General features: G+C 46.8%; 55 protein-coding genes (1 of these 55 running past the window's edge). 20 read left to right on the forward strand and 35 right to left on the reverse strand.

The window, feature by feature from the left end; genetic code table 11:
* The 11 genes from NC99_RS17345 to NC99_RS17395 form a co-directional block, all read right to left on the reverse strand.
* A partial coding sequence (locus NC99_RS17345; protein WP_157625021.1) for a TonB-dependent receptor occupies positions 1–1,793 on the reverse strand: 1,793 nt, incomplete at its 3' end.
* Between the two features lie 104 nt (positions 1,794–1,897).
* A complete protein-coding gene (locus tag NC99_RS17350) occupies positions 1,898–3,115 on the reverse strand; it encodes a hypothetical protein (RefSeq protein ID WP_053186692.1) in 1,218 nt (405 codons plus the stop codon).
* 273 nt (positions 3,116–3,388) lie between these two features.
* The gene (locus NC99_RS17355; RefSeq protein WP_157625023.1) at positions 3,389–5,161 is read right to left on the reverse strand and encodes a sensor histidine kinase; all 1,773 of its coding nucleotides are present in this window, start codon (positions 5,159–5,161) and stop codon (positions 3,389–3,391) included.
* A gap of 52 nt (positions 5,162–5,213) precedes the next feature.
* Positions 5,214–5,891 (reverse strand): response regulator transcription factor, encoded by a 678-nt coding sequence (locus NC99_RS17360; protein WP_053186699.1) that lies wholly within the window; start codon positions 5,889–5,891, stop codon positions 5,214–5,216.
* Between the two features lie 3 nt (positions 5,892–5,894).
* Complete coding sequence (locus NC99_RS17365; RefSeq protein ID WP_053186703.1) at positions 5,895–6,581, reverse strand: phosphate signaling complex PhoU family protein; 687 nt, start codon at positions 6,579–6,581, stop codon at positions 5,895–5,897.
* A 22-nt stretch (positions 6,582–6,603) separates the two neighbouring features.
* Positions 6,604–7,386 (reverse strand): phosphate ABC transporter ATP-binding protein PstB, encoded by a 783-nt coding sequence (gene pstB / locus NC99_RS21980; protein WP_053186706.1) that lies wholly within the window; start codon positions 7,384–7,386, stop codon positions 6,604–6,606.
* Positions 7,387–7,389: 3 nt separating this feature from the next.
* Positions 7,390–8,277 (reverse strand): phosphate ABC transporter permease PstA, encoded by an 888-nt coding sequence (gene pstA, locus NC99_RS21985; protein ID WP_157625025.1) that lies wholly within the window; start codon positions 8,275–8,277, stop codon positions 7,390–7,392.
* 6 nt (positions 8,278–8,283) lie between these two features.
* Positions 8,284–9,135, reverse strand: a complete 852-nt coding sequence (pstC, locus tag NC99_RS17380; RefSeq protein ID WP_053186867.1) for a phosphate ABC transporter permease subunit PstC — start codon at positions 9,133–9,135, stop codon at positions 8,284–8,286.
* A 64-nt stretch (positions 9,136–9,199) separates the two neighbouring features.
* Complete coding sequence (pstS, locus tag NC99_RS17385) at positions 9,200–10,267, reverse strand: phosphate ABC transporter substrate-binding protein PstS (protein WP_053186870.1); 1,068 nt, start codon at positions 10,265–10,267, stop codon at positions 9,200–9,202.
* 16 nt (positions 10,268–10,283) lie between these two features.
* Positions 10,284–11,267: a hypothetical protein gene (locus NC99_RS17390; RefSeq protein ID WP_053186709.1), complete on the reverse strand. Its 984-nt coding sequence runs from the start codon at positions 11,265–11,267 to the stop codon at positions 10,284–10,286.
* A 304-nt stretch (positions 11,268–11,571) separates the two neighbouring features.
* Positions 11,572–12,282 carry an SIMPL domain-containing protein gene (locus NC99_RS17395; protein WP_053186872.1) on the reverse strand — a complete coding sequence of 237 codons (711 nt, stop codon included), beginning with the start codon at positions 12,280–12,282 and terminating at the stop codon, positions 11,572–11,574.
* A gap of 343 nt (positions 12,283–12,625) precedes the next feature.
* Between NC99_RS17395 and NC99_RS17400 the strand changes: the two genes are divergently transcribed.
* From NC99_RS17400 to NC99_RS17425, 6 genes are all read left to right on the forward strand, one after another.
* Positions 12,626–13,132 carry a CHRD domain-containing protein gene (locus NC99_RS17400; RefSeq protein WP_053186712.1) on the forward strand — a complete coding sequence of 169 codons (507 nt, stop codon included), beginning with the start codon at positions 12,626–12,628 and terminating at the stop codon, positions 13,130–13,132.
* 73 nt (positions 13,133–13,205) lie between these two features.
* Complete coding sequence (locus tag NC99_RS17405) at positions 13,206–13,595, forward strand: hypothetical protein (RefSeq protein WP_053186715.1); 390 nt, start codon at positions 13,206–13,208, stop codon at positions 13,593–13,595.
* Positions 13,596–13,607: 12 nt separating this feature from the next.
* Positions 13,608–14,153 (forward strand): YceI family protein, encoded by a 546-nt coding sequence (locus tag NC99_RS17410; RefSeq protein ID WP_053186718.1) that lies wholly within the window; start codon positions 13,608–13,610, stop codon positions 14,151–14,153.
* Positions 14,154–14,186: 33 nt separating this feature from the next.
* Positions 14,187–15,137, forward strand: a complete 951-nt coding sequence (locus NC99_RS17415) for a DUF5777 family beta-barrel protein (protein WP_053186874.1) — start codon at positions 14,187–14,189, stop codon at positions 15,135–15,137.
* A 105-nt stretch (positions 15,138–15,242) separates the two neighbouring features.
* Positions 15,243–15,842 carry an RNA polymerase sigma factor gene (locus NC99_RS17420; protein WP_082326552.1) on the forward strand — a complete coding sequence of 200 codons (600 nt, stop codon included), beginning with the start codon at positions 15,243–15,245 and terminating at the stop codon, positions 15,840–15,842.
* Positions 15,839–17,098 (forward strand): prolipoprotein diacylglyceryl transferase, encoded by a 1,260-nt coding sequence (locus tag NC99_RS17425; RefSeq protein ID WP_053186721.1) that lies wholly within the window; start codon positions 15,839–15,841, stop codon positions 17,096–17,098. Before NC99_RS17420 ends, NC99_RS17425 begins: the two co-directional genes overlap by 4 nt.
* 196 nt (positions 17,099–17,294) lie before the next feature.
* Here the strand turns inward: NC99_RS17425 and metK are convergent, their stop codons facing one another.
* The 4 genes from metK to galE form a co-directional block, all read right to left on the reverse strand.
* Positions 17,295–18,548, reverse strand: coding sequence for a methionine adenosyltransferase (metK, locus tag NC99_RS17430; RefSeq protein ID WP_053186724.1), 1,254 nt, complete (start codon positions 18,546–18,548; stop codon positions 17,295–17,297).
* A gap of 488 nt (positions 18,549–19,036) precedes the next feature.
* Positions 19,037–19,396, reverse strand: coding sequence for a DUF493 family protein (locus NC99_RS17440; protein ID WP_082326553.1), 360 nt, complete (start codon positions 19,394–19,396; stop codon positions 19,037–19,039).
* Positions 19,397–19,462: 66 nt separating this feature from the next.
* Entirely contained in the window at positions 19,463–21,490 is a 2,028-nt protein-coding gene (locus tag NC99_RS17445; protein WP_053186734.1) for a tetratricopeptide repeat-containing sensor histidine kinase, read from the reverse strand.
* A gap of 629 nt (positions 21,491–22,119) precedes the next feature.
* The gene (gene galE / locus NC99_RS17450) at positions 22,120–23,148 is read right to left on the reverse strand and encodes a UDP-glucose 4-epimerase GalE (RefSeq protein WP_053186737.1); all 1,029 of its coding nucleotides are present in this window, start codon (positions 23,146–23,148) and stop codon (positions 22,120–22,122) included.
* Between the two features lie 169 nt (positions 23,149–23,317).
* Here galE and NC99_RS17455 point away from each other — a divergent pair, with 169 nt between their 5' ends.
* Positions 23,318–24,229 (forward strand): HU domain-containing protein, encoded by a 912-nt coding sequence (locus tag NC99_RS17455; protein WP_053186740.1) that lies wholly within the window; start codon positions 23,318–23,320, stop codon positions 24,227–24,229.
* 70 nt (positions 24,230–24,299) lie between these two features.
* Here NC99_RS17455 and trpS read toward each other — a convergent pair whose 3' ends face one another.
* Positions 24,300–25,301 carry a tryptophan--tRNA ligase gene (gene trpS, locus NC99_RS17460; protein WP_053186877.1) on the reverse strand — a complete coding sequence of 334 codons (1,002 nt, stop codon included), beginning with the start codon at positions 25,299–25,301 and terminating at the stop codon, positions 24,300–24,302.
* 332 nt (positions 25,302–25,633) lie between these two features.
* Between trpS and NC99_RS17465 the strand changes: the two genes are divergently transcribed.
* From NC99_RS17465 to NC99_RS17475, 3 genes are all read left to right on the forward strand, one after another.
* The gene (locus tag NC99_RS17465) at positions 25,634–27,010 is read left to right on the forward strand and encodes a TrpB-like pyridoxal phosphate-dependent enzyme (RefSeq protein ID WP_053186743.1); all 1,377 of its coding nucleotides are present in this window, start codon (positions 25,634–25,636) and stop codon (positions 27,008–27,010) included.
* Between the two features lie 259 nt (positions 27,011–27,269).
* The gene (locus NC99_RS17470; protein ID WP_053186747.1) at positions 27,270–27,629 is read left to right on the forward strand and encodes a carboxypeptidase-like regulatory domain-containing protein; all 360 of its coding nucleotides are present in this window, start codon (positions 27,270–27,272) and stop codon (positions 27,627–27,629) included.
* Positions 27,630–27,810: 181 nt separating this feature from the next.
* Entirely contained in the window at positions 27,811–28,269 is a 459-nt protein-coding gene (locus NC99_RS17475; RefSeq protein WP_053186751.1) for a toxin-antitoxin system YwqK family antitoxin, read from the forward strand.
* Positions 28,270–28,365: 96 nt separating this feature from the next.
* Here NC99_RS17475 and NC99_RS17480 read toward each other — a convergent pair whose 3' ends face one another.
* From NC99_RS17480 to pepF, 6 genes are all read right to left on the reverse strand, one after another.
* Positions 28,366–28,830 (reverse strand): heme-binding domain-containing protein, encoded by a 465-nt coding sequence (locus NC99_RS17480; RefSeq protein ID WP_053186754.1) that lies wholly within the window; start codon positions 28,828–28,830, stop codon positions 28,366–28,368.
* A 10-nt stretch (positions 28,831–28,840) separates the two neighbouring features.
* Positions 28,841–29,239, reverse strand: a complete 399-nt coding sequence (locus NC99_RS17485) for a heme-binding domain-containing protein (protein WP_053186756.1) — start codon at positions 29,237–29,239, stop codon at positions 28,841–28,843.
* 174 nt (positions 29,240–29,413) lie between these two features.
* Positions 29,414–31,519: a M3 family metallopeptidase gene (locus NC99_RS17490; RefSeq protein ID WP_082326554.1), complete on the reverse strand. Its 2,106-nt coding sequence runs from the start codon at positions 31,517–31,519 to the stop codon at positions 29,414–29,416.
* 88 nt (positions 31,520–31,607) lie between these two features.
* Positions 31,608–32,201 (reverse strand): flavin reductase family protein, encoded by a 594-nt coding sequence (locus tag NC99_RS17495; protein ID WP_053186883.1) that lies wholly within the window; start codon positions 32,199–32,201, stop codon positions 31,608–31,610.
* Between the two features lie 440 nt (positions 32,202–32,641).
* A complete protein-coding gene (locus NC99_RS17505) occupies positions 32,642–33,445 on the reverse strand; it encodes a class I SAM-dependent methyltransferase (RefSeq protein ID WP_053186761.1) in 804 nt (267 codons plus the stop codon).
* Between the two features lie 160 nt (positions 33,446–33,605).
* On the reverse strand, positions 33,606–35,498 hold the full coding sequence (pepF, locus tag NC99_RS17510) for an oligoendopeptidase F (protein WP_053186764.1): 1,893 nt from the start codon (positions 35,496–35,498) through the stop codon (positions 33,606–33,608).
* A gap of 212 nt (positions 35,499–35,710) precedes the next feature.
* Between pepF and amrS the strand changes: the two genes are divergently transcribed.
* The 6 genes from amrS to NC99_RS17545 all read left to right on the forward strand — a co-directional run bounded on the left by amrS (position 35,711) and on the right by NC99_RS17545 (position 41,983).
* Positions 35,711–36,745 carry an AmmeMemoRadiSam system radical SAM enzyme gene (amrS, locus tag NC99_RS17515; protein WP_162231249.1) on the forward strand — a complete coding sequence of 345 codons (1,035 nt, stop codon included), beginning with the start codon at positions 35,711–35,713 and terminating at the stop codon, positions 36,743–36,745.
* Positions 36,726–37,568 carry an AmmeMemoRadiSam system protein B gene (gene amrB / locus NC99_RS17520; RefSeq protein WP_053186768.1) on the forward strand — a complete coding sequence of 281 codons (843 nt, stop codon included), beginning with the start codon at positions 36,726–36,728 and terminating at the stop codon, positions 37,566–37,568. The genes amrS and amrB overlap by 20 nt, the downstream gene beginning before the upstream one ends.
* 87 nt (positions 37,569–37,655) lie before the next feature.
* The gene (locus tag NC99_RS17525; RefSeq protein ID WP_053186771.1) at positions 37,656–38,105 is read left to right on the forward strand and encodes a DUF2147 domain-containing protein; all 450 of its coding nucleotides are present in this window, start codon (positions 37,656–37,658) and stop codon (positions 38,103–38,105) included.
* A gap of 129 nt (positions 38,106–38,234) precedes the next feature.
* Positions 38,235–40,181 carry a DNA primase gene (gene dnaG, locus NC99_RS17530; RefSeq protein ID WP_053186774.1) on the forward strand — a complete coding sequence of 649 codons (1,947 nt, stop codon included), beginning with the start codon at positions 38,235–38,237 and terminating at the stop codon, positions 40,179–40,181.
* A 14-nt stretch (positions 40,182–40,195) separates the two neighbouring features.
* On the forward strand, positions 40,196–40,678 hold the full coding sequence (locus tag NC99_RS17535) for a pyridoxamine 5'-phosphate oxidase family protein (protein WP_053186777.1): 483 nt from the start codon (positions 40,196–40,198) through the stop codon (positions 40,676–40,678).
* A gap of 282 nt (positions 40,679–40,960) precedes the next feature.
* Positions 40,961–41,983 carry an NAD-dependent epimerase/dehydratase family protein gene (locus NC99_RS17545; RefSeq protein ID WP_053186783.1) on the forward strand — a complete coding sequence of 341 codons (1,023 nt, stop codon included), beginning with the start codon at positions 40,961–40,963 and terminating at the stop codon, positions 41,981–41,983.
* Between the two features lie 62 nt (positions 41,984–42,045).
* Here NC99_RS17545 and NC99_RS17550 read toward each other — a convergent pair whose 3' ends face one another.
* The 5 genes from NC99_RS17550 to NC99_RS17570 all read right to left on the reverse strand — a co-directional run bounded on the left by NC99_RS17550 (position 42,046) and on the right by NC99_RS17570 (position 48,390).
* A complete protein-coding gene (locus tag NC99_RS17550; protein WP_053186787.1) occupies positions 42,046–43,023 on the reverse strand; it encodes an ROK family protein in 978 nt (325 codons plus the stop codon).
* 31 nt (positions 43,024–43,054) lie between these two features.
* On the reverse strand, positions 43,055–44,518 hold the full coding sequence (locus NC99_RS22390; RefSeq protein ID WP_053186790.1) for an MFS transporter: 1,464 nt from the start codon (positions 44,516–44,518) through the stop codon (positions 43,055–43,057).
* Between the two features lie 198 nt (positions 44,519–44,716).
* Complete coding sequence (locus tag NC99_RS17560; protein ID WP_053186793.1) at positions 44,717–45,673, reverse strand: pyruvate, water dikinase regulatory protein; 957 nt, start codon at positions 45,671–45,673, stop codon at positions 44,717–44,719.
* A 58-nt stretch (positions 45,674–45,731) separates the two neighbouring features.
* Positions 45,732–47,558, reverse strand: a complete 1,827-nt coding sequence (locus tag NC99_RS17565; protein WP_053186796.1) for an alpha-L-fucosidase — start codon at positions 47,556–47,558, stop codon at positions 45,732–45,734.
* A 154-nt stretch (positions 47,559–47,712) separates the two neighbouring features.
* On the reverse strand, positions 47,713–48,390 hold the full coding sequence (locus NC99_RS17570; protein ID WP_053186799.1) for a hypothetical protein: 678 nt from the start codon (positions 48,388–48,390) through the stop codon (positions 47,713–47,715).
* Positions 48,391–48,811: 421 nt separating this feature from the next.
* Between NC99_RS17570 and NC99_RS17580 the strand changes: the two genes are divergently transcribed.
* Complete coding sequence (locus tag NC99_RS17580) at positions 48,812–49,186, forward strand: HU family DNA-binding protein (RefSeq protein ID WP_204375044.1); 375 nt, start codon at positions 48,812–48,814, stop codon at positions 49,184–49,186.
* A gap of 89 nt (positions 49,187–49,275) precedes the next feature.
* On the opposite strand, the gene NC99_RS17585 is transcribed toward NC99_RS17580, so the two are convergent.
* The 8 genes from NC99_RS17585 to NC99_RS17620 form a co-directional block, all read right to left on the reverse strand.
* Positions 49,276–49,614, reverse strand: coding sequence for a DsrE family protein (locus NC99_RS17585; protein ID WP_053186813.1), 339 nt, complete (start codon positions 49,612–49,614; stop codon positions 49,276–49,278).
* A 141-nt stretch (positions 49,615–49,755) separates the two neighbouring features.
* A complete protein-coding gene (locus tag NC99_RS17590; RefSeq protein ID WP_157625031.1) occupies positions 49,756–50,640 on the reverse strand; it encodes a glycine betaine ABC transporter substrate-binding protein in 885 nt (294 codons plus the stop codon).
* Positions 50,641–50,663: 23 nt separating this feature from the next.
* On the reverse strand, positions 50,664–51,584 hold the full coding sequence (locus NC99_RS17595) for a universal stress protein (protein WP_053186819.1): 921 nt from the start codon (positions 51,582–51,584) through the stop codon (positions 50,664–50,666).
* A gap of 64 nt (positions 51,585–51,648) precedes the next feature.
* Positions 51,649–53,268 carry a BCCT family transporter gene (locus NC99_RS17600; protein ID WP_053186822.1) on the reverse strand — a complete coding sequence of 540 codons (1,620 nt, stop codon included), beginning with the start codon at positions 53,266–53,268 and terminating at the stop codon, positions 51,649–51,651.
* 189 nt (positions 53,269–53,457) lie between these two features.
* Positions 53,458–53,883: a large-conductance mechanosensitive channel protein MscL gene (gene mscL, locus NC99_RS17605; RefSeq protein ID WP_053186825.1), complete on the reverse strand. Its 426-nt coding sequence runs from the start codon at positions 53,881–53,883 to the stop codon at positions 53,458–53,460.
* Positions 53,884–54,075: 192 nt separating this feature from the next.
* Positions 54,076–54,570: an SPOR domain-containing protein gene (locus tag NC99_RS17610; protein WP_162231250.1), complete on the reverse strand. Its 495-nt coding sequence runs from the start codon at positions 54,568–54,570 to the stop codon at positions 54,076–54,078.
* A gap of 100 nt (positions 54,571–54,670) precedes the next feature.
* On the reverse strand, positions 54,671–54,916 hold the full coding sequence (locus NC99_RS17615) for a GIY-YIG nuclease family protein (protein WP_053186831.1): 246 nt from the start codon (positions 54,914–54,916) through the stop codon (positions 54,671–54,673).
* 287 nt (positions 54,917–55,203) lie between these two features.
* On the reverse strand, positions 55,204–55,704 hold the full coding sequence (locus tag NC99_RS17620) for a response regulator (protein ID WP_053186833.1): 501 nt from the start codon (positions 55,702–55,704) through the stop codon (positions 55,204–55,206).
* 202 nt (positions 55,705–55,906) lie between these two features.
* On the opposite strand from NC99_RS17620, the gene NC99_RS17625 reads away from it, so the two are divergent.
* From NC99_RS17625 to NC99_RS17640, 3 genes are all read left to right on the forward strand, one after another.
* Complete coding sequence (locus NC99_RS17625; protein ID WP_053186889.1) at positions 55,907–56,671, forward strand: type III pantothenate kinase; 765 nt, start codon at positions 55,907–55,909, stop codon at positions 56,669–56,671.
* 197 nt (positions 56,672–56,868) lie between these two features.
* Positions 56,869–57,588 carry a head GIN domain-containing protein gene (locus NC99_RS17635; RefSeq protein ID WP_053186844.1) on the forward strand — a complete coding sequence of 240 codons (720 nt, stop codon included), beginning with the start codon at positions 56,869–56,871 and terminating at the stop codon, positions 57,586–57,588.
* Positions 57,589–57,612: 24 nt separating this feature from the next.
* A protein-coding gene (locus NC99_RS17640) for a head GIN domain-containing protein (RefSeq protein WP_082326557.1) crosses the window boundary here: on the forward strand, positions 57,613–57,671 show its beginning. Its footprint extends 661 nt past the window's final position; the window shows 59 of its 720 coding nt (coding positions 1–59); its start codon is at positions 57,613–57,615; its stop codon lies beyond the right edge, outside the window.

The following is a 57,671-nucleotide window of genomic DNA, read 5'->3' on the forward strand; positions in this document are numbered from 1 at the left end:
CCCGACTGGTAATAAATGCTGTTGGGCTTGTTCGGATAAATATTCTCCGGATTGAGCACAATCGCCGGATCGGGATTGGGCCACGACTGTCCGCCGAAAAACTGGATGTCGAAAAACAAAATCTCATAATCGCGTTGTTTATAGGCGTGACTCGCACCAAACTTCAATTTGGCGTCCTTTTCCCGAAAAAAGTATTTTTTGGTCACATCAAACTTCGCAATGGCATTCAATTCCTCCAACGACCGCCAAATGCGGGTGGGGTTTCCGCCGGCTCCAGCCATGAAAAAGCTTCCGTTTGCCGTGTGGGTAAAAGCCGTCTTACGGATATCTGGATCTTCGGAAGTGGAAAAAGTCGGCGACAACCGCCAGTCGATCTCCCAGCCCGAGTTGCTCAAAACATGGGTTCCGTTCAGCAGCATGTTCGACAACGAGCGTTGGTTGTACTCCAGGTTGTGCGAGGTCGCCTCATAGCCAGATTGCCCAACTGCTGCGCCATCATTTTCAATATGAAAGATACCGGCCCGGCTTTCGCCATTTTGAAGCCGCAAACCTGTGAGCCTGATTTTGGTCAACCGGTTTTTATAGGCCAGTCCACCCAGCATTCCCACCAGCACATTTTGTTCGCCCAAAGCCCCGTTTTGCAGGGTGGCGTAGCGCATCTCGTACTTGTTGGGATCGATAAAACGCTGGTATTCGCCATACACCACATCATCGTAATACTTGTATTCCGTTTTGTATGAAAGCGAAAAAACATAGCCTAGTTTTGAGCTGTTGCCCGCATGCTTTCTTAAATTGATTTGATCGCCCATCGAAAAACTGACACTGTAATTGACCGGACTTGTTTTCTGACGTGCAGCCAGTTGCGGGTTGAATGAATTGATGAAGTCAACGGTTTCCTGCTGCGAAGCTCTACTCACCGGAGTAGGAATGTTAGGCAGCTTGGCACGCGAAGGCAAAGCACGGGTGCCGTCATCAAAGCCCAGAAAGTCAGTTTTTCCTCCCGTGTAGCTCAGGTAGTCGGAGTTCAGGTGCATGTCGGGATTAAACGAAGTACTTGCCGAAACACTGATGAACTTCGCTTCAGGAAAATCTTTGGTTTCCACGTTCATCATTCCCCCGGTAAAATCGGCAGGCATATCGGCAGTAAAATTCTTGCTCACCAGCATGTTGTCAATCAGGTTGGTGGGGAAAATATCCATTTGCAGACTGTTCCGATCCGGGTCCAAGCCTGGAATGTCCATGCCATTCAGGGTGGTTTTCGAATAGCGGTCGCCCAGGCCCCGGACATAAATGTACTTGCCGTCTTCAACCGAAACACCAGTCACCCGCTTGGCGGCTTCCACGGCATTATCATCACCTGCCAATTTCATTTTAGCAGAAGAAATTCCATCCATGATGGTGGCCGATTGCCGCTTGATGGTGTTCAGCGCTGCTTCGGTCGTTCGGATAATTTCGGCCGACACCACCACTTCCTCCAACTCCAGGGTACTTTCTTTCAGGCGGAGGTTATTTAAAACCGTCACTTCGCCGGCTTTCACCTGCACCTCATTCACAGTCAACCGCTGGTAGGAAATAAACGACATGAGTAAGGTGTAGCTGCCCGCATCCATATCCATGGAAAATTGTCCGTCCAAATCCGTAATGGTTCCCGTCGTAGTGCCTTCCACTTGAATGGCAACACCAACCAAGGTTTCGCCTGTTTTGTCATCGAAAACGGTTCCCCTGATTTTGCCCTGCTGGGCTGATAAAGTGAGGAACGAGCAAAAGAAAAATACCGTAACTAAAAGCTTCATATACTGTAACATTTAAACCCGAAATACACAAAGAAACAGACTTGCAAAATCGCTCTTGCAAGCCTGTTTTCTCTTTCAGACTTTTAAAAAAAAGGGGGTTGATATTATAATCCTGTCAAAGCTCCTGCTTTTGAAGCCCATGTCCAGCCGAACACCGATGCATCGGCGCCTACAGTTGGTGAGCTAACTGCCGTTACGCCTGCCGGAACATCGCCATTGACATGGCTTGCCAAATCGGCTTCGGCTACATCCAGCTCAATTCCTTCGAAGGTCACGCCTGCTGCTGTCACGCGGTTAATCATTTGGCCTTCGATAATTCCGGTGATGAAAATATTCATCAGGTCAACAATTGAATTGTCATCAACATTGATCAGGTCTTCCAAACTTCTTGTTCCGTCTTCGGTTGTTACCGAGCTTACAACAGTCCCGTTTTTAATGATGTGGCCGGCTTCCATGGAACCTTCCGGTCCATCCAATTCGAAACCATGTCCGGTTGGGGTAACAACCACAAAGTTATCCAGCGTTCCGTTCCACGACTGGTCTGTGTCGATGCCATCATCGCCTACATTCCACACCAATGCGTTTTTGACATTAACCGTTCCGCCAAACCACTCGATACCGTCATCCTGGTTGGCCACAACTTCAACATTTTCAATCACTGTTTCTGAACCAACACCGCCTAAAGTAAGGCCGTTGATTTCGTTTCCAGATCCGATGTTGGTCCCGCCGTGGCGGATGGAGATATACTTGATAACCCCGGAATTGTCGGCAGCTTGGTTTCCACCGTACAAACCATTGGTATCGGAAGTTGGAATTCCTTCAATTTGCACTTCGCTCACATCACCCGACTCGTTTGAGGCTGAAATGGGCGCTTTACCCAACACGATTACACCACCCCAAAGGCCGTTGATGTCCGGGTCAAGATTTGGACTTCCAAAAATTCCGGCTTCAACATCTTCTGGTGAAAGTTCATCGGCTACCGACGTAAAAATAATCGGTGCATCGGCTGTTCCTTCAGCCATCAGCTTGCCGCCGCGGGCAACAAGCAAAGCCGTAGCGTTGGCTCCAGTACCAGCCTGTCCTTTTACAATCACGCCAGGCTCAATGGTTAATGTAGCGCCGTCCAACACCGAAACGCGGTTACCCAGAACATACACATTGCCGGTTTCCCAGGTGGTATCTTCGCTAATATTGGAGGTAATGGTGAATTCTGTTTCTTCTTCCTCCACAGGGGGAATTGGATCATCCTTGTCATCACAAGAACTCAATACAAATAAGCTTCCGAACAAAGCAATTACGAGATAAAGACTTAATTTTTTCATAGTCATTAATGTTAATCTGAATTTTAAATTTTGATTCTGTTTCGTTTTTCTGAATCAACTTGTTTTTGCTGATTAAATCTGTTTGGTTTTCGGATGCTAAGTACGGGTAAACCTATTACAGCTTGATTACAGTTTGGCTACGCTTGTATTACATTTGGATAACAAGCCGTTTAATAATACCCTGATAAACAACGCAAAAAACCCCGGCCAAAAACTGACCGGGGTTTGTTTATCTGATTACAATTCAATTAATAAGCGGAAAATCGGGGCGCTTTATCCTTTGGCAAGCGAGAATAGGAATTCCAATCCTCCTTCGGGCTTGTTGCGTACCGAAATATCGCCTTTGTGCAGCTGTACGGCATTTTTCACAATGGACAACCCGAGTCCGGTGCCGCCATTTTCGCGCGTGCGACCTTCATCGGCCCGGTAAAAACGCTCGAAAATGCGCGGCAAGTGCTCCTCTGCAATTCCTTTGCCCGTATCAGAATAACTCAGGTAATAGAATTTCTCGTCTTCGAGGTATTGCTTAATCAGGATGTTGGTATTTTCACCGGCATAATTAACCGAGTTTTCAATGAGATTCTGGAAAATGGATGACAGCAGACTATCATTTCCATAAACAGTTACCTGCTCGCTTACAGCAAGCTGCACCAGCATCTTTTTCTCGTCCAGCCGCGATTCCAGGTTTTCAATCACATCGTTAATCAATGGCCTGAGATGAACCTGTTTGAATTCGAACAGATCGCCGGCATCTTCAATATTATTCAACAAGGAAATATCGTTCAGCAAAGAATTCAATCGTTCGCTCTGAATAAAAGCCCGCTCAATAAAATAGGTCAGTTTCTCCTTCGGAAGATTTTTGTTGTTCAAAATCGTTTCCAAATAACCTTTGACCGACGCCAGCGGAGTCTTTAACTCGTGGGCAATATTCGAGGTCAGTTGCTGCTTTAGCAAACGTCTTTTCTCGGGACGGGTAACATCGCTGATCAACACTTCGAAACTTTTGTCGGGAAACACAATGCTCTGAACGTTGAAGTACTTTTCATTTTTTGAAATCGTAACCGAAAACTGGGGTAAGTCCTTCGAATTAACGATGTAATTTGGACTGAGGTATTTTTCAATTTGAACCAGGAGCGGCTTAAAATCCTCGATCTCAAAAAGCTTTTCGGCCGAAACTGACGAACGCTCCGAAATCAGGTTGATATACTGAATGAAATGGCTGTTGGCCAGTATTTTTTCTTTATTGGGAAGAAAAAAGGCAATCCCTTCATTCAAGGCATTCAGGTGATTAAAAAGCCGGTCTTTCTCGGCTGTCAAATCCTCTTTTGTTTTTCGCAATCGATTATATATTTGAATGATTTGCCGTCGAATATCGCCAAACTCCGAGTCAGCAAAACCAAAATTCGGGTCAATATCTTCATTGTTTCCAGCCCGCACGGCAAAATCGCGCAGGCGGTCAATAAACTCTCCCAGGCGGTTGGTCACCAGCGACAGCAGGATCCACATCATGATGAACAAAGCCAGCATGAAAAAGATAAACACGCGTTCGGTTTTCAAAAAATCTTTGACCTCAATGTTGTACACCACCGCACAGCGCACAAAATAGTCGTCGTAAAAGCGGGCGAAATAGTAGAAATCCTGCCCCGTCGTTGCGGAATGCCGGATGTTGGCTCCGGTTTCAGAATAGAGTGCTTTTTGCACTTCGGGGCGCATCAGGTGGTTTTCCATTTCTTCAGCGTCGGGCACAAAACTATCATACAACACCTCGCCTTTCCCGTCAATCACGGTCACACGGATATTACTTTCCGGAATCAGGTATTTCACCGTATCCAGCCGGGCGAAGTTCTGCTCTGGAATAATGTTGTAATGCTCGATATAACGGTGGGTAAAGCCTGCGATATTGTCGAGCGTGTTTTCCAACTGGTCCGTCCGGTAACGCTTTTCGCGGTTGAACTGGAAAGCCAGAATAGCAATCATGAAAAAGATGAAGGCAGCAAAAAAGTATATAAAAATACGATGCTTGTATGTTCGTCGTTTAAGTACCACGGTTGTATGTTTTAAATTTCAAGTTGCAATTTCCAAGTTCCAAATACCTTCCTTACTCGAAGCAATAGCCATAACCGGAGCGGCCTTTGATGGCAGCGCCATATTCTTTAATCTTCTTCCGCAAGCGGGCAATATTCACGTCCACGTTTCGCTCGGTCACAATCACATCATCGCTCCAAATGCGGCTTAAAATCTCATCACGCGAAATATATTTTCCGCGGTTTTTCATCAGCAAGGCCAAAATTTCAAATTCCTTCCGGGTCAGTTTTACGGCCTCGTTATCAATGGTTGCCGATTTGCGGTTGATATCGAGCTGCAAACCACCAACTTCCAGTATTGTTGATGGCTTTTTGGTCATCGTTCCACGTTTCAAAACGGCTTTAATGCGCACCACCACTTCCTTGATCGAAAAAGGCTTCACGATATAGTCGTCGCCACCCACATTGAATCCGGTCAGCAAATCATTTTCCGAGCCTTTGGCTGTCAGAAAAATGATCGGCACATCCAGCTCCTTTTCCTTTCGTAGGATATCGGCCATTTTATAACCCGACAGGCCACCCATCATCACATCGAGCAAAATGAGGTGGTAATTTTCCAGCGACAGGCTCAGGGCCTCTTCGGCCGACGAAGCTACATCAATTTCGAAACCCTCGCTCGACAAGTTGAACTGCAGGATTTCGCGCAGATCCTTTTCATCGTCAACTACCAATATTTTGGGCGTATAATCCATGGTTTATTTGTCAATTTTATGGTGACGGATATCCTTCCCCTCAATCGAATAAATCGCGGCTTCGGCAATGTTGGTAGCATGATCCGCAATGCGTTCAATGTTCGAGATCATTTCCTTGATGGTGACGATACTCATCAGCAAATGCTTGTTGCTCTCGGCCGTGTCGGTTTTGGCCAAAATCTTTTTCAGCAGTTTATGATTGACTTCGTCAAAAACCACATCATTTTTAATGGTCCAAATAGCAAATTCCCGGTCGTCGTTTAAATAGGAAAGCAACGATTTGCGAACCATCTTGATGCTCTGGATGGTCATGTTCGAAAGCACTTCCTTCAGCCGGTCATACACTTCGGGCGTTTTTATTTTCTTGACGAAATTTGTCACATTCAACACAATATCGCCAATCCGCTCGAGGCTCAGGATAATGCGGTAACAAGCCATAATCCATCTCAAATCCGAAGCTACCGGCTTGTACAGCACAATGGCATTCACAATCTTATCGCTTAGCTTCACTTCCCGTTTGTCGATGTCTTTCTCGTTTTGCAGGATTTTTTTCAACACATCGTCAGGAACGGTAATCTCGCCTGAGGTGACGATTTGCTCCATCATGTCGAGCTGTTCCAGCACCAGGTTGGCAAAAGCCTCAAAGTCGGCCTGGATATGATTAATGGCGTCATCTTTTTTTAGGGTCATATTTTGAATATTTTACTGATTGTTAACCAAACTTACCCGTTAAGTATTCTTCTGTTCTCGGATCAATGGGGTTGGTAAACATGTTTTTGGTTTTGCCATATTCAACCAACTCACCAAGATACATAAATAATGAATAATCAGAGATGCGTGCGGCCTGTGACATGTTGTGCGTAACCAACACGATAGTATAGTGCTCTTTTAGCTTGACCAGCAGATCTTCGATTTTTGCAGTCGCAATGGGGTCGAGCGCCGAGGTGGGTTCGTCCATCAAAATTACTTCGGGACTGAACGCCAGCGCCCGAGCAATGCATAAACGCTGCTGCTGCCCGCCGGACAGGAAGGTGCCTTTTTTGAAAAGTGAATCTTTCACTTCGTCCCACAGTGCCACATCGCGCAGCGAGCGTTCAACAATCTCGTCGCGCTCCACTTTTTTGGTACGGATGCCGTTCAGCTTATAGCCCGCAATCACGTTGTCGTAAATGCTCATGGTCGGAAACGGGTTTGGGCGTTGAAAAACCATGCCCATGTGCCGCCGCAGCTTGATGGCCGGCATCTCGTAAATATTCTTCCCGTTGAGCAATGCCTCGCCTTCGGTGGTGATATTTTCGTATAGCTCGTGCATGCGGTTCAAAGCCCTAAGCAAGGTACTCTTGCCACAACCCGACGGCCCCATGATGGCGGTGACCGTGTTCTTCTTTATTTCGACTGAAACATTCTTCACCGCATAATTCTTGTCGTAAGCGATCGACAAATCATTCAGCGACAAGATCGGGTTCTTTACTTCAGCAATGGTATTTGTAGTCATGTTCTATCGTCTTTTGGCAACAATTTGTTTCGAAACCAAATTCAGAACTAGAATCATTGCCATCAACAGCAATGACGAGCTCCAGATGAGGCCGACCATGTTGGGGTCGTTGTAAAACTCCCAGATTAGCAAAGGAATGGCGCTGGTAGGCTTGGTCATATCCAGGTTAATCATGGAACTTCCCAACGCGGTTAACATCAGCGGGGCCGTTTCTCCCAGAATGCGCGAGATGCCCAGCAAAATGCCGGTGATCAAACCGCTAAATCCGGTGGGAATTAGCACCCTCAAAATCACTTTGTGGTACGGAACCCCCAGTGCCAGCGCGGCTTCTTTGAGGCTTTCGGGAATCATTTTTAAAGTTTCTTCGGTGGATCGTACAATCATGGGCAACATCATAATGGCCAGGGAAACACTTCCGGCCAAAGCCGAAAAGCCCATGGTAATGTGTTTCACAATCCACAAATAAGAGATCAATCCCAGCACAATGGAGGGCACGCCCTGCAAGATATCGGAAATATCGCGGGTGATATTGGCCATAAAACTGCCCTGGTTTTCGTAAAGGTAAATACCCGTTAAAATTCCAATCGGAATGGCAAGGGCCGAAGCCAGAATGACCATCAGCAAGGTACCCACAATGCCGTTGGCAATACCTCCGGGAATCAGCTCCCCATTGGCAACAGCCGTCATCGCCTCGAAGGTGTCGGGCGTGTTTTCAATCAGAAAGTCGAGGCTGATTTGCCGGTAACCTTCCACCACCAGCTTCCAAATAATCAGGATAATGGGCGAAATGGTAATCAGCGAAAGCACAATCACCGCGCCAAGCACCAGCTTGTCTTTGAGCAACCTGCCGGAGGAATGATCCTGACTTTTCAGTATATCGATGGATTCCATAGCTACTTAGTTCATCTTTTTAATAATCAACTTGCCGATGGCGTTAATCACTCCGGTCATTAGAAACAAAAGCAGTCCGATCGCAATCAGCGAACTGAGCTTGAGCCCGTCAGCTTCGCCAAACTGGTTGGCAATCACACTGGCCATGGTGTTTCCGGTGTCAAACAAACTGTCGGGCACCAAGTTGGTATTTCCAATCAGCATGGTTACGGCCATGGTTTCGCCCAAAGCCCTGCCGAAAGAAAGGATGTAGCCGGCTACAATTCCGGATCGTGCGGCAGGAATGGTGACCGTAGTGATCACTTCCAGGCGGGTAGCGCCCAGCGAGTAGGCTGCCTCTTTCAAATCGTTGGGCACCATGCCAATAATTTCGTTGCTGAGTGATGTGGCATAGGGAATGATCATGATTGCCAAAATCAGGCTGGCGGTGAAAATGCCGAATCCTTGTCCGCCAAAGCCCAGATCGATCAGTAAGGGGCGCAGCACGTAAAATCCCCACAAGCCGTAAACAATGGACGGGATCCCGGCCAGCAAATCGACCAAAATACCCAGGATGCGCGCCACGCGTGTTCCCCGAAAATATTCACCCAGAAAAAGAGAAGTGGAAAATGAAAGCGGCAGCGAAATGAGCAGCGCGGCAAATGAGGTGATCAAAGTACCAACGATAAAGGGCAAGGCGCCGTACTTTTCGCGTCCATAAGTCGGATCCCACTCGCCGGAGATGATGAACCGCAAGCCAAAGGTTTTGAAAGCCGGCAACGAACCTCCCACCAAGGAATATAACATGCCGGCAGCCAGGAGCAGAATCAAAATTGAAACAGAAAATAAGACGGCTTTGGTGATTTTATCGCTGTTCATTTGTTGCCTTTTCTTACTCAGCGGGTGACTTGAAGTCACCCACCGAGTATTAGCTTAAATCATTTTACTCTTTTAAAATCGCTTCACCGTTGTAGGTCACACTGCGAAGAATGGCTTTTGCCTTTTGAACGGTCGCCTCGGGCAGCGGTGCATAATTGACCTTCGCTGCCTGAGCTTGCGCGTCTTCGCTAACCAGCCAGTCCAAAAACTCAACAGTTCCCCGGGCCAACGCTTCCGAACGACCATCATAAGCCTGCTCCTTGTATAAAATAATCCAGGTGAATCCGCTGATTGGGTAAGCCGTTGGAAAGTCCGAATTGGTAACCATCACCCGGGTGTCGGCAGGAATATCGCCTTGAGCTGCTGCGCTGATACTTTCAATGCTTGGCTCGATGTATTCGCCACTGCTGTTTTGAACTTTGGCCGTTTGAATTTTTTGCGCGAAGGCAAATTCAGAACCGATGTACCCAATGGCGCCTTCGGTTTGGCTGATAGTTCCGGCCACACCGGGATTTCCCTTGGCGCCCATGCCCACCGGCCATTTCAGCGACTTGCCGGCTCCAACTTCGTCAGCCCATTTCTGGCTCACTTTGCTCATATAATCGCTGAAAATATGCGTGGTTCCACTACCATCGGAACGATGAACAAACACGATTTCCAGGTCGGGAAGCGTGACACCTTCGTTGTTGCTTTTTAAAGCCGGGTCGTTCCAACGGGTAATTTCGCCCATAAATATTTTTTCAAGCAAGCTGTCGGATAGTTTCAGCTCTTCGACTCCCGGCAAGTTGTAAGCAATCACCACCGCACCCATGCAGGTTGGGATGTGAACCACTTCGGCTGGCATTTCAACCAACTGGTCGTCATTCAAATAAGCATCGGTCGCACCAAAATCAACCACTTTATCTTTCAGGCTGCGGATACCACCGCCAGAACCAATACCGCCGTAGGTTACCTGAACACCGGTTTCCTTCGCATAGTTTTTAAACACCAAATTGTAGTATGGCAAAGGGAATGTTGCTCCTGCTGAAGTCAAGCTCACGGAGCTACCTCCGGATTCGCCCGTTTTCTTTGCGGAGTTTTGACAGGCGCTAAACAGCACCACGATCAAAATAAGGGACAAGAATGTTTTCATGCTTTTCATTTATCAATTAAAATCTGATTTCACAATTCAAATAGAGGCTGGAAACTGCTGGCTGACTGCTGTCATCCGGGCTCCAACCTTTGTATCTTGGGGCCAGTTTCACCCCCTTGACCGGCGCAAACTCAATCCCGGCAATAAACGTCTGTCCATCGTTCGATAGGTTCCAGGCTTCGGCTTCTCCCGCCAGCGTATTGGAGTAGAGCTTGTCGTAGCGGGCAAACAGCTTGACTTTTTTAGCCAAATGATACGTGCCGTAAAACGATACACCCTCCCAGTCCTGATTTTCCTGAAAGCGACGGTTGAACTGCTTGTTGTATTCGGCACCCAGCCGAAACTGATCTGTCTCGTAGCCGATAAAAGTAGCCAGCGAAGATTGGGTGTGTTCTTTGGAGCTGAAATCGTAGTACACCCGTCCGGTCAGTTTTTTCACCGGGTTCAGTGTCAATCCAAAGCCAGTCCGGAACACGCTGTCGTTTTGCAGTTTTTTGTAACCTTCGCCATTGGCAACAATCACGTCGGCCGAAATGACCTCTGAAAATTGGTATGCCACACTCACGCCCAAGTCGGCACTCGAGTTGAAACTATGCTCATCTTGCAGCGATTTTTCGTGGTAGCGATAACCCCAATTACCTTCCTGAACCTTAAACTGGGTGGTGGAAATCATTCCAAAATTCACCTCAAACCCGCTTTTGCGGTAACGTAGAAAGGCATTTTTCACATAGGCTGTCATTTGCAGGCTGCCAACGCCGGGGTCACCCACATCGAGCACCACCGCTCCAAACAATTCCTTACTAAACTGGTGCTGGTAGCCCAAATAAACCCGGGTAAGCTCAAAGGCCGAAGCGGTTTCGCCATCAGAAAAAGTACTGTGATAGTTACTGAAAATCCTCATCGTTGGTCTCCCACCCGGTTTAAATTCATCTGTTGTTTGGGCCAGGCCCACTAGTGCCATGCAAAACATGACTAACGTTAACACGCCAATACGTTTCATATACTTAAGATTGATAAAAATTTGCTATTCCTCTCACGGAATTCACCGGCAAATGAACTCCGAAAACATTACAGCCGGATTAATAAATTATTACAAAACGATTAATTAAAGTACTTAGTTCATGCCCGGCTTTTCACCCACAGATCAAAAAGCACTAATAAACAATGCTTTATCTAAAATTACAAAACAGTTACATCCCGCCATCTTTGTAACTAATGATTACAAAATCAATAAAAAATCCCGCTCTACAAAGAACGGGATTCTGAAAAGTTAGTTTCCACCTGGATGCACCGGGTGTATTTTGCTAATCCTGTAAGAAATAATCGATGGTGGTCACCACACGGACAATTTTTATATGCGGGCTGTTTTGGTCGCGGTCGGTGATGGTAAACAGCCCCTGGCGGGCGGTTTTAATTTTGCCCACTTTCGAATTGGAGTCCATGGCAAATTTTTCGGCTACTTCGCGCGCATTCATGGTGGCTTCCTCAATCATCGAAGGTTTGATTTCGTTCAACCTGGTGAAGATAAATTCGATGGGCCGCCAGGTATTCTTCGAGCCAATCAACACACCTTTCGAGATCAGCTCAAGCGACTCGGAAAGTGCCGTTTGCAGCTTGTCTATGTGGTTGGTTCGCACCGTAAACTCAGTTTTCACCACATAGCGGTATTGGCGGTTTTCCATGTTGCCACCATACATTTGGGCGCGGGCATCTTCAATGTTGGTCGACCCCATGCTCAACTCTTCATCGCTAAACCCCTGATCTAAAAAGAACTGTTTCACCTCGGCCTTTTGGCGTTCAATATCGGCTTTCAACAATTTTAAATCGTTGCCGGTCAGCGTAATTTGAATGGGCCACACGGCCAAGTCGGCCTCCACTTCGCGTTCCGATAGGCCTTTTACCTCAACATGCCGGTTATATTTGATTGAATTTTTGTGCATGTTGCCCACAAAATATCCAGCAATAATCAAAGCTACTGACACCATTGCCACTGATAACCATCCTGTTTTTTCCATGTTTCTGTTTTTTGATTGTATCATAAAATTGAAGCCGGGCAAAGCTGATTGACCCGGCCGGATTTGCGTATCCAAATTAAGAAAAATTATTGGCTTATAAACAAAAAGCAAGCCAAATAAAACATTGGAAACTTACGCTACTTCGTCAATCAAGTCGGTGTTCTTTCGCTGCACTCGCCCGTTTTGTCAACCAAATTCAAATAAAAGACAAAAAAGTATTTTTCAGGCAGCGTTTCCATTTTGCCTTCCGTAACCATAAATACAAGCGATCGTGCAAGCCAATTGAAACTTCAATTATCGCTGGAGATCGCAATCATTTTAATAACCTTAAAATTTCAAAACGATGAAAACAATCAATGATTTATTCAAGGAAAAAGTGAGTTGGACAGCTGTCCTCGTGATCCTGTTCTTCGTTGGAATGACGTCCTGTGGCGATGACTCCGACCCGGAAGAGATGGTCGACATGAAAGTCAACTACTCCGCCGACTTTGTCAAAGCCAATGATGAAGTGACGACAAGTGCTACGGGCTCTGCCACTGCCACGTATGACCCTGCGACCATGGAATTGTCCTATTCGGCTACCTGGTCGGGTTTGGGATCAAATGCTGTAAACATGCACTTTCACAATGACGGCCCGGTCATGGTCGGCATTCCTGGATTCCCCGAAGCAACAGGCGGAACCGTTTCCGGGACCATCAGCCTCACCTCGCAACAAGCCAGCGACCTGGCAGCAGGAAAAATCTACATGATGATTCATACAGTCGATTATCCGGGTGGCGAAGTCAATGCGACCTTGACAAAAAGCAGCAGTTCTTCAAACAACACGGGTGAAAACGGCAGTGGTTATTAATGACTTTGGTGCCGGCTGAAAACCGGATTTGAGCCAATTTTGAAGTGCATTTAAAAACAAAAAATATCATCGGATGAGAAAAACAAGCTATTTACTGGTCATCGCTGCAATCATGCTGCTTTATGGTTGTAATAACGAAGCGGACGAAGTGCTGCCCGAGGAAGACCCAATTCAGGAAGAGGAAGACTGCACGCCTCAATTTCCCGACATGGATGTGACCTACAATAACTACGTGAAAGGTATTATGGATCAGTACTGCATCAGTTGTCACCACGCGGGCAATTCAACTGGTCCGGGAGATTTCTCAAACTACAACGGACTGCTCACGTACGCCGAAGGAAGTTCATTCTACGCCCGGGTGATCCAGGATGGCGCCGACATGCCACAGGGCATGGCACCACTCCCCAAGGCTATCCGCGATTCGCTCGATGTTTGGATTCAAAACTGTGCACCGTTGAATTAAAACTTGCAGGCTATGAAATTTGTATGGACCACTGCCCTGCTTTTTGCCACGAGCCTGCTCATTCAGGCCCAGGTGCTGACCTCACACGAGGTAACTTTAAGCTTTTTTTCGGATGCACCTCTTGAGGACATTTCGGCTGAAAGTAAAGCAGGCGTATCGGCACTGGATCTGCATTCGAAATCAATCTATTTCAAAGTGGCCATCCGCTCTTTCGAATTCAGAAAAAGCCTGATGCAGGAACATTTCAACGAAAATTACATGGAAAGCCATCAATATCCGCACGCCGAGTTTAAAGGACAGCTTACGAGCGAAATTGATTTCTCAACTGCAGGAACCTATCCTGCAAGTGTTGAAGGTGAGCTTACCATTCACAATGTAACCAAAAGCTATCAGGTGAGCGGTGAACTCCAGGTTACAAAAGAGGAAATTGCTATTCAGGCTACGTTTCCGGTTAAACTGGTCGATCACGAAATAAAAATTCCCCGCCTGTTGATTAAAAATATCGCGGAAGTGGTGGAAGTAAGCGTTGCTGCCAAGTATCAAACCAATTCGGAATAGATCTGAAGATTTGAAAATTGAAAAATGAAATCGATGAAACCCATTTTCTTTCTGCTATTGACCTGCATTTGCTCGACAGCGCTTGTAGCCCAGGACGAATTGAGCAGTTTATTTAATGATTCGGAAGCCGAACAAAAACGACTTCCGGTCATTGCCACTTTTAAGTCGCCCTGGATTATCAATGGACAATCCAACGAAACGATTCATAAAAATGACTTATTGTTTGTGGTGAAGCACCGGTTTGGCGATCTGGCCGGAAGCAACGGCGGTGTCAAAACCTTTTTTGGGCTGGACAATTCGACCGACATCCTGATTGGCTTTGACTACGGCTTGTCCGACCAATGGAGCATTGGCCTGGGCCGTGCAAAAGGAGCGCCCAATGGCATAAGCACCCACCAGCGCCAACTATTCTATGTCAATTCAAAATACCGCCTGATACAACAGACATTTGGAGACCAGGTTCCGGTCTCTGTTAGTTTGTTTGGAAATGCGGTGGTCTCAACCATGGAAAAAACCGATCTGGCCACCTCGGATGCCAGCTTTCAGAAGTTTGGCGACCGGATGAGCTATGTAGCGCAGGCAATTATTACCCGCAAATTCAGTGACAAGCTATCGCTGGCTTTGTCGCCAACCTATGTTCGCCGCAACTATGTATCCTTCCACGATATGAATAACTTATTTGCATTGGGCATTGGAAGCCGGATGAAATTTAGTCGCCGGATGGCTCTGGTTGTCGATTACGTCTTCAGTTTCAGAAGTCAGGAAAGCCAAGATTATTTTCTGGAACAACAGGAGTTCAAATTCTACAATCCGTTAGGCATCGGCCTCGAAATTGAAACCGGCGGACACGTATTCAACCTCAGCTTCACCAACTCTACCGCCATTCTCGAAAACCAGTTCATTCCGGGAACCAGCAGCTCGTGGGCCGATGGCGAATTTCGCTGGGGGTTCAGCATCACCCGTACGTTCACCTTAAAAGATTGACTATGGAACAAACCAATTGGAAAAACAGCTGTTAAAAATCTAACGGATTGGCTGTAAGCAAAATAAAACTCACAGCGACGGCAACATGAATAAGTAGTTCCATACATGGAAGAAAACGAATTACAGCAACTGATTGAAGGTTGTAAAAAGCAGGACCGACAAAGCCAGGAAATCTTGTATAAACGGCTTTATGGCTATGCCATGAGAATTTGTTTGCGCTATGCCAACAGCCAATCGGAAGCCTCGGAAGTGTTGAATGAAGGTTTTTTCAAAGCATTTACAAATATTGAAAAGTACGACCCAAAGTGGCCTTTTAAAGCTTGGTTGGGCAAAATCATGTATCATGCTTCCATTGATTATTACCGGTCAAACTTGAAATGGTCGTACATGGAAAAGCTTGAAACATCGCACAATGCCATCCATGAGGCAAGCATTGAAAATCAACTTGGATACGACGAATTATTGGCTGTTATTCAGCGTCTTCCGCCAGCCTACCGCATCGTTTTTAACTTATACGCCATTGATGGATACTCACATGAAGAAATTGGCGAGATGATTGGAATCACAGCCAGCACATCGCGTTCAAACCTGCACAAAGCCCGGCAAAAATTGCAGCAAATGTTAACAGTAGCCCATTCAATTGTTGTGTTGCTGATTCTGAAGGGGAAAACTTGGTTTGAGAAAGCGGGAGGACATCGATTATGAAAAGCAGGGACGGAGAGCATATTGACGAACTATTTCGCGAAGGGCTGGCTCAGGGGAAGGAGCCGGTTGACTATCGCGAACGCGACTGGGCTGCACTGGGCCAACGACTGGATCGTTATGCCCGTAGGAAGCGCATTGTTTTTTGGTTGAAACCCTTAAGCGGAGCGGCTGCCATCTTGCTGCTGGCCCTGGGCATTTGGGCGCTGTGGCCCACAAAGCAAGAACCAATCAACCCGCAAGTGGCCACTGAACAGCCAACAATCCAAACTCCGGAAGCTGAAGATGCCGAGTCGCCTGCTTCTCCAACAACAGCACCCGATACTTCGTCCAAATCAAGCGATTCTCCGGCGCTTGCCGCACACAAACCGCTGGATGAAAAGCCAGCCGAAAAACCAAACCGTGAAGAAAGGGTCGTATCCACCGAACAAGAATCAAGCCCTGAGCAAGCGACTCATGAAAGGATTCCTTCGGATTTAACCGAAATTGTGCCGGCTAAACAGGGCACCGAAAACCAAGTCGCTTTACAGACCGATTCGGCAGAAGTGACAGATCAAGAACTGGCATCAACCAAAAATCCAGACGACCGGCCGTCAAGCCAAACAGACGAACAAGCAACGATGATCCCTGAACCAGTTGTGTTTGAACCTGATGAGCCGCTTGCAGCCATGCCTGAGCAACGACTCGTAGCTTTAAGCATTTTGCTTGCCCCGGCCTACAACGGAGTGGATAACCTCAGCGATGGAAAAACGGGAACCGATATCGGACTGCTGGTTACTTTGGGGCTGACCAAGCGGTGGAGTTTCAGCACCGGTGCATTGTATGCAAAAAAGCTATATGAAACCGGATTTAGCAGCAATTATTCAAACGGAGGCTATGGCGATCCCGACATTCAAACGGTAGATGCTGACTGCCGGGTGCTGGACATTCCGCTCAATCTCAACTATGCACTGATCAGCCGTGGAAAAACTTCCATCAGCATCGGCACCGGAATTTCGTCCTACATCATGTTGAAGGAAGATTATCGCTTTAATTCCACTGGCGGATATGGTGACAGCCCGGCCGACATTCACTTGGTGAATGAAAACCAACACTGGCTGAGTGTGCTGAACCTGCACGCCAGCTACCAGCAGCGGTTGAGCTCTAAAATGAGCCTCAGTTTACAGCCTTATCTGAAAATTCCGGTCAAAGACATTGGTTACGCCCAGGTCAGGCTGCAATCGCTGGGTATGGCTTTAAGCGCCAGTTGGACCTTGTAGAAAAAAATATCCGTAAGATTACTTCATATAGAAAGTCACTCATGGTCATTGATTGTCATTTAGTTGTTTTGAAACGATCAATGACCATGAATGTCAACAATTGACAGCTCTGACAGAATATAATAGGTTTACGGACAATCCTAAAAACAAAACCCGGCCTTCACAGACCGGGTTTTCATTTTTATCGTCGTTAGGATTAAATCCCAAAGCTCGCTTTAATCTGATCAACAAAATCCAGTTTCTCCCAGGTAAACAGCTCCACTTCCATTTCAAGCTTACCAAAATAGGGCGAATCAAAGGTCTTGGTCACTGTCGCCGGTGTGCGCCCCATGTGCCCGTAGGCGGCCGTTTCGCGGTAAATTGGCTTGCGCAGTTTCAGCCGCTCTTCGATGGCTGCCGGACGCAGGTCAAACAGTTCCTTTACCTTTTTGGCAATCTGCCCATCATCGAGCTTCACATTGGCCGTACCGTAAGTATTGACAAAAATACCCACCGGCTGGGCTACTCCAATGGCGTATGCCAGCTGAACCAAAATCTCGTCGGCAACGCCCGCTGCCACCAGGTTCTTGGCAATGTGCCGGGCAGCATAAGCCGCCGAGCGGTCCACTTTCGAAGGATCTTTACCTGAGAAGGCACCACCACCGTGCGCTCCTTTTCCACCGTAGGTATCCACAATAATTTTACGTCCGGTTAAGCCGGTATCGCCATGTGGCCCGCCAATCACAAACTTGCCGGTTGGGTTCACATGGTAGGTAATGTCATCGCCAAACAAGGCTTTTACACGCTCCGGCAATTGGGCAATAACCCGTGGCATGAGGATGTTAATGACATCTTCCTTGATTTTGGCCAGCATGGGCTCGTCGGCATCAAACTCATCGTGCTGGGTCGATACCACAATTGTATCCACCCGCTTGGGTGAATTGTCATCGTTGTATTCAATGGTCACCTGCGACTTCGAATCCGGACGCAGGTAGGTCATTTCCTTGCCTTCGCGGCGAACAACGGCCAGTTCCATTAAAATACGGTGCGACAATTCCAGCGGAAGCGGCATATAATCGTCGGTTTCCTTGCAGGCGTAGCCAAACATCATTCCCTGGTCGCCGGCACCCTGATCCATTTTGTCTGCCTTATCCACACCCCGGTTAATGTCGGGGCTTTGTTCGTGAATGGCCGTCAGCACCCCACAAGAATCGCCATCGAAACGGTAGGCGGCCTTGGTATAACCAATTTCATTAATCACTTTGCGGGTCGCTTCCAGCACATCGACATAGGTTGTCGACTTCACTTCGCCAGCCAACACCACCTGTCCGGTCGTTACCAAGGTTTCAATCGCTACTTTCGAATTGGGGTCAAAAGCTAAAAACTCATCCAGCAAAGCGTCGGAAATCTGATCGGATACTTTATCCGGATGTCCTTCAGATACCGATTCACTTGTAAATAAATAACTCATATCTCAGTGTATTAAATTAACAATGAACTGCCCGTGCAATTGATTTGCAGCAGCAAAAATTCAGTGGTAAAAAAAGGAGATTGAATGGAATTGAAAAGTTAAAGCCGATTGCTTTAGCATTTTTTTTATGTGGTTGCAATCAATCTCAAATCTTTCCACAATAGTGGATACAAATGTACAATCTTTTTTGAGGATACAAAAAAGTACTCCGTACCAGTCCCAGTATCCAGTTTCCTTCGGCCACTGGTGGTGAACGATCATTGAATGACTACGAATGGCCTTGAAAATCAACTGTTCAGTCACAGTCGCCTTTAAACAGAAAGCTGTAAGCCCAAGCTTCAAGTCGTACCGGCGGAGTGGGTTTCCCTCTGGTTGCAAGATGCCACTTATGTACTCATGCACTTGTGCACCCGTTTAACCACAGAGAACACAGAGTTTCACGGAGAAATTTTAAACACGGAATCGAATGCAAAGAATTACCCGTGATTTTACAGGATAATAACCCCTTCAATGGCGTCCACCTTTTCGGTCACCTCAATAATTTGGTCGGCATTTTCCATGGTGGCAACGCAGGTGATGGCCACATGGTTAAGGTTGGCCGTATGTTTAAACGAGGTTTCGCCATGATCGGGTAAGATGGCTTTAATTTGGTCTACATTCCCGTCCTTGTTTGGGGCAATAAACTTAAACATGTATTCCAATGGCCACCTCTCGGTTTCCATCAAGCGATAGCGTAAAGTTTTGAATTTATCCGTTTCCATGGTGTAAAACTCCTTTCTGGCCTTTCTAACGCACGACAGCTTGTTTTGTTTCTCAGGTTTCCACACAAACCCCGGTGAAATCTGCATGGAGGGGCGTATTCCCGGGTTGCCTGAGGGGTGGTGGTTGCCTTGTCTTTTTTGCTAGATCTGGGCTTATTGCTGAATCTGTTTTTCAATGGGAACTGGTAGGCTAAACGTAAATTTGCTTCCTTTTCCCACTTCGCTTTCGACCCAAATTTGCCCCTTGTTTTTTTCAACGAATTCTTTGCAAAGAATGAGACCAAGGCCGGTTCCACTTTCATTTTTAGTTCCTTGCTGCGATGTTTTTTTGGTAATGTCAAACAGTTTTTCGCAGGTTTCCGCGTTCATCCCAATACCGTTGTCCGACACAGAAATCTCAATCACCGATCCCTTTCTTACCGCTTCAACCAATACCTGGTCTCCGGATTTGGTGTATTTGATGGCGTTGGAAATCAGGTTTCGCAAGATGGTCGCCACCGATTTCTCATCGGCATAAACCAAGGTGTTGGACTGAATTGTTTGGATCAGTGTAATTTGCTTTTGCTTGGCATTCGCCACAAGTAAGTTGGTTACGCTTGTCGCAATTTGATGAACATCGCATTCGCCAAACTGGTAATGCATGCTTCCGGTTTGAACTTGCGCCCATTGGAGCAGGCTTTCGAGCAGGGCGTATAAGTTCGATGATGAATCTTTTAAGGCCGCCAGCAGTCGTTTGACACTATCGGTTGGCAATTGGTCGAAATCGTCAACCAACAAATCGGTCGTTCCCAAAAAACCGCTAAAAGGACTCTTCAGGTCGTGGGCAATAATGGTGAAAAACTTGTCTTTGTCGGCATTGACTTTCAGTAGTGCCCGTTCCGATTCTTCCAACCTTTGGCTAAGCTTTTTTAGTGAAATGTGGCTCCGAATAACAATAAACAGAACCAGGAGGATGAGTAAGCCGCCGGTAATAAGAATGTGGCTTACCATTTTCTGTTGCTTAATGGTAATCCGCTGAATTTCATTGTTCTTTCTCAGCAACTGGTTTTCCTGCTCCTGCTGCCCGGTGAAAAATTTGATTTGTAAGTCGTTGAGCTTTTCAATGTTTTCGGTACTAAACAAACTGTCTTTGAGCGTCGAAGCCTGTTTGTAATAGTTCATGGCGGACGAAATCCGGCCTTCACGTTCTTCAATCTCCGACAGGGTGAACAGGTTGTCCCGGATAAGTGGCGGATAGTTTTTGCTGCGCGAAAGCTGCATGCTGCTGTTGATGTAGTATTTGGCCGAATCAAGCTGATCCAACTTCAAATGAATTTTCCCCAAGTGATGCTGCGCAATGGCGATGCGGTTACTGTTGGAAATCCGGTTGCCGTAGGTTGCTGCGTTGTGATAATGAAAAAGTGCCGAGTCGGGCTGGTTCATCTTTTCGTACACACTTCCGATGTTTGAAGAGAGAAACGAGTCGAAACGGTTCTTCGTGTTCGCTTCAGGAAGGGCATTGAATCCTTTGACATAGGTTTTCAGTGCTTCATCAAGCCTGTTGTGGTACTCGTAATACTGCCCAATGTTGGAGTACGAGTAGGCTATGGCGTACGAATCGTTTATGGCCAGCGCAATAGCCAACGCTTTTTGGTGCCAGTCCAGGGCATCTTCATACAATCCCAGATCCTGGTAAACCAATCCGATGTTGTTCATCACCTTGCAAATGCCAGCATGATCCTTGATCGCCTGCCGAATACTCAGGGCCTTTTGGTAGTTGCTCAGTGCCTCAATGCTGTTGCCCAGCCCCCAATGCACCACCGCAATATTGTTATGAATCTTGCCCATCCACAAGCTGTCCTGCAGCTCGTAAAAAAGCAGTTTTGCCTGCTTAAAGTAAGTCATCGCTTCCTGGTAATTTCCCAATTGCAAGTTGAAAAGTCCCAGTGTATCGGTTATTTCGGCCGTCCGAAGTTTGTTGTTTTCGTACTGAAGTGCTTCGGCGTAATATTGCAGCGTTTTTTGCTTGTTATTTGATGAACGGGCAAGCTGCAACAAGATTTTTGTTTTGGCCGAATCGTCGGAAGTGCTTGCCAGTAATTGTTGAATCGAATCTTTTTCAATAGGCTGACAGGTTCCCCCTAAAACTGAAATCAGTACAGTGATCCCAATGAAAACCAGTTTATTTACACGCCTCGCCATCCAGTATCTTTCTCGAATTTATTCGGGTGAAAAATTTCATTTTCAGCGTAGCAAGATAATGAATTATTGCTTACAAATTTTTCAACCCAAATCGGTAGCAAACTAAAATTCAGAAGGAGAAATACCCGACCAAGCTCGTGCCCGTTTGAAGATGGTAATGCTGAAAGGGCAGTCATCATTTTTCCATCGGCAGAAAAATCGAACTCCTCATAAATTGTTTTTTTTTGCGCGCTGCAATAATTTGATGTTCAGCTGAGGCTCAGCTGACCAGAAACAGTTGTTCGGTGGCCTGGCCGAGGCTCAGCTGAGCAGAAAAACATGTTCGACAGCTTAGCTGAGCCTCGGCTGAACAGAAAAAGACATTCGGCAGCCTGTCTGAGGCTCAGCTGGGCAGAAATAAACAAAAAACAAGCCAGCTGAGCCTCAGCCGGGCAGAATCGAAGTGGCGGGAGATCTTCTGAGTCTTGTGAGGAAGAATCGTTTCTTTGGATGGCTTTGACATTGGGCAGGCTAAAGGCAAACCAAAAACAAAAAGGCCCTGCCCATCGGACAAAGCCTTTCCCTTAAAATTTTCACCAGCCAACTGCGACCCCGAGGTGTCGGGGCAGGCTGGTCACCGCGACTGCCAACTATTGAATCCCGCGTACGCGTTTTTCCCAGTTCCAGGCCGATAGCAGGGTTTCTTCGAGACCCACTTCGGCTTTCCAGCCCAGCTCTTCGTTGGCGTAGGTAGTATCGGCCCAAATTTTTTCGATGTCGCCGGCGCGGCGGGGAACAATTTTGTAATTCAACTTCACGCCGGTGGCTTTTTCAAAGCCTTTTACAATTTCGAGTACCGAATAACCATTGCCGGTTCCCAGGTTAAAAACTTCGTAGCTGGCTTTGTTTTTGTTTTCAAGGAGCCGGGCAATCGCCACCACATGTGCTTTGGCCAAATCTACCACGTTGATGTAGTCGCGAATGGCCGATCCATCGGGCGTGTCGTAGTCGTCGCCAAAAACGCTCAGTCCTTCGCGCAGGCCGGCGGCGGTTTGGGTGATAAAAGGCACCAGGTTTTGCGGAACACCCAGTGGCAGCTCACCAATCAAAGCCGAGGGGTGTGCGCCAATCGGGTTGAAATAACGCAGGGCAATGCCTTTCAACTCCGGATAAGCCTTGATGCTGTCGTTCAAAATATCTTCATTCACCCGCTTGGTGTTTCCGTAAGGCGATTCGGCGTCCTTGCGCGGCGTGCTTTCCGTTACCGGCAGCTTGTCGGGCTGTCCGTAAACCGTACATGACGAGGAGAACACCAGGTTGGCGATCTTGTACTTGCGCTGACAATCGAGGATGTTCATCAGCGACACCAGGTTGTTGCGGTAATAGTGCAAGGGAATTTGCACCGATTCGCCCACCGCCTTGGAGGCCGCAAAGTGGATAATGGCAGCAATGTCCTGGTTTCGAACGAAAAATTCGTCGGTTTTTGCGGCATCGGCCAGGTCAAACTGTTCAAAAGCGGGGCGTTTCCCCGAAATCGTTTCGATATTGTCCAGCACGTCCTTGCTTGAGTTGGACAAATCATCCACGACGATCACCTCGTAACCTGCGTTCTGCAGTTCAACAACAGTGTGTGAGCCAATATAACCGGTTCCGCCGGTTACCAATATTTTCTGAGTCATAGTAATTGATTGAGTATTTTTTCCAAAACTACGAATTTATATGCAGTGCGTAATTCAAAAACGGTGTGGATGTTAGGCCGCAACATTGAAAACTCGCTTAAAATGTTGAAAACTTAGGCTTGGCAGCGCATTAATTTTTCTTTACTTTTGGACGTAAATAATAATTCCTGTGGAAATTTTAAGCTACATCAAAGAACTCTTGCTACTGAATGACTGCGTGATCATTCCCGGCTTCGGAGGTTTTGTGAGCAATTACAAACCGGCCAGGGTGCAGTCGGCACAGTTTACCCCACCAAGCAAGGAAATTAGTTTCAACGAAAAACTGACATTCAATGACGGCTTACTGATCAATCATCTGGTTGAAAAAGAAGGCGACAATTATCTGGCTGCCAGCAAAAAAGTGGAACTGTTGGTGCAAGAACTCAATTACCGCCTGACTGATGGTGAAACCATTGCGATTGACGGCGTTGGGCACTTGGCTTATGATAACAACGAAAACCTGACGTTCAATCCGGCGCTTCGCGAAAACCTCAACCTGGATTCGTACGGACTGACAGCTTTCAGCTACGAAACTTTGTACGCCAAAAAGCTGGTTCGTACAAAAATTACTGCCGAAGAGCGCGATGCGGTGCAGGTTTTCTTTCAGAAACGAACTTTAAAAAAAGTATTGGTTGCTATTCCGCTGTTGTTTGCACTGGCGCTGGTTCCCATTAAAAATAACACCAGCAACCTGCAAAAGTCAAACCTCAGCAGCCTGACGGAAATGATGTCGGCCAGAGAATCCGTTCAGGAAATTGAACCAATTGCTGCTGTTGTTGAGGCATCGGAAGCTATTGAAGAGCCCGTTCAGAATCATCCGTACTTTATCATTGGCGGAAGCTTCCGAAGCGAAGAAAATGCCGAAAAGTTTGTGAAGCAGAAGCAAGCCGAAGGATTCAACGCACAAAATATTGGCGTGATTAAAGGCTTGCATTATATTGCGTTGGATAGTTTTGCCAATTTCCAGCAGGCCAAAGCTGCTCAGGACAGAATAAAGGACGAAAAGCCCGAATCTGGTGTTTGGGTTTACTTTAGAAGGTAGAAATAGTTCCCAAAAATTTGATGGTTTAAATGTGTTGCCCTGAATTGGATTCAGGGTTTTCTTTTTCTGCCTAATAGAATTTGCGGAATCCCACCACTTTTTTCACTTCTTTTAATGTGGCAGCAGCTGATTCTCGGGCTTTTTCAGCTCCCATTTGCGCCACCTTGGCCAAATAAGCTTCGTCTTCCAAAATGGTCACAATGCGCTCGCGAATGGGTGCGGTAAATTTCACGATGTCTTCGGCCAGCTGCTTTTTCATATCGCCATAACGGATTTCGCATTTGTTGTAGGCTTCATCAAAATCGGCAACCACTTCGGGCTGCGACACGATTTTCATCAGCGTAAATAGATTTTGAATAGCTTCCGGCTTTTCGGAATTCATTTCCGTTGGTCCCGAATCGGTCACGGCACGCATCACTTTTTTGCGGATTTCCTTTTCTGTGTCGTACAGGTTGATGGCGTTGCCTTCCGATTTACCCATCTTGCCGCTCCCATCCAGGCCGGGAACCTTAATCAGATCAGCTCCGTCGAAGGTAAATGGTTTTGGAATGGGGAACACTTTCGATTTGTACATGCGGTTGAATCGTTTGGCAAACTTGCGCGCCATCTCCAGGTTTTGCTCCTGGTCTTTCCCTACCGGCACATAGTGCGCTTTGTGGATGATGATATCCGAAGCCATCAACACCGGATAAGTCAACAGGCCGGCATTCACGTTCTCAGGTTGTTGTCGCGCCTTGTCCTTAAACGAAGTGGTGCGCTCCAACTCTCCCAGGTAAGCATTCATGTTCAGAATGGTGTACAGCTCGCTTACTTCGGGAACATCGCTCTGAATAAAAATTGTCGATTTTTCAGGATCGATTCCACAGGCCAGGTATTCGGCCAGCACTTGTTTTACCCCCGCCTGCAAGTTTTCAGGAGTTGGGTGGGTGGTCAACGAGTGAATGTCGGCAATAAAGAAGTAGCAGTTGTAATCTTCCTGCATGCGCAGAAAATTTTGTACTGCTCCAAAGTAATTGCCTAAGTGTAGATATCCGGTTGGCCTGATGCCACTAACGACGGTTGCTTTATTCATTTTGACTTGTTCTTCGATGAAAATGAGCTGCAAAAATAGCTTGAATCCTCGAAAGACGAAAATTTATTTTCTGGGACAAAAGCACATCTCAAAAAGAGGCTTTGAAACATAATTGGCTTGCAAACTTTAATTTATTCGCTAGTTTTACGGGAAATTAACGAATTGATGTATCAAATGCCTTTATACGGAACTGAGTGGCACTGGCGTAACGTGAAAATGGAAACGCTGGAGCAGACTGTTGTTTTACGATCATAAAGGCCGTGAAATGGGGTTTGTTGCAGATGCAGCAGGCCCCATTTTAATTTAAAAGACGAATTAAAAACCAATAAATTATGGCCAGACAAAAACACATCTACCTGGACGAAGTGGACATGCCCAAGCAGTGGTACAATTTAGCTCCCGATCTTCCAACACCTTTAAACCCGCCACTTGGGCCCGACGGCAAGCCGGTGACTCCCGAAATGTTGGCGCCTGTTTTTCCGATGAACCTGATTGAGCAGGAAGTCAGCCAGGAACGCTGGATTGATATTCCTGAAGAAATTCGCGAACACCTGTTTCGCTGGCGTCCAAGTCCGCTGGTTCGGGCTTACGAACTGGAGGCCGCTTTGGGAACTCCGGCTAAAATTTACTACAAAAATGAAGGGGTTTCGCCTGCCGGAAGCCACAAACCCAATACAGCCATTCCACAGGCCTGGTACAACAAGCAGTTTGGCATCAAAAAACTGACGACTGAAACCGGTGCCGGACAGTGGGGATCAGCCTTGTCGTTTGCCTGCTCAGTCATTGGCGGCATCGAGTGCAAAGTATTTATGGTGCGCGTAAGCTTTGAACAGAAGCCTTTCCGCAAAATGCTGATGAACACCTGGGGAGGAACCTGCGTTGCTAGTCCAAGTATGGAAACCCAAGCCGGACGAGACATCCTGGCACAATATCCGGACACACCCGGATCATTGGGAATTGCCATTTCCGAAGCGGTTGAAGCTGCCGTTAGCGACCCAACCGGCAAAACCCGCTATACGCTGGGTTCAGTGTTGAACCATGTGATGTTGCACCAATCCATCATTGGGCTGGAAGCCAAAAAGCAGCTGGCCAAAGTCGGAATCGACAAACCCGATGTTGTGATTGGCTGCTGTGGCGGTGGAAGTAACTTTGCCGGAATCTCCTTCCCGTTTATGTACGACAAAATTCATGGGGCCGACATCCAGATTATTGGTGCCGAGCCTTTTTCGTGCCCTACGCTGACCAAAGCGCCATTTATTTACGACAATGGCGATGTGGCGCAAATGACACCGCTTCTGGCCATGCACAGCCTGGGTCACAACTTTGTTCCGGCGCCCATTCATGCTGGTGGTTTGCGTTATCATGGCATGGCGCCCCTGGTGAGTGCGGCCCTGCGCGACGGACTGATGGAAGCACAGGCCATTCACCAAAGCGAATGTTTCGAAGCTGGCTTACTCTTTTCAAAAACCGAAGGCATCATTCCCGCTCCGGAAACCACGCATGCCATTGCTGCTGTGATTCGCGAGGCTAAAAAGGCCAAGGAAGAAGGCAAGGAAAAAACAATCCTGTTCAACTTCAGTGGCCACGGATTGATGGATTTGGTAGGTTACGACAAATACCTGAATGGCGAACTGCACGACTACGAATACCCGGAGTCGGAGATTGCGCTGAACCTCGAAAAACTTCAGGGTTATCCGCTTCCAAAGTAAAAGAGATTAGTTTTGATCGGATGACTTGAAGCCCATCCGATCAGTAAATATTAAAGTCCTGTCGAATTTGGCAGGACTTTTTTTATGAATCAAAAAGCAAGCATTAACCCAAGATCCAATCACTGCCCATGAATTCCCCAATCCCCAATGACTAATCATCCAATGACCAACTTTTTTCTTTTAATCAAACTTTAATCAGACTGTAATTCTGCTTTAATCAGATCGAAGTAGTTTTGAATCGAACAAAAACTTCAAAAAGATGAAAGCATTAATCGTTACCGTTTTATTCGCTGGAATACTTTCTTTTTCGTTTGCCTCTGAGAAAGAGAACCAACAGGCCGAAAAAGATAAAACCGAAACCAAATCGTTTACCACGCTGCGTGGTCAGGTGGTAGACCAGAAGACCAACGAAGCGTTGGTCGGCGTAAAAGTTGTTTTGGAAGGAACCGACCAGGTTGCCTACACCGATTTTGACGGAAAATACCACTTTGAAAACATTGAAACCGGAGCCTATAATTTGACAGCTTCCTATATTTCCTACGAGCAAACTTCGGTTGAAAATGTCGGGGTAAGTCTCAAAAAGAGCCAGGTTGATTTTAGTTTAAGAACAGCAAACTAAACGCTTCCGGCTTATTCTATACTTAAGATTGATACCGCTTCTGAGAGCAGAAGCGGTTTTTTCTTGTTATCGTTTTAAAAATAGAATAAAACCTTCTAAAATGATCGGGATCGTGCGTTTCAGCAAAATTGATTTACCTTTAGGTTGACGCGGCCGTCCCACGACAAAACAATTCAATTGCATGAAGAAATTAAGTTTACTGATCGGTTTGATTTTGCTTGGCGTGTTGAGCTCGCAAGCACAGAGCATCAAAGAAGTTGATGGGGTGTACTATCGCGGTTCCACGCCTTATACCGGATTTTACACCAGCGTTTATTCCAACGGAAACACCCGGCTGGAAATGAACCTCATTGACGGTGAAAAAGACGGAGAAGTGCTGGTTTATTTTGAAAATGGTGAACTGAATGAGATCCGGAGTTACAAGAAAAATGTCATGCACGGAAGTTGGATCACCTACAATGAACGAAAGCAAAAGATCGGTTTGGCCAATTACCAGAACGGGAAAAAGCATGGCGAATGGAAAATCTGGGACGACCAGGGTAACTTGCTGTACGACATGTATTATCGCGATGGGGAAAAAACCGGCGTGTGGAAACAATATGATTCCGAAGGACAATTAATCAGCGAACGGCAATTCTGACGTTTACTGAACAAACAATAAAAAAGGAAGGAGTTTCATTGTGAAGCTCCTTCCTTTTTTTCCCGGATACGAAATTGGCACAAATCTGCTTTCTCGTTATTCGCCGGTTAATACTTTTTCGCTGAGCGACTCGGCCCAGGCCGTCAGGCTTGCTTTTTGCTCTTCGGAGAGCTTGGCTTTACGGTGTATCAAAACATACGATTGCAAGGGCATTTTACCTTTTTTGACTTCCGTTGCCATGTCGTCAAGCGCTGTGATCTTGTCAATCGGATCCCAGCTTCCCCAATCCGACAAATTGAGCTCACTTTTGCCCTCGGTAATGTGCCCGTTAATAAACCACGAAACCGGAGCCACCTGGTGATACCACAGGTAGTTGGTTTGGTTTGAATGACAGTCGAGACAGGCATTGGAAAGCAAACTCGAAATTTCTTCCGGGAGTTGTTCGCTTTTTAAGATGTGATTCGAGTCGATTTCGCCCTTGTTTTTTTCGGGTTGAAAAAACTGGATTACAACGAGCGCCAGAATAAACAGGAGGATGAGTAGTTGGAAAATCCGTCGCATGAGCCCGCGTTTATTGGTTTTGATTCATTAGCGCCACACTTTCTTTTTTCACCCAGTCGATTAAGATCTTTTTCTGTTCTTCAGTAAGTTCTTTTTCGGGGCGTCTTTCCAAAAACTTTTTTGGAGGCATTTCGTTTTCCTCAATCACCTCGCGGATTTCCTTGAATGCACCCAATTTTTTAATGTCGGAAAGTTGGTGCATGGTTTTAAAATCAAGATGTTCCCTGGCATCTTCATTACGTGAGTCGGTGTTATGGCAGCCAAAGCACGAATTGTCGACCACCGCTCTGACATCCTCAGGCATTTTCAGGGTGATTTTTTTTTCATCGGGTTTCTCATCGGCAAATGATATGGAAGAGGACAATAACAACAATAAAAACAGGCTGGTAATCAGGTTTAAATTTTTCATAAACAGTTTGATTTAAATAGCATTTGTGTTTTTCAATATTTATTGGTTCTAAGCAAAACGTTCAAAGGGTTTTAAATGTTGAATGGGGAGAATAAATAGTTGTCGGACAATAAAAATGATGAACAAAAAAGCCTGAGCAAATCGCCCAGGCTTGAATCTGTTTTTTATCTGAAGTTAGTTCTTCAACCCGCTTCGTTCGAGCAGGGCATCAACCGTGGGTTCTTGTCCGCGGAAGCGGATGTAGAGTTCCATTGGCGGCTCGCTTCCTCCTTTTTCAAGAATATGGGTACGGAAAGCATCGGCGGTTTTCCGGTCGAAAATTCCATTGGCTTTGAAAACTGAAAAGGCATCAGCATCGAGCACTTCGGCCCACTTGTAGCTGTAATAGCCGGCAGCATAACCGCCCGCAAAAATATGCGCAAAAGAGGTACTGGTCAAGCTGCCCTCCACCCGCGGAAAGAGCTCGGTGGGTGCCATGGCTTCGGCCTCAACTTTGGCAACAGGCTTTGTCAGCGGCTCGGTTATGGTGTGGTAGGCCATATCGAGCATACCCAAGCTTAGCTGGCGTTCGGAAGCGTAACCTGACTGAAAATTCTTGGCGGCAATAATTTTTTCAACCAAGTCTTCCGGAAGCTTTTCGCCGGTTTCGTAGTGCACGGCAAAGCGGTCGAGCCACTCTTTTTCGTAGGCCCAGTTTTCATGAATTTGGGAAGGCAGTTCCACAAAATCCCAGAATACGTTGGTTCCGCCTGTACTTTCGTATTGACATTGGCTCAGCATGCCATGCAGTCCGTGTCCAAACTCATGCAGAAAGGTGGTCACCTCGTCGAAAGTAAGCAGCGAAGGCTTGGTGCTGGTCGGTTTGGTAAAGTTGGTCACAATACTCACGTGCGGACGAATATCCTCTCCATTTTCCAGCCACTGTCCGCGGAAATCGGTCATCCAGGCGCCGGAGCGTTTGCCGTCGCGTGGGAAAAAGTCCATGTACAGTACGGAAATAAATTTCCCTTCGGTATCAAAAACTTCGTAGGCTTTTACGTCGGGATGATAAACCGGAATCGATTTGTTTTCTTTCAGTTCCAATCCATACAGTGTTTTGGCCAGGTCAAAAACCCCGTCAATCACTTTTTCAAGTTTGAAGTAAGGTTTCACTTCTTCTTCCTTGAATCCGTAGCGGGCATTTTTCAGTTTCTCTGAATAGTAGGCCCAATCCCAGCGTTGCAATTCGTCGTTGAAGCCTTCCGCTTTTGCAAAATCGACCACTTCGGCAAAATCTTTTTCAGCAGCAGGTCGCGAAGCCTGGTGCAGGTCTTCCAAAAAGTCCAACACCCGCTCGGGCGTTTCGGCCATGCGACGCTGAAGCGTGTAATCGGCGTGCGATTCGTATCCCAGCAATTTTGCTTTCTCCAGCTTCAGTGCCACCACTTTGGTTATGATTTCCTTGTTGTCGTATTCGTTGTCCTTGTTGCCTTTGGTAGAAAAGGCCCGGAACATTTTCTCACGCAGCTGCCGGTTGTCAGCATAAGTCATAAACGGAATGTAGCTGGGATATTGCAAGGTGAAAATCCAACCGTCCTTGTTTTTTTGCTGAGCCGTTTGTGCTGCCGCTTCTTTGGCAAAATCGGGGAGCCCGGCCAAATCGTCTTCATTGGTAATATGCAGTTCGAAAGCGTTGGTTTCGGCCAGCACGTTTTCCGAAAACTTCAGACTTAATTTCGACAGTTCGCTGGTGATTTCGCGGTAGCGGGCTTTGTCGGCCTCATTTAGATTAGCGCCACTGCGTACAAACCCGAGGTACGAATTTTCGAGCAAGGTTTTTTGTTCCGGATTCAAATTGAGGGCATCTTTCTGCTCATACACCGCTTTTACACGGGCGAACAAATCGGGGTTGAGCGAGATGTCGTTGCCAAACTCCGAAAGCATGGGCGCCACTTCCTGCGCAATTTTCTGAATCTCGTCGTTGGTTTCGGCCGAGTTCAGGTTGAAAAAGATTTTGCGAATCGTTGACAAGCGATCGCCCGATCTGGTCATGGCCACTATCGTATTTTCGAACGAAGGCGCTTGCGGATTGTCAATAATCGTCTGAACTTCTGCACGTGCTTCTTCTATGGCCGCTTTGAATGCCGGAAGAAAGTGCTCATTTTTTATCTCCCCAAACGGAGCCGTTTGATGAATGTGTTGAAAAGGTTTCAGTAAGGGATTTTCGTTGTTCTCTGCTTGTGTTGTCATCATAGTCAATAAAACTAAAAGGGTGGCCAGCACCCTGTAATGTGTTTTCATGTGGTTTTTTTTAAGTTTTCAGCAAATAAAGTTGTGCAAGATCTGTCGTCAGTTGTACCAGATTATTACAGAAAACTTAGGGAATAGTTCATGAGTGATTTTTTTTCTTCTTGCGTTTTTTCTTCTCAACCGACCAGCCAAACTTGCCGATGGGTTTACCGATTTTAAAATAGTGCCCGTGCAAATAGCAGATCGGGTCGGATTGCTTGAGGCTGAAGGCACCGGTTTCGGGATCGATGTAGCGTTCGTCGGCCAGCACATTCACCACTTCGGAGATGAACATGTCGTGCGTGCCCAGCGGCACAATGTCCTTCACCCGGCACTCAATGCTGATGGGTGCTTCGGCTACGATGGGCGCTTTGACCACGGTAGCCGGGGCAGGCGTGAGTCCCATTTCTTTCCATTTGTCGTATTTCCTGCCCGAGCGAACCCCGCACCAATCGGTGGCGCGGGCCAGCTCTTCGGTGGTCAGGTTGATCACGTATTCGCCGGTTCGCTTGATGATTTCGTAGGAATGGCGGCCGGGCCTGACCGAAATGTAACACATGGGCGGATCGCTGCACAGGGTGCCTGTCCAGGCGATGGTAATCAGGTTATGTTCGTCGGGTGTTTCGCCACAACTGACCAGCACGGCCGGCAGCGGATACACCATGGTTCCGGGTTTCCAGTTCACTTTTCCCATTGTTCCGTTTTCGTTTCGCGTTGCGGTTGACCTGACGCTTGCTGATCCGCAACAGTTTTTTATTGCTGCAAAGGTAAAAAAAGTCGGCTGGAACGGAGGTCTCTTCCGAAATGTCCGCCTGGCATAGCTTGAAATCATTTCAAAATTCATCGGAATGAAAGTTGATGGTTGATTTTCGCTTCCAATTCTGTGGAAGCACAAGTTGATAACTGGTTTTCATTTCCAATTCTGTAGAAGTGAAAGTTAGCAGCTGATTTTCATTTCCAATTCTGTGGAAATGAAAGTTGACGGCTGATTTTCGTTTCCAATTCTGTGGAAGTGAAAGCTGGCGGTTGATTTTCGCTTCCAATTTCATGGAAATAAAATGAAACAGTGTGTTCTTCTTCATTTTAAATGGATAAAACAGGCCAATGTTTTGGCTGAGCAGGGCGGAGCCGGCCCTACGGCTTTGGGCTTGCAACAAGAGAATAAACCATCGGGATCTTGTTGCCGAAGTGTTTTATCCGGAACTTTTTGGGGGCAAGTTCAACCGTGTTGTTGAAACAGTTGTAGGGCGAATAGTCAAACTCGTCAAGCGAGTTAATTTCGAGTTTGTTTTGAATCAGACTATTCACCACCTCGCTCAGGCTGTGGTTCCAGCACACAAACTCCTGGCTGATTTTGGCCTCGCGGTCGGCATAGGTGCCGGTTTCGGTTTCAACAATGGCGCCGTCGTTGAAATAGTTGTAAGCCACTTTTTCGAATTGATCGTCAAACATCCACACCACAGGATGAAATTCAACAAAAACAAAACGCCCGTTGGGTTTCAGAAAGCGGGAAATGAGCTTCGCCCAGCGGTCCAGGTCGGGCAGCCAGCCAATGGTGCCATAGCTGGTAAAAACCAGGTCGAACTGTTGGTTCAGCTGGTGGGGCAAATCGTAAATGTCGCAGCAAATGAAGGTGGCATCCACCTGGGTTTTTTCGGCCAGCAGGCGGGCTTGCTCAATGGCTTTGTCCGACAGGTCGACGCCGGTTACCTGGGCTCCCATGCGTCCCAGCGACAGGGTATCCTGCCCAAAATGACATTGCAGGTGCAGGATGCTTTTCCCCCTAACATCGCCCAAAAGTTGCAGCTCAATGGGGTTGAGCGAGCTGTTGCCAGCCAGAAAACCCGGCAGATCGTAGAAGTCGGATTGCAGGTGGCTGGAAATTTTATTGTTCCACGACTGTTTGTTGATTTCGATGTAGTTTTCCTCGAGCTTCATGTGGTTTGTGTTTTATACGAATCACCAAGATAAGGAAACTTTTTCGGTTAGCGAGCGTGTTGCGCTTACTGCAGCGTTCAGGCAACGGACCAAACTTCACCAAAAAACCGGCCTTCCGAAATCGGAAAGCCGGCTTGTAAACGGACAATCAGTAACTGGGTTACTCTTTCTCCTTCTTGTCCAAAATCTTCTCAATTTCATCCATCACCTTGTTCATCGATGCGATGGCCTTGTCGAATGGCTCGGAGCTGGTCATGTCCACACCAGCATTTTTCAGCAGTGGAATCGGGTAGTCTGATCCGCCTGCCGAAAGGAAATCCATGTAGTTTTTCAGGGCTTGCTTGTCGCCACTCATCACTTTTTCGGCCAGCGAAATGGATGCCGTAAACGAAGTGCTGTACTGATAAACATAGAAATTGTAGTAGAAATGCGGAATGAAAGCCCACTCCATATTGATGTAATCATCCACATAGCAAATATTCTGGTCGTGCCCGTAGTAGCGGTTCACAATGTCGGTGTAAATCTCAGAGAACTCATCACCGGTGAGGGGCTTGCCTTTTTCGACTTCTTCGTGAATTTTCAGTTCGAACTCGGCAAATTGTGTTTGGCGGAACAAAGTGCCTTTGAAACCATCAAGCCATTCCATGAGCAGCGACAGGCGAACATCGTCATCTTCCACCTTGTCCAGCATGTAGTTAAAGAGCAGCACTTCGTTAAAAGTGGAAGCCACTTCGGCCACAAAAGTCACGTAATCGGCTGTGGGGTAAGGCTGGGTTTTATTTGAAAAATAACTCTGCATGGTGTGCCCCAGTTCGTGCGCAAAGGTGCTCACGTCGGAGTACAGATCGTTGTAGTTCAGCAAAATAAAAGGATGACCATCGTAGAAGGCACCATTGGAATAAGCCCCGGAGCGTTTGCCGGGCGTGGGATATACATCAATCCAGCGTTCGTCAATAGCTTTTTTTACCGTGTTCACATATTCTTCGCCCAGGGGTTTCAGGGCCTCCAGAATAATTTCGGCTCCTTCATCATAGGTATACTTCAAATCAACATTTTTGACCACAGGAGCATACAGATCCAGGTATTTCAGTGTATCTACACCCATCATCCTTTTTTTGATTTTCAGGTAGCGGTGAAAGGCTGGCAGGTTTTCATTTACGTTATCGACCAGCGAGTGGTACACTTCAACCGGAATATTATTGGGATAGAGCGACGCTTCGAGCGATGACTCGTAATGGCGGGCGCGGGCGCGGAACATGTCGGCCTTGATATTGCCATACAGCATTTCGCCGTAGCTGGCACGAAAACGGGCGAAGTTGTTCCAGTAAGCGTCGAACACAATCTCGCGGTCGGCACGGTTGGATGATGCCCGGTAGCGGCTATACTCAGCGCTGCCAATTTCCAGTTTCGACCCGTCAGACAGCGTGACCTCCGGCTTGGGCATTTCAGCATTGGAGAAGGTGCCGTAAACCGACTGCGGAACCGAGGACACCATGCCCGACAGGGCCATGATGCGTTCTTCGGCCTCACTTAGCGAGTGCGCTTTGGTGCGAAACATGTTTTCCAAGCCCATGCGATACACTTCAAGCTTGGGCTCTTCCTTCATGAACTTTTCGATGGTGGACCAATCGGCTGCTAAAATCTCCGGCTCGATAAAGGCTGCCTTGGCTCCAAAGTTTGAAAACAACGACTGCAACTCTTGTTTCATGCCGTTGTACTTCATGTTGCGGGTGTCCAAATCGGAACTCATGCCGGCATACAAATAAATTTTGGAGGCTTCTTTGGCTATTCCGGTGTTAAATTCCAGCGCTTTCAGCAAATTCCCGGCCGATTGGGTCAATGTTCCCTTAAACTGTTCCACTTCATCCAGCCTGGAAGACAAATCGTCAAACGCCTGTCGCCAGGCTTCGTCCGATTCGTATAGGTCATTTAAATCCCACTTGTACTGTTCCGGGATCTCTTCCCGTGTTTTCTGACTGTAACTATTCATGGCTGCAAACATCGCCAAAATAGTCAACACGATCATGTTTGTTTTCAGATTAAATCGCTTCATATGTATAAAAGTTGTGTCGTTTCTATTGATAGGTATCTGCTTGGTGAAGATATTACAACCCGCCCGTATAAAAAAAGACCTTATTCATATTTTTTTCACGCTTGTTTTATGGCATGTCGGGTGTGAATACCTTTTATCATTTGATTGCGTATAGGTTCTTAGAGATCAATTTTGGGGCTGATTTTACCCCGATTATCAGCAAAAACAGGGATATGATGCATGAAGCACTTTTTTACAGCAAATTAGATGATCAGGAAATCAACTGCCACCTATGTCCTGCTGACTGCCAAATTGAACCAGAAGGCGCAGGCGACTGCCGAGTCCGGATCAATCGCCATGGTGTGCTGTTTTCAGAGGCTTACGGCAGGCTGGAAGCCATGAACCTCGACCCAATCGAAAAAAAACCATTGTACCATTTTTACCCCGGGGAAAAAATTTTGTCGGTAGGAACCGCCGGATGCAATTTGCACTGTTCATTTTGCCAAAATCACCCTTTGTCGCAATGCGGAGTAACTGATGACGGAAAAGACCGGCATTTTTTTGCGCCGGAAGATTTGGTTGAACTGGCCAAACAAACGGCACACAACATTGGCGTGGCTTTCACATACAACGAGCCTACGGTGAACTACGAATTCATGCTGAGCACAGCTGTTAACGCCAGGGCTGTGGGTTTGCACACCGCCATGATCAGTAATGGCTACATCAATTCTGAACCACTGAACAGCCTGCTTGGGCCGATTGAAGCTTTTAACATTGATCTGAAAGCCTTCAGCTCAAAATTTTATCGAACCTACTGCAAAGGGAAACTGGATCCGGTCCTGAAAACCATCAAACAAATTGCGGCATCCTCGTGTCATTTGGAGCTAACCAGCCTGATTATTCCCGGACTGAATGATGATTTAGCCGAATTTGAACAGCTGTGCCGGTGGATTGCCGATGAGACCGGGCGTTCAACGGTGCTTCACCTGTCCAGGTATTTCCCGGGCTACCGGTTAAAACTCGATCCAACACCAGCCGATACTTTGTTTCGGATGTACGACCTGGCTAAGAACTTTTTGCACCATGTGTATTTGGGCAACCTGTTTGCCGGAGACCATGGCGATACGTTTTGTCCGCATTGTAACGCCAAGCTGATTGAGCGCGACAGGTACCGGATTTTGCCAGTGGGGCTGGATGCCCGGGGCGCCTGCAAGCGCTGCAAAACCGCCGTTATCAAACACTATCTCCATGAATACGACCATTCGTAACTCGATCTTCACCGGAAGTTTTTATCCGGGAACCGCGTCCGATTTGAGACAGTTGGTTCAGGATGTGTACCAGATTGAAAAAGACAGCATTAAACTCAGGCTGGCCAAACACAAGCTGATTGGCGGTATTGTACCCCATGCGGGATACGCTTACTCAGGCTACGAGGCCATTCATTTTTATGATATTCTGAAACAAAGTGGTCAGCATTTCGACACCATCGTCATCATTAATCCCAATCATACGGGCTATGGAACAGGATGGTACAACACCAGCACCTACTCGTTTTGGGAGACTCCGCTGGGACAGGTCGAAGCCGACCAGCAGTTTCTCGAAGCGCTGGATATTGTGCCCAACAACAAAGCCCATTCGCTGGAGCACTCGGGCGAAGTTCAGTTGCCGTTTCTCCAGCTTTATGCCCTGGCTCCTTTTGCCGTGGTTATGATTACGATGAACCGGCAAACGGTTTCGAGCGCGGTTTCGCTGGCCGCCAAAATTCACCAGGCCGCAGTACAAACAAAAAACAGTGTGCTGGTCATTGCCTCGTCCGATTTTTCACACTACGAATCGCCACAAACAGCTTTGAACAAAGATCAGTTTGCCATTGACCAGATTTTAGCCAAAAACGTACAGAAGCTATACGATGCCGTCCAAGAGCACCAGATTTCGGCTTGCGGCTATGGCCCTATGATGGCCTTGATTGAATATGCCCGGTTGTCGGGCAACAAACCGGCCATGGAGTTGTTGCGAAAGGGAAACTCGGGCGAGGTTTTTCCGGCCAACAAAGTGGTCGATTACATCTCGTTTCTTTGTTATGAGTCTTGATTTATAATGACAAACCGTCTGACTTGTTTTTCCAATATCTTGTTATCTTTACCCACCATCATCGCATGAGTCATAAAAAATAAATACATGAAGAAAATTCTGATTCTTTTTCTTTTTGGACTTTGGCTGAACACGGTTTCGGCCCAACAAGCGTCCGACATTACCGGTATTTGGTGGAACGATGAAAAAACATCGAAAATTGAAGTGGTTGAAGAACACGGTCAGTTCGTTGGTAAAATTGTTTACATGATTCCGGAGAAGTATGAAAACGGTCAGCCGCCGAAAGACGATGAAAACCCCGATCCGGCTCTGCGCGACCGCTCGGTTGTCGGACTTCAGATTTTAAGCAGCCTGAAATACAGCCCGGATGACCAGGAATGGCAAGGCGGACGAATTTATGATCCCAAGTCGGGTAAAACCTACGATTGCTATGGCTGGTTTGAAGATGATCCAAACAAACTTTTTTTGAAAGGCTATGTCGTGGGCATCAAATGGCTGGGCAAATCGACCGAGTGGACACGCACCAGTTTGAATTGAACCCGGATTGCGCACAGGCAAATACTTGTTTCTGACAAGCAAAATTTGAATTTCGGCCGATAAAATTCTTCCGCCGGAACTTTTCAACAGGCCCCTTCGTTATTGGTCAATTTTCCTACTTTTGTGGGTATGATCGACCAGGCAACAATTGACCGAATAATGGATGCAGCCGAGATTTCAGACGTCGTCTCGGAATTTGTTACCCTCAAGCGAAGAGGGGTCAACCAGCTTGGCTTATGCCCGTTTCACAACGAAAAAACACCTTCATTCACGGTGTCGCCAGCCAAAGGCATTTTCAAATGTTTTGGCTGCGGAAAAGGGGGCAATGCCGTCAACTTCATCATGGAACACGAAGCCCTTTCGTATCCTGAAGCACTGAAGTGGCTGGCAAAAAAATACCACATCGATGTTCAGGAAGAAGAGGAAACAGAGCAGCAAAAGCAGCTAAAAGATGATCGCGAAAGCATGATGATCGTGTCGGCTTTCGCTCAAAAATACTTCACCCGCTACGTGTGGGAAGAAAACGAAGGCCGTACCATTGGCCTGAGCTACCTGCGCGAACGGGGATTACAGGATCACATCATCAAAAAATTTGAGCTGGGCTACTGCCCCGACGGAAAAGACATTTTTACCCAGGCGGCGCAAAAGCAGGGTTACAAAATGGAATATCTGGAAAAAACCGGACTCACCATCAAACGCGACGATTGGGTGCGCGACCGTTTTGCCGGGCGGGTCATGTTTCCCATTCACAACGTGGCCGGGCGGGTGGCTGCTTTTGGCGGGCGAACCCTGAAAAGCGACAAGAACATCGCCAAGTATCTCAACTCTCCCGAATCGGAAATTTATCACAAAAGCCGGGTACTGTATGGTATTTTTCAGGCCAAACGCGAAATTACCAAACAGGACAAATGCTATTTGGTTGAAGGCTACACCGATGTGCTGGCTTTTCACCAGGCGGGCATCGAAAATGTCGTGGCTTCGTCGGGAACGGCCTTAACGCCCGATCAAATCCGGCTGATTAAACGCTTTTCGCCCAACATCACCATCATTTACGACGGCGACGACGCTGGAATTAAAGCCTCGCTTCGCGGGATTGACCTGGTACTGGAAGAAGGCATGAACGTGAAAGTTTTGCTTCTTCCGAAAGGCGAAGATCCTGATTCTTTTTCGCGCTCCATGAGCTCCACCCAACTGCAGGAATACATTGAGGAAAACCAAACGGATTTTATCCGTTTCAAAACCAAACTATTGCTTGCAAACACGGAGAACGATCCGGTAAGCAAAGCACGACTGATCAGCAATATTGTCCGCTCCATTTCGGTGGTGCCCGATGCCATCACCCGTTCGTTGTACATTAAGGAGTGTAGCAATCTGATGGATGTTGGTGAAGACATTCTGTACACCGAGATTCGCAAGATGATGCGGCAGGAGTCGGAAGACAGCCGCCGGAAAGAATACCGCGAGCAAGCCGCACAGCAACGCCAGCCCGTTGTTCCGCAGGAAAATAAAGTGATGAAAAACCTTTGCGAAATTGAAGAACGCGAAATTTTGCGGGTGATGCTGAAATATTTTCATGAGGAAGTGTTTGAGGAAGAAGGCGAAAATCGGGGGGAAACGATTTCGATCTCGGTGGGCCGTTTTGTTTTGGAAGAAATTGAAAATGACGGCTTGTATTCAGACAATGAGCTGATCAACCAAATTCTGGATCTTTTTCGACAAAATCTGGAGAATGCCGACTTCCGGCCCACTCAATTTTTCATCAACCATTCCGACCAGAAAATCAGCCAGCTGTCCAGCGACCTGCTGTCGGAAAAATACGTGGAAAGCAAGCGATGGAAACGCGGCGGTGCCTTTGTGGAAGCCGAAAGCGAAATTCTGGATTTGATTGTTCCCAAGATTGTGCAGGAATACAAACTCCGAAAGGTGAAAAACATGCTTGCCGACCTGGAAAAAGGCATTCAGCTGGCCGCCTCAGACTTGGAAAAAGTGATGGGCATTCAAAACCAATACCTCAAACTAAAAACTGTTGAAAAACACCTATCGGAACAACTTGGTAACCGGACAGTTACCCGTTAAAAAAAACACCCATTATGAGAACCCTGTTTATTGAAGACCGAAAGGAGATTGATGAAGTGATTAGAGCTTGTAAAACCTGCTACGTAGCCATGTCGGATGGCGATGTGCCCTACGTGCTGCCGATGAACTTTGCACTGGATGGCGACACGGTGGTTTTACATTCAGCCCAGTCGGGGCGCATGTGGGAAACCATTCGAAAAAACCCGAAAGTGTGTATCAACTGGACCCTGGGCGAAGAACTGGCCTGGCAGGATGTGCGCGTAGGCTGCAGCTACCGGGTGAAATCAAAATCGGTTTTGGTTGAAGGTGAAGTGGAGGTAATTGATGACTACGACGAAAAGTACCGCATGCTAACAGAAACCATGGCCCAATACAGCGATCGCGAATTTAAATTCAGTAAGCCTGCTGTGGTCAACGTGGGCATCATGAAAGTGCACATCAAAAAAATCACCGGTAAAGTATTTGGTGCAAAAGCAGTTACTCCCTGGAATTCCTAAGTCTTTCATTCGATAATAAAGTTATCTTTCAATCGGTTAGGATGAGGTTTATTGGCGTCAAAAAATTGCATTTCTTCGCAGAGCTGAAGAAAAAAAACAAAGCGCTCGTGAGGACTGCGGTCAAGGGCCTCCCTACTCCGTCTTTGGTTTGAATCTTCCTTGGTCTCAAAGAATATGGTGTTGTTATCCTTCATGTTTTAATAATATAAAATAAAAGCCATTCCACAAGATCATGGATTTTCAGAGTTTTTTTAATTTCTATCTTTAAATCAAAATTGAGCTATGATTTTTGTAACCGGAGGGACGGGATTGGTTGGTTCGCACGTGTTGTTCGACTTGCTAAATTCAGGAAAAAAAGTACGCGTACTGAAACGCGCCACCAGCAATTTGAAATGGGTGAATAAGGTCTTTTCATACTACACCGACCAACCCAACGAACTTTTCGACCAAATTGAATGGGTGGAAGGCGACATTTTGGACTACCACAGTATGGAAGAATTGCTGGCCGGAGCCAACGAAGTTTACCATTGTGCCGCCATTGTTTCGTTTCATGCCAACGACCGCGACAGCATGCTCAACAACAATGTGAAAGGAACAGCCAATCTGATTAACGCCGCCATTCACCACAAGGTGAAGAAATTTTGCCATGTGAGTTCCATCGCGGCCCTGGGAAAAACGCAGGACGGCAGCGAAATCAATGAAGACACCTACTGGACGCCTTCGAAGCAAAAATCGGGCTATAGTTTGAGTAAGTTTTTTTCTGAAATGGAAGTGTGGCGCGGCATTGAAGAAGGCCTGGATGCTGTAATTGTCAACCCATCCATTGTTCTGGGTCCCGGTAACTGGGACATTGGCAGCCCCAAACTTTTTCAAGCCATTGGCAAAGGATTAAAGTATTATACCAAGGGAGAAACGGGCTTTGTTGATGTGCGCGATGTGTCGAACGCAATGATTCTGCTGATGGATGATCAGAACTTTGGACAAAACAAAAACCAGCGTTTTATCCTGAATGCGGGGAATATGAGCTACCAGGACTTTTTCAACAAGATTGCCGATGCGTTGCAGAAACCCCGGCCGCGCACATTTGCTTCGGACATGGTGCTGCAAATGGCTTGGAGAGCCGCACGTTTAGCCAGTTTCTTTTCAGGCAAACGCCCTCAAATTACCAAGGAAGCTGTTTCGGGTTCGAACCGCATTAACCGCTACAACGGGCAAAAAATTCAGAAAGCCATCGATTTTAAGTACCGAAACCTGGATGAAACGATCACTGATATTGCAGGTTTATTTCAGAAAGATCTCAGCTGAAACGATAAAAAAACGGAAACCCTTTAGGAGCTTCCGTTTTGTATTCATTCGTGTTTTGAAGTTTATTTTTCAACTTCTTTCCAAACCAAGGCACTCGCGCCAACAATGGCTGCATCACCCGGTTTCAGTTTTGAAGGCAAAATTTTGATTTTATCTTTAAAGATTGGCAACAAGTGATTTTCCAAACTTTCTCTCGTTGGCTTAAAAATATAATCACCGGCAGCGGTCGGTCCGCCAAACAGGAAGATGGCTTCCGGGCTCAGGTGGTGAACCGTATCGGCCAATCCTTGCCCCAGCCATTTGCCGGTTAACTCAAATACTTCGAGAGCGACTTTATCACCTTTTTCAGCGGCATCAAAAATCATTTTCGAATCCAGTTCCTTGAATGATTTATCAGCCAGCAAGCTGTCGGCAGCATTGTCGCGTGCCATGATTTCAAACGCTGTCCGCTTCATTCCCGGAGCCGAACAGTAGGCTTCGAGGTGTCCTTTCGATGTGCAGCCGCACAAACGTCCACCAGGAATCAGGGTCGTGTGACCACATTCTCCTGCAAAACCATCGTGTCCGTAAACCAGGTCGCCATTGACAACAATGCCGCTTCCAACTCCGGTTCCTAGGGTGTACATCACAAAATTTTTCATTCCTTTGGCACCACCGTAAATCATTTCGCCAATGGCTGCCGCGTTGGCATCGTTGGTTAAAGCCAGCGCCGGCAATTCAGGAAAGCTTTTCCGCAACAGTTCCACAAAATGCACCACGCCTTTGAATGACAGGTTTGGCGCATATTCGATGGTTCCGCTGTAGTAATTTCCGTTTGGCGCTCCAATTCCGATTCCCAGAATTTCAACGTCGCTATTAACCAGTTTTACTGACTTAATCAACTCTTTGATGGCAACGGTTAACTCGTTAATGTATCTGTCAATGTCGCCGTGTGATGGGGTTGAAATGGAGTCTTTTACCATCACATTGCCTTCGCTGTCTACTACACCGATGGCTGTGTTTGTACCGCCCACATCAACGCCTATTGCTACTTTTTTCATAGTCATTATTTTTTCTTAAAGTTCAGGAAATTTATTCAACAGGGATTTCTTTATTCACGTTTTTACTACCAATAACAGCATAAAAGAAGAGGTATCCAAAACAAGCGACAACCAACCAGTAACTCATTTCATAGTTAAGCACATCGGCCAGCCATCCCTGAATGGCAGGAAGGATTCCACCACCACACACAAGTACCATAAAGATTCCGGAAGCCGCAGCCAAGTATTTACCAAGCCCTTCAACAGCCAGGTTGAAAATAGCTCCCCACATAATGGAGGTGCAAAGTCCGACCAATGCAAGGAACATGAATTTAATCGGCACCGGAACAAGGCCAAAGCTTAAGCCGGCGGTTCCGGATTGGAAAGCAGGCATAGATACCAGCGTAGTCTCTGGCCAAAAAATGGCCAATGCCACCAAAAACATGCCGGCAAAAGAGGTAAAACCAAGCATTTTTCTGCTGGAAACAGTACTTCCGATCGCAGCGCCTGTTAACCGGCCAACCAACATGAGCAGCCAGTAAAAACCAACAACCCCTCCTGCAATTCCGGCTGCAATACCAAGCCCGGGAGTATCTCTGCCTTCTGTAATTCGTTTCGAACTGTCATAAGCCATTTCGCTGACCACTTTCATGCGATAGCCATCAACACTGGCGTTTTGCAGGTCAAGCGCGGTAAGTTCTTCCAGGTAGGAAGCGTCGGCTTGTTGCTTTTCAAATTCAGCAATAATGGTCTCAGCCTGGCTTGCCGTTGGCGTGGTCATGTATAAGTTTGCAATCCCCGGTGTTCCAACTTCAACACCAACATACACGAAGATACCAATGGCTCCAAAAACAAAATGACGGAACTTCAGTGCTCCCGACATTAAGCCGCCCAGTGGTTCTTGCGGTTGGTCAGCGTGTGGTTCAGGAATTCGAGCCATCCGAAGAATGAAGAACACAAGGGCAAAAACGCCCATGGCAATGTACATGATCGGAAAGATGTCGGTAATGCTGGCTTTGGTGGCTTCACCAATCAGGATGCCGACAAATACCGGCGTGAATGTGGCCATCACTGAGTTGAATGAACCACCTACCTGAATCAACTGGTTCCCTTTGTTACCTTCGCCACCGAGTGTGTTCAGCATGGGGTTTACCACAATATTCAACAAACACATGGAAAAACCTGCGATAAAGGCTCCCAACAAATACACCGCAAAACTTTCAGCATGTCCTGACAGGTATTGAATTCCAACACCCACAAAACCAACGGCGACCGCAATAAGCGCTGTCTTTTTGTATCCCACTTTTTGAAGCAAAATACCTCCCGGAATACCCATCACCGCATAGGCAATAAAGTTTGCCAGGTTTCCCAGCATGCCTAAGCTGTTGGAAACATTGAATTGATTTTTTAATACAATACCCATTGGTGCGGCCAGGTTGGTCACAAACGAAATCATCCCGAAAAGCAGGATCATCATCAAAATGGGCAATAAAAGATTCTGTTTACTTTGTTGCATAATAAATTTATTAAGAATGGTTGGTTTAGATTTATTTATTACATGATCTTATTTATTTCGACTTCAAATCATCGCTTATTTTCAGGTATCGCATCGCAGAAAAGCGCCAATTCAAAATCCGAAGTAGCAAATTTAAAAATTAAAATGGTTTTTCAGGATTTCCCATGTCAGATTCCAATAATTTAGACTGAATCATGTTTAGTCCGGCTGCTTCCCATCATTGGATCCTGATAAGTTTTCGACCCGAAGGTGACTCTGAAGATCTTCATCTACGCCTGCGGGGTTGGTGCTGTCCTGGTAGGGCGAAGTAATCCGGCGTCCGCCATATTCAAAGCGCTCGGTCATGATATTCAGAATCTCATTGGCCGTCGATTCAACAGGTTTATTGGAGACGTGAACCACCGTAAATCCGCCTTTTCTGAAAATAAAAGAAGCATTTCGGATTTCGCGTTTCACTTTTTGCTCATCGGTATAGTTGGAGCTGTCGTGTCGGGGCAGGCTTTTGAGCCGTTTTATGCGGTGGGCAATCAAATGCTGGATGCCGATATGCAAACCAAATACGCGTTGCGGATCAATTTCGAACAGCTCCTGCGGCGGTTTTATGCCGTCGACCAGCGGAACGTTGGCCACTTTCCAGCCATACATGGCCAGGTAAACACTGAGCGGCGTTTTGCCCGAGCGCGACACTCCGCACAAAACAATCTCGGCTTTGTGTAAACGCTCGGGGCTCATGCCATCGTCATGATTCAGGGTAAACTCAATGGCTTCAATCCGGTCGAAATATCGTTGGTTGATTTCGCGAAAAAGGCCCGGCGATTTCAGCGAGGCAATGCCCAGCTCCTGGTCCAGGTAATCAGCCAGCTTGCCCATAAAGTCAATCTGTTTTACCTTGTGTTTTTTCGCCAGGCCGATCAGGGCTTTCCGCAAGTCGGAATTAACCATGGTGTGGGTAATCAGTCCATCTTCCTTTTTGGCCCGAAGAACCACCTCTTCCAGCTTTTTCTCGTCCGACACATCTGGGACAATGGTCACCGGCACGTTGTTATTTGGGTACTGAATAAGCACGGACTGAACCATGTTGTTTCCCGCCAGCCCTTTTCCTCCGGATACGACGTAAATGGGTTTCCCTTTTTCTTTTTTTCCTGAATTTGGCATCGCTGTCGTGTTTGTTTGCTGTTAAAAATAGAACAAAGCTTCGCGCAAAAATGATTCGTCACTGCTGCAACCACAGCCACTGAAGCTGCACTGGCGTGTTTCGACCGGCCTCGAGCTGCATGGAGATTTCGTACTCGCCGGCCTCCGAAAAGTGGATTGTGCCCAGCCGGTGTGAGACAAAATTTGGTATGTGCCAGTTGCTGTTGGGCTCGCCAACAGTTAAGCCGGTTGGAGCAATCGGCTGTCGAACGGTTTTGTTGGCCGCAGTGACCTGAATTTGGCCGGCCGATTTTTCTCCCTGAAAGCTGTAGGAAGCGTCGACTTTGTAAACGCCCGGCTCATCGATAAACAGTTTCCAACTGGCCTGGTACGACTTGGGGACCACCACATGGGCCGGAACCGTTCCGTGCTGTTGGGCTGCGATCAGTTCACGATCTCCGCTTTCTGAAATCAAATTGTCAGGATTCAGTGCGTAACCGCCATCAGCCGTTTTAGCAACCAAGCCCTCGCTGATTGCCGGTTTTGCTGCATACTCCAGCACCACCACCGAAATCAGTGGGTCAGGCTGCTCTGCCGGCAAGCCGATTTCAGTAAACACATCCTGATGCTTTACCGTCAGCGGACTTTGCAGCTTATCGCTCAACACATAAGCCCGGGCGGGCGGAGCGCTAATTCCCGTTACCGGAAGCTTCCGGTTAAACGGCCAGTTGTAAACATGCAGGTAAATTTTGTAGCCCTCGCCGGTTTGTTTGCAGGTCATTTTACCCCAGTCGTGCTGGTTTTCGGGCAGGTCGAATGCTTCGGCATTGTAGATCGCTTCGCCGTTGACTTTGAGCCACTGCCCCATTTCAAGCATGCGCTGCGAGATTTCGTAAGGCACCTGCCCATCGGCCCGCGGACCAATATTCAGCATGTAATTTCCATTCAAACTCACATTACCGATGAGCGCTCGCAGTAAACCGGAAGTTGATTTCCATTCGGTATCGAGCTGATGAAAACCCCAGGAGTGGGCCACGGTTCCGGGCGATTGCCAGGGGTAGTCGAGTTTGGTGGTGCCCAGCTGGTTATCGCCCAAGGTGCGGAAATCGATGTCGCTGTCTTCTTCCATCGAAAGGCCCAGGCGCGAGTTCACCAGGCAGTCGGGTTGCAGTTCCCGGATCAGGCTTTTGAGCTGCAGCAGCTGGGCTTTGCTGACAATCGATTCGGAATGATTGATCCACATGTCGAACCAAATCATCCCGATGGGCCCGTAGTTGGTAAGCAGCTCACGCATTTGCGGCATCACTTTCTCCTGCCAGTACTGGTCGTATTGCGCTGCGGAAATGGGGTAAATCTCTTTGGAATGATCCCAGCCGTACGGATGTTCCCAATCGACCCAGTGCGAGTAGTAGAGGCCCAGCTTGAGCCCGTGTTTTTGGCAAGCCTCGGCCAGTTCCTTTACAATATCGCGCCGCGGCTGGGTGTGGTCCGCTACATCGTAGTCCGACACCTGGCTGTCCCACAGCGCAAATCCGTCGTGGTGCTTGGCCGTGAGGGTGACGTATTTCATGCCCGATTGTTTGGCCAGCAGCACCCATTCTTCAGGGTCAATCGCGTCCCAGTCGAATCGGTCGAGCAGGCTCAGGTATTCGGTTTTGTCGATGCTGTTGCGGTAGAAAATCCACTCGCCGTAGTTGTTGTCGTGCCGCAGTTTTTCGCCTTTCCAAACCCCTTCGGCACCACTGTAAATTCCCCAATGGATAAACATGCCAAAGCGGGCATCGACAAACCACCGGGCACGTGGGTTGGTTTGCGACTGGCCAAAAAGCTGGGTGGCCATCAATAGGGAAAACAACAGCGAAAGCAGGCTTCGCCGGATAGCGTGTGATGGTTTGGATGGGTTCATTTTTTCGATTTAATTGTTGGGACAATCCGTACCACCAACAAATGTATAAAATGTTACCGACTCCCCATCTTAGCGACGAACGACTTGCTTATTATTCGAAAATGCCGGGCGGTTTGGAAGGCCATTTGCCGTAGTTATTTTCAACCAGGCTTTCCTATTCTTCTTCCGATTGATCCTCAAACGAATGAACCTCACATGCGTATTCCAGGTTGGTAAACTCGTCTTTGGTGAGCCATTTTTCGGAAGTCGTCAACGCATAGTCGTGGTCGCCAAGCGATTGCAAGTCCCACACAATTCCTTCAGCCTCAGGAAAAGGCTCCTTCCCTTCCAGTTGGTCACCCAGCAAGCGTTTAATCAAATTGTTTTCAGAAAGGCCATGGCTTACAGCTTTCAAGGCGGTTTCCTTATTGATTTCAGCCCCATTGTTCGGTTCTCCTTTCATTTCGAACTGGACGATGTTGACCTTGGTGAGCGGAAATTTTCCGTTGTAGGCTTTATAAAGCAGCTGGTTGATGTTGAACAACTCCTGATGAATGTAGATGTCGGAATAGTTTTCGGCGACTTTTTCACGCAGCATTTCGTGCGAAATATTATCAATCTGTCCGTCGGCCAAAACATCCGAAAGCCTGTATTCGAGCAGGATGGCAGCCGCCTCGTTCGGCTCAAAGTCAGAAATGGCCAGAAACAGGTATTCCTGCAGTTCGGCCGGTTTCAACTGTTCCGCATCCGGGTACTCGAATCGTTCCAACAGCGCTTTAAAGTCGTCGTTATTCCACGCTCCTTCCAGCTCATCGGCGTTTTTTACATCTTTTATCTTCACTAAATACTTCATGCAACTTGTCTTTGGTTTCTATTATACCAACCATTGGGCAAGCGCATTGTTTTCGTTGATTTGGAAGCTGGCGAATAAGCGCATCGAATCATGAATTGTTAAGCGAAAACGTTCGGAATTGAACGTGCTGTTGCCTGTACCGTATCACCCGATCATCATCAAAATCAGGAATCAAACTTCCATCACGATGTCGCCAAATTTTCATCGGGGAGAAAATAAAATTGCATCGGGAAGAAAAATTATTTCCATCGGGGAGAAAATTTATTTGCATCAGGAAGGAAATATATTTTTATCGGGATAGAAATAAATCGGAATCGATATTTGTCAATCATTAAGTTATCAACAGGTATTGACTTATTCGAACCAATGTCATAAATTGTCTCTTGTTATCATATTACCAAATTTCATTTAATTTTTAAATATGTTGAAATACAAATTAGTTGAGCGCGGCAAGCCAGGCGACCCAGACGCTCCGAAAAAACTTTATGCATCGCCAGTGAAAACTGGCACAAAAACAATTAGTTCATTAAGTGGCGATATCGCCGATATTTCTTCGCTAAGCCGGGGCGATATTAATAGTGTTATCACCAACCTGGTTGAGCGGATCCCGAAAGATTTGCTCGAGGGCAATTCCGTCAGTTTGGGCGAACTCGGCACCTTGCGCATAAGCTTTAGCAGTGAAGGTGTAGCAGATGAAGCAGACTTTCATACTTCAAAAATTAAGGGGCTCAAAGTCATTTTCACGCCCGGCAAACTGATCAAGGAAGAATTAAAACGAGCAAAATTCAACAAGTAAACAGGAAACAGGTACGATTTGACGAAAGGTGCAGGCTTACGGCCTGCATTTTTTTTGGCCGTTCCGGTGCGAATCAGTAATTGTCGTGCTTACAGGTTAATCACCTTTTCGGCTGCCTTTTGAAGCAGCAGGATGTCGGTCATGGTGCCGGCAATGCCCACTTCCATTTGGTTTATCAGACCAAAATGATTGAGGCAGGTTTTACAGGCCATCAGTTTCACTCCTTTTTGCTCCAGGGTTTGCAAGGTTCCAACAACTGGCGATCCCGAACAAATTAATTTCACCCCGCCGTTGTAAAAAGCCATCACCTGCGGAAGTTCCCGTTCTTCGCTCAGCAGCTTGAGGTAATTTTGAACGAGTAAGAGCCCGAGCTCACCGTCTCCTGTTCCCATGCCGTTGTGGGTGATTTGGATGAGGGTTTGTTTCATTTTTGATTTGGATGTTTGGTTTGGATGCAAAGATACTCCATTGCACGAACGAACCATTGCTTAAGCCACTGTTTACTTCTGTTGCTTGTGGTTTGTTATTTTGGGGGAGAAAGATTCAAGCCGGCTAGCCACGCAAGCGTTTTACATGATCTTCTTTCGTTCGGGTTTCAGGTCTTTGACCCACTGGTTGACGATGTATTCGTTTTTGCGAATCCATTCGCGTACGCCATCTTCGGGATCGGCTTCGCTGTTCATCAGGTAGATGAGGCTGTTGATTTGCTTTTCTGAAAACTGCATGCGCTCGAAAAGCCGGGCCACTTTCGGCAGTCGTGTAGCCAGGCTTTTGTTGCCCACCGCGTAAATGTTTTCCTGTGCGCCAAATACCTGCTGCGGATCATCCAAAAACCGGAGTTCGTAGCGGGCAAACAGCCAGTGCGGTTCCCAGCCGGTGATGACAACTTCTTCGCGTCGTTTAAACGATTCGGCAAAAGCTTGGGTCATGTCCTGTTCCGACAGGCTCAGGAGTTGTATTCCGCTGAGGTCGTATTGATCGATCGCGTGACGCGTTTGATACATCACGCCGGCCTCGGTTTCAATCCCAATAATCTCAACATCTTTTCCTTTTAAATCTTCAATCGATTGATACTGGCTGTAGGCCGGCACCACCAGCCCGGTGCGGGCATGCGGGTAAATAATGCCCACCTGCTCAATCGCGCTGGCATGGGCCTCCAGGTAATGGCCATGCGTTTCCGGCAGCCAGGCATCGGCAAATACATCCGCTTTTCCGCTGGCCACTTCGGCATAGGCGCTTGCCACATCGGTCAGTTTCATTTCAACCTCAAATGCCATTTGCTCTTCAAGCACAATCTTTGCCAGGTTGGTAATGGCAATGGCCTCCGACCAATCGGTGTAAACCAGCTTGACCTGGCGTGGTTCATCCGCTTGTTCATTGGTGCTTGTTGTGCAGGCCCCGGTTAGTAAAAGGGCAGTCAAACTTACGAGGATCGTTTTTATCTGTGTGTTCATAATTTCTGATTTTAAGCCATTCACTAATCAAAAAGCGCTTCGAGGAATCCCAGCGTTTGTTTGCGGTCTTTCACAATCATCACCGGGATGTTCTTCTCAACCTCCGCCAAATCTTCGGCTGTGCGGTCCAGAATAACGTTGGCCAGTTCCGATTTCACTTTCGAGCCAATCATGATCAGGTCGGCCTGGTTGACCAGTCCGTGGTGATACAGAATCTGGGCTTCATCGTAATGCTTATCGTACAGGAAAGTACAGGGGATTTCCTGCGGATCAAGCTTCAGCTTTTTCATGAATTTGGCGTATTCCTTTTCGCCATGCTTGCTCATGCGTCTCTGTAGTCGCTGTTCGTCTTCCTCCGAATATTGAGGAAAATGGCTGATGGGAATTTTGTAGGCATTGATGGCAAAAATCGTCGCGCCCGTTAGCTTACCAAGGCTGACTGCGGTATTCATCGCTATTTCCGATATTTTTGAGAAGTCGGTGCGAACGAGTATTTTTTCAATTTTTGGAATCACCGTTTCGCTGACGAGCAGGACAGACGACGGCGTGAGTGGCATGGTTCTTCGTGCCAGCGACCCCCTGCCCAGATAACCGACCTTTTTGCCAAACAGCGTGAGGTTAATCTTGTAATCGCGGGTGAATTGCAGCAACTGGTCCGACTTGACGCCTTCCAGAACGACGACTTCGATGTCAATCGCTTCCTGACGCTCAAAAGATGCAGCCACCTTTTCTTCCAGTTCTTCCTGAATAATTTTGGTGATGGGCTTTTTCATGTCAGGAAACTCACTCAATATTTCGCGGGGCAGGTCGTAACTTTGCAGCAAATGAAGGAAATAGATTTTCCGGGCTTTGATTCGATCCACCAAAAATGCTGCATAGTTTACCAGAAAGTCGTCCATTTCGGTCAGGTCCATGCAAACCAGTATGTTGTCTAATTTTTCCATAATGCAATGATTTTGTCGTTTTCAATTTCAAAAAAATCATCCGAACGATAGCCGGGCTGGTGGTTTATTTCGATTCTCTTTTTTTCAGAATATCCGCAATAATCTTCTGATAGTCTTTGTGCTCACGATCCCGTACCCGCTCCATCATTTCTTCGTATTCACCCCGCAGGCCTTTCATCAGGCTCCAGGCAATAATAATCAGGATGATGGCAAAAGGCAATCCGGTTGAAATGGCTGCTGTTTGCAGGGCCTGCAATCCGCCACCCAGCAAGAGCACGGCAGCTACAGCGCCTTCGGTCAGCGCCCAGAAAATTCGTTGGGCAACGGGCGCCTCCAGTTTTCCGCCAGCAGTCAAACTGTCCACAACCAAGGAGCCGGAGTCGGAGCTGGTGACAAAAAAGCTGGTCACCAGAATGACCCCAACCATGGAAGTAACCTGCGAAATGGGGAACTGCTCGAGCAGGACAAAGAGTGAAGTGGCGACATTATCTCTCACTGCACCGCCAATATCGGCCAGGGCATTCAACTCCAGAAACAGGGCGCTTCCCCCAAAGGCCGACAGCCACAGGAAAGTGAGCAGCGTAGGAACGATCAAGACGCCCAGCACAAATTCTTTCAGGGTGCGGCCCCGCGAGATGCGCGCGATAAACATGCCAACAAAGGGCGACCAGCTGACCCACCAGGCCCAGTAGAAAACCGTCCAGCTGTTTTGCCAGTCCGATTGTTGGTAGGTTTCGGTCCAGAAACTCAGTTCGAAGAAGTTTTGCAGGTAGCTGCCCAGGTTTTGTACAAACGAGTCGACAATAAATAAGGTGGGGCCGACAATGATGATAAAAAGCAGAAACAGACCAGCCAGAACGATATTGATTTCACTCAGTCGTTTGACCCCAGAACTCAATCCGGCTACTACCGAACCAGTGGCTGCCAGTGTAATCAGCGTAATTAGAATCACCTGGCTATTGACGGTGTCGGGCAGGTTAAACAGGTGAGCTAAGCCAGCACTGACTTGTTGCACGCCCATTCCCAGTGAGGTGGCCAAACCAAAGAGCGTAGCCACAACGGCCAGCACGTTGATCATTTTCCCGATCGGGCCATTCACCTTTCTCCCCAGTAAAGGATAAAACACCGAGCTGATGGTAAGCGGTAAACCCCGGTTAAAGGTGAAAAAGGCCAGCGCCATACCGACCAAAGCGTATATGCCCCAGGCATGTAACCCCCAGTGCAAAAAGGTAAGTTCCATTGCAACTTTGGCGGCCTCAACGGTTTGACCCTCCGAAGTTGGTGCGTTAAAAAAATGGTTCATGGGCTCTCCCACGCTCCAGAATAAGATCCCGATTCCCATTCCGGCGCTGAACAGCATGGCAAACCAGGCTCCTTTCGAAAACTCGGGCTTGGCATTTCGGCCACCCAGTTTGATGGTGCCAAACTTGCTAAAGGCAATGTACAAGACAAAAATGAGGAAGAAGTTGACAGCCAGGATGAAAAACCAACCGCCACCATCAGATATTGCTCCTTGAATGTTGCTGAATACTTGGGCCATGGGCTCACCCACAATCAGGGTAACCGAAATAAACAAGACAATTAGAATGGCGGAAGGCCAAAAAACAGGGGCATCAACATCAAAATACTTTTTAGTGGATTTCAATTCAGGATTGATTTCATCCTTTTGTTCTTTCTCTTCCATAAGTGTGGATTTACAGTTTCTACTCTTAAGGTACTCGGTGTCGAATTCGGACTTTCTGTGCAAGGTATAAAATTTGAGAGGCGAATCAAAAAGATGAACAGGTGCGATGTGTAATAATTGCAACCTCGATTCAAAAAAAACAGGCAGCCATCAATTCACTGCCTGTTTGGTTCTAATCTTTAATCCGGCTTACTCTTTCTTCAACAAATCTCTGATTTCAGCCAATAATTCCTGGTCCTTTGTGGGGATGATCGGAGCGGGCTCTGCTGGTTTTTCAACCTCTTTCTTTTTCATGTTCACCATAGCCTTAATCATCATAAAAACCGCAAAGGCAATGATGATAAAGTCGATGGTTGTTTGAATAAAATTACCGTAAAGGATGGTTGCCCCCTTGGTGACCACCTCGCCCGCGGCATTCACCACATCGTCGCGCAGCACGTACTGCAGTTCCTTGAAATCCACTCCACCGATCAGCATGCCGATCGGTGGCATCAGGATATCATTCACAAACGAAGCTACAATTTTACCAAAGGCACCGCCAATGATAATGCCAACAGCCATGTCAACCACGTTGCCCCGCATGGCAAAAGCTTTAAACTCTTTCATTAAGCTCATAAGAATTAGAATTAGATGAATATTGGAAATTTGAAATAAAAGGTACTGCTTATTTCAATCCAAGTCAATGGCTTTTTGGGCATCAGAAAAGGGAGGACGATAGGGGTTGTTACAAAAAATTTAGGGTTAACATCGCCGCAAATTTGAATTTGCTTTCGACATTAACCCTAAAATCAACATTCAGAAGAATGGCTATTTCTTAATCAGTAACCAGGTATCGGCGTACTGTGGAAAATCATTGCGGATTTGGTGAACGCGTGCCCGGGCTGCTGCTTCATCGGTGTACGAATTGACACAAACACGATAGTAGCCTGTTTCGCTGTGTAATACAATGGGGCTAAATCCCTGGGGAATCAACTCCTGCTTGTAGCGGTTGGCATTGGCATTGCTGCTAAAGCTCCCGATAATGACAAAAAAGCTTTTGTTTTCGTTTTTAGCCTGGTCTTCTTTTTGATCAAAAGAGAAACTTTCAGCTTGCACCCGCACCGGTTTTTCAACCTCTTCATACATGCGGTCTGATGTTGGATTTTCTCTAACTTCAGATTTGGTACCAGGAACCGAGAATACTTTGGTATTGTCCTGCATGGTTTCTGTTGCAGGTTCATCGTTCTTACTTGTTTTTTGAAAAACTTTACAGCCGGAGGAAAGCAATCCCAGGGCTAAAACTGCAACCATTATTTTCTTCATTTCTTTTTGTTTTAACTTCATTTGACTTTCAAAAATACGAAAAAGCGTTACTGCTTATTGTTCTTAGGAAAACACATTATTAACTTTCAATTGTTAAAATCTAAAACTTCAGAATGTTCTTCAGATAGCGCTGGCCGGCCACGCTGCGGTAAAAGCGGCTTCTTCGGCTGGCTTCCTGCTTGCTGGCAAACCCTTCGTGGTACATCATTACCCAGTTCGAATAATCTTTGGTCAGATCAATCTTACCTTCATTGTGTGCCTGCAGGGCTTTCTCCAAGTCCATGCAAAACCCGTAATAAAAACGGTGGTAATCCTGATTATAGATAACGTATGCGTAATAGTTCATGCGGCAAAAATAGGAAATCTGTATCACTTCCGGCAGTTAATTTCTCATTCTGTGGTGGCATTCAATACAAATTAGGCCAATAACCGGGTATTTCCCGGTCAATCGTAGTGTTCGAATCTCAATCACTGCATATTGATTGCGAAGATGTTGCTTTCGCTGAACAAACAGGCCATCAGAAATACCCAAATGAACCAAACTGCTTCAATGCCACTAGCCGATGGAAGTATCGTTCAATCCAAATTTTTGAAATTAAACCCGCAGCTTCCAGCCGGCATTTTCAAATTATACTAAAACCCAAAGCTTTCGGGATACATGATGGCAATGGCGATGATGGTGATGATAGCCAGTGACAAAAAGATGAAAAACAAAATGACACCGGTTTTGTACCGTTTATTGGTTCTTTCGAGCTGACTCACCGATAAAATTTTGTTGATTTTATTCACCATCTTTTTCAATGCCATCTGGTCCTTCACAATGTAGTCGTAAGCCCCATATTTCATGGTGTTAATGGCAATGTCGATACTGTCCTGACCCGAGAGGAAGATAAATTCTACGTCTGGAGCAATCTGCTTAGCTTTTTTCAACACTTCAATGCCATTCATTCCATCCAGTAAGTAGTCCTGTATGACAATTTTCGGTTGCCGCTCCATAGCTTTCAACACATCCTCACCCGACGAAAACGCTTCGGTATTGGTAAACTTGTTGGTTTTCAGATAGCTTACAACAAGCTTACTGTAGACCGGATTGTCTTCAACAACAAAAATTAACGGACTTTTATTATTTTGCATGGTTAAAGAATAATAAGTTAAGTATGCTCTCGTGTAGAATATTTGTTCTTTTAATTTTGTTAAAATTAGTAAAAAATTAAACACAACAACTTTGAAACGAAATAAATGACCGTAAATGTATAAAAAAGGGCTTGATAATAAGTTATTTGATCACCGCTCTTTTTTGGTTCTTTTTCGTTTCTTTGTTTCAGAAACAAAGAACATGCAGTTAATCATTGACATTGGCAATACCAACATTGTGTTTGGAATCAACCAGGATGGCGTGTGGAAACAAAGCTGGCGAATCCGGACTGACACCAAGAAGACAGCCGACGAGTACGAAGTCATTTTTCGCTCTTTGTTTTCCAGCGGCAAGATTTGCAAAAATGAGATTAAAAAGGTTATCCTAAGCAGTGTGGTACCAGCCCTGAACGACGATTTCAGGGAGCTGACCGAACGTTTTCTGAATCAGAAGGTCTTGCTGATCAAGCCCGACGTATACGATCGGCTGCCAATCAAGATCTTAAACCCCTATCAGATTGGCACCGATCTGGTTGCCAATGCGATGGCCGCCTATTCCAAGTTTAAAAAACCCTGCATGGTAATTGATTTTGGTACCGCACTCACCTTTCTGACCATTTCGGGATCGGGCGAAATTTTGGGGGTTGCCATTGCGCCGGGAATGGGCACTGCAGTGCGTTCGCTGGCAGGCGAAACTGCCCAGCTGCCATACGTTCAATTAGCTCAGCCGCCTTCTGTACTGGGAAAAAATACCGTTCATGCCATTCAGTCCGGTGTGGTTATTGGGTATGCCGGATTGGTTGACCGGATGATTGAACGAACCGAGGCGGAACTAAAGCAGAAGCTATACGTAATTGCGACGGGCGGTTTATCGGGTGTACTGGATGGACAAAGCTCCCGAATCACCCATTTTGAAGCCAACCTGACGCTTGATGGTTTAAAAATCATTGGCGATTTAATCGAATAAAACGACTTGTTTTTCGAGTCGGCGAATGATCTCATTCGGGTCGAATGCTACTTTGTTTCCACCATTTTCCAAATTCCTTCGTGGTTTACCGACAGTTCTCAGCGGTTCAACGAAAAGATCCGGTTCGTTTGGAACAAGCTTCCTAACTTGTGTAACGAAACCGAAATTTCTGCGTCAATCCATTAAATGCTACACTCATGAAAAAGCTACTGATTCTATTCTCAATCATTTTAATTTGTTCTTGCTCACTGACATCATGTTTCTTTCTGGGCCCGTCTATCAAGGGGAATGGCCATGTAACCACCGCATATCGCGATGTCGGTTCATTTGATAAAATCAAAGTTTCGTCGGGGCTGAAAGTCTTGTTGATTCAGTCGGATAAAAATTTATTGAACGTAGAAGCCGACGAAAACCTGCATGAAGTCATCCGTACCGAAGTAAAACGTGGCGAACTGAATATTTTTACCGAAGGACGCATCAAGCGATCACGTAAATTGTTAGTCACGGTTGAGCTGATTGATTTGGAAGAATTACAGTCCAGCTCAGGCTCGCAAGTCAGCTCCAGTGGCATGCTTCGCCTGAAGCGTTTCACGACACAGGCAAGCTCCGGAAGCCAACAGAATTTGAGCCTAAATACCCAAAAGCTGAAGGCTAAAACTTCATCAGGCGCACAAATCACGCTGGATGGAAAAACTGGCGATGCAGACTACAGTGCTTCATCAGGCTCACACCTCAAAGCAGGCGAATTGGTTGCAAAAAGCGGAAAGGCCGATGTATCGAGCGGAGCACACATTTACCTGGAAGTGACGACCAATTTTGAAGGCGAAGCGTCCAGCGGCGGACATGTTTACTACTCAGGCAATCCGACGTCGGTGGATATTAAAACCTCGTCGGGCGGGAATATCATCAAACAATAATCAACAGGATTAACACACACACAAATGAAAACAAGACAAATACCTATTCGCGGAATCATAATCTTATTGCTCGCCATTTTGAT

This window comes from Sunxiuqinia dokdonensis, from assembly GCF_001270965.1.
GTDB classification, from domain to species: domain Bacteria; phylum Bacteroidota; class Bacteroidia; order Bacteroidales; family Prolixibacteraceae; genus Sunxiuqinia; species Sunxiuqinia dokdonensis.

What these genes read in the sequence shown, in the direction of transcription:
- NC99_RS17350 (WP_053186692.1), bottom strand. Translation starts at nt 3,115, where the DNA reads ATGAAAAAATTAAGTCTTTATCTCGTAATTGCTTTGTTCGGAAGCTTA.
- NC99_RS17360 (WP_053186699.1), bottom strand. Translation starts at nt 5,891, where the DNA reads ATGGATTATACGCCCAAAATATTGGTAGTTGACGATGAAAAGGATCTG.
- NC99_RS17365 (WP_053186703.1), bottom strand. Translation starts at nt 6,581, where the DNA reads ATGACCCTAAAAAAAGATGACGCCATTAATCATATCCAGGCCGACTTT.
- pstB (WP_053186706.1), bottom strand. Translation starts at nt 7,386, where the DNA reads ATGACTACAAATACCATTGCTGAAGTAAAGAACCCGATCTTGTCGCTG.
- pstA (WP_157625025.1), bottom strand. Translation starts at nt 8,277, where the DNA reads ATGGAATCCATCGATATACTGAAAAGTCAGGATCATTCCTCCGGCAGG.
- pstC (WP_053186867.1), bottom strand. Translation starts at nt 9,135, where the DNA reads ATGAACAGCGATAAAATCACCAAAGCCGTCTTATTTTCTGTTTCAATT.
- pstS (WP_053186870.1), bottom strand. Translation starts at nt 10,267, where the DNA reads ATGAAAACATTCTTGTCCCTTATTTTGATCGTGGTGCTGTTTAGCGCC.
- NC99_RS17390 (WP_053186709.1), bottom strand. Translation starts at nt 11,267, where the DNA reads ATGAAACGTATTGGCGTGTTAACGTTAGTCATGTTTTGCATGGCACTA.
- NC99_RS17395 (WP_053186872.1), bottom strand. Translation starts at nt 12,282, where the DNA reads ATGGAAAAAACAGGATGGTTATCAGTGGCAATGGTGTCAGTAGCTTTG.
- NC99_RS17400 (WP_053186712.1), top strand. Translation starts at nt 12,626, where the DNA reads ATGAAAACAATCAATGATTTATTCAAGGAAAAAGTGAGTTGGACAGCT.
- NC99_RS17405 (WP_053186715.1), top strand. Translation starts at nt 13,206, where the DNA reads ATGAGAAAAACAAGCTATTTACTGGTCATCGCTGCAATCATGCTGCTT.
- NC99_RS17410 (WP_053186718.1), top strand. Translation starts at nt 13,608, where the DNA reads ATGAAATTTGTATGGACCACTGCCCTGCTTTTTGCCACGAGCCTGCTC.
- NC99_RS17415 (WP_053186874.1), top strand. Translation starts at nt 14,187, where the DNA reads ATGAAACCCATTTTCTTTCTGCTATTGACCTGCATTTGCTCGACAGCG.
- NC99_RS17420 (WP_082326552.1), top strand. Translation starts at nt 15,243, where the DNA reads ATGGAAGAAAACGAATTACAGCAACTGATTGAAGGTTGTAAAAAGCAG.
- NC99_RS17425 (WP_053186721.1), top strand. Translation starts at nt 15,839, where the DNA reads ATGAAAAGCAGGGACGGAGAGCATATTGACGAACTATTTCGCGAAGGG.
- metK (WP_053186724.1), bottom strand. Translation starts at nt 18,548, where the DNA reads ATGAGTTATTTATTTACAAGTGAATCGGTATCTGAAGGACATCCGGAT.
- NC99_RS17440 (WP_082326553.1), bottom strand. Translation starts at nt 19,396, where the DNA reads ATGCAGATTTCACCGGGGTTTGTGTGGAAACCTGAGAAACAAAACAAG.
- NC99_RS17445 (WP_053186734.1), bottom strand. Translation starts at nt 21,490, where the DNA reads ATGGCGAGGCGTGTAAATAAACTGGTTTTCATTGGGATCACTGTACTG.
- galE (WP_053186737.1), bottom strand. Translation starts at nt 23,148, where the DNA reads ATGACTCAGAAAATATTGGTAACCGGCGGAACCGGTTATATTGGCTCA.
- trpS (WP_053186877.1), bottom strand. Translation starts at nt 25,301, where the DNA reads ATGAATAAAGCAACCGTCGTTAGTGGCATCAGGCCAACCGGATATCTA.
- NC99_RS17465 (WP_053186743.1), top strand. Translation starts at nt 25,634, where the DNA reads ATGGCCAGACAAAAACACATCTACCTGGACGAAGTGGACATGCCCAAG.
- NC99_RS17470 (WP_053186747.1), top strand. Translation starts at nt 27,270, where the DNA reads ATGAAAGCATTAATCGTTACCGTTTTATTCGCTGGAATACTTTCTTTT.
- NC99_RS17475 (WP_053186751.1), top strand. Translation starts at nt 27,811, where the DNA reads ATGAAGAAATTAAGTTTACTGATCGGTTTGATTTTGCTTGGCGTGTTG.
- NC99_RS17480 (WP_053186754.1), bottom strand. Translation starts at nt 28,830, where the DNA reads ATGCGACGGATTTTCCAACTACTCATCCTCCTGTTTATTCTGGCGCTC.
- NC99_RS17485 (WP_053186756.1), bottom strand. Translation starts at nt 29,239, where the DNA reads ATGAAAAATTTAAACCTGATTACCAGCCTGTTTTTATTGTTGTTATTG.
- NC99_RS17490 (WP_082326554.1), bottom strand. Translation starts at nt 31,519, where the DNA reads ATGAAAACACATTACAGGGTGCTGGCCACCCTTTTAGTTTTATTGACT.
- NC99_RS17495 (WP_053186883.1), bottom strand. Translation starts at nt 32,201, where the DNA reads ATGGGAAAAGTGAACTGGAAACCCGGAACCATGGTGTATCCGCTGCCG.
- NC99_RS17505 (WP_053186761.1), bottom strand. Translation starts at nt 33,445, where the DNA reads ATGAAGCTCGAGGAAAACTACATCGAAATCAACAAACAGTCGTGGAAC.
- pepF (WP_053186764.1), bottom strand. Translation starts at nt 35,498, where the DNA reads ATGAAGCGATTTAATCTGAAAACAAACATGATCGTGTTGACTATTTTG.
- amrS (WP_162231249.1), top strand. Translation starts at nt 35,711, where the DNA reads ATGATGCATGAAGCACTTTTTTACAGCAAATTAGATGATCAGGAAATC.
- amrB (WP_053186768.1), top strand. Translation starts at nt 36,726, where the DNA reads ATGAATACGACCATTCGTAACTCGATCTTCACCGGAAGTTTTTATCCG.
- NC99_RS17525 (WP_053186771.1), top strand. Translation starts at nt 37,656, where the DNA reads ATGAAGAAAATTCTGATTCTTTTTCTTTTTGGACTTTGGCTGAACACG.
- dnaG (WP_053186774.1), top strand. Translation starts at nt 38,235, where the DNA reads ATGATCGACCAGGCAACAATTGACCGAATAATGGATGCAGCCGAGATT.
- NC99_RS17535 (WP_053186777.1), top strand. Translation starts at nt 40,196, where the DNA reads ATGAGAACCCTGTTTATTGAAGACCGAAAGGAGATTGATGAAGTGATT.
- NC99_RS17545 (WP_053186783.1), top strand. Translation starts at nt 40,961, where the DNA reads ATGATTTTTGTAACCGGAGGGACGGGATTGGTTGGTTCGCACGTGTTG.
- NC99_RS17550 (WP_053186787.1), bottom strand. Translation starts at nt 43,023, where the DNA reads ATGAAAAAAGTAGCAATAGGCGTTGATGTGGGCGGTACAAACACAGCC.
- NC99_RS22390 (WP_053186790.1), bottom strand. Translation starts at nt 44,518, where the DNA reads ATGCAACAAAGTAAACAGAATCTTTTATTGCCCATTTTGATGATGATC.
- NC99_RS17560 (WP_053186793.1), bottom strand. Translation starts at nt 45,673, where the DNA reads ATGCCAAATTCAGGAAAAAAAGAAAAAGGGAAACCCATTTACGTCGTA.
- NC99_RS17565 (WP_053186796.1), bottom strand. Translation starts at nt 47,558, where the DNA reads ATGAACCCATCCAAACCATCACACGCTATCCGGCGAAGCCTGCTTTCG.
- NC99_RS17570 (WP_053186799.1), bottom strand. Translation starts at nt 48,390, where the DNA reads ATGAAGTATTTAGTGAAGATAAAAGATGTAAAAAACGCCGATGAGCTG.
- NC99_RS17580 (WP_204375044.1), top strand. Translation starts at nt 48,812, where the DNA reads ATGTTGAAATACAAATTAGTTGAGCGCGGCAAGCCAGGCGACCCAGAC.
- NC99_RS17585 (WP_053186813.1), bottom strand. Translation starts at nt 49,614, where the DNA reads ATGAAACAAACCCTCATCCAAATCACCCACAACGGCATGGGAACAGGA.
- NC99_RS17590 (WP_157625031.1), bottom strand. Translation starts at nt 50,640, where the DNA reads ATGAACACACAGATAAAAACGATCCTCGTAAGTTTGACTGCCCTTTTA.
- NC99_RS17595 (WP_053186819.1), bottom strand. Translation starts at nt 51,584, where the DNA reads ATGGAAAAATTAGACAACATACTGGTTTGCATGGACCTGACCGAAATG.
- NC99_RS17600 (WP_053186822.1), bottom strand. Translation starts at nt 53,268, where the DNA reads ATGGAAGAGAAAGAACAAAAGGATGAAATCAATCCTGAATTGAAATCC.
- mscL (WP_053186825.1), bottom strand. Translation starts at nt 53,883, where the DNA reads ATGAGCTTAATGAAAGAGTTTAAAGCTTTTGCCATGCGGGGCAACGTG.
- NC99_RS17610 (WP_162231250.1), bottom strand. Translation starts at nt 54,570, where the DNA reads ATGAAGAAAATAATGGTTGCAGTTTTAGCCCTGGGATTGCTTTCCTCC.
- NC99_RS17615 (WP_053186831.1), bottom strand. Translation starts at nt 54,916, where the DNA reads ATGAACTATTACGCATACGTTATCTATAATCAGGATTACCACCGTTTT.
- NC99_RS17620 (WP_053186833.1), bottom strand. Translation starts at nt 55,704, where the DNA reads ATGCAAAATAATAAAAGTCCGTTAATTTTTGTTGTTGAAGACAATCCG.
- NC99_RS17625 (WP_053186889.1), top strand. Translation starts at nt 55,907, where the DNA reads ATGCAGTTAATCATTGACATTGGCAATACCAACATTGTGTTTGGAATC.
- NC99_RS17635 (WP_053186844.1), top strand. Translation starts at nt 56,869, where the DNA reads ATGAAAAAGCTACTGATTCTATTCTCAATCATTTTAATTTGTTCTTGC.